A 55934-nucleotide genomic window follows, 5' to 3' on the forward strand; every position below is an offset into this window, starting at 1 on the left:
ACCTAAACATTTATGGCGTTCATTGTGTTTGTATCTGTCCAACTTGGAGGAAAGCCCATAAGCCATTCCGAGAACTCCGGGTTTATATGTTTCCCAATCAATTCCGGGTGCTGTTTGCCTATAGCTGCAACCAATGTCCGGCCGTGTTTGCCCTTCGCCTCTGTTGGCGTTTCCTTCCTTATAAGCTTGTGATCTTGACTTGCCCTTGGCGACACATACAATAAATACCCTGTATCTGTAATGATGTGCTCCGACAGCAATAGCCGGTATGTTAAATGTCCTGACTTCGAAACCACAGTTTTCCAAGTCGGAGCAAACTGAATCATGTATCGTGGATAAGATTCCATTAACATTTTCGCCAATAACCCAAGTGGGGTTGAGCTCTCTGATAACTCTGAGCATTTCTGGCCACAAGTGCCTTTCGTCTTTTTCTGCGAGCCTTTTTCCGATAACGCTATGAGGTTGGCACGGGAAACCACCACTGATAAGGTCAACCGTTGTTCTGTTAGTTCTAGCAAAGAAACTTTCCATTGTAAGCTCACGTATATCCCTCCATCTTGATACGTTTGGCCAGTGTTTTTCTAATACTTTGGTTGGATAATCCGCCCATTCGCACTGGCCCACAGTTTCAAACCCTGCCCACTCAGCTGCTAAGTCGATGCCGCCTATTCCTGAAAATAATGATAAATGAGTAAGCATAATCTTTAATCCTTTACTTAAAAAATTCTTTATTACGTGAATATATAATAGCTGGCCTAGCCCACAGCCTTTGGAATTTTGCCCATTCAGGGTCCTCAAATCCGCTTTCGTCTTTGTACAACATAGCAAACGGCATAAATCCAGCTTTGAGTGTATTAATCAATCTATTTTCTGCCTTATCAAATGTGTCATTTGGATAGCCTACCAGCACATATGCAAAACACTTTCTTTTTTTTAGTGTAAATCCATAATCAGCTAATAGTTTTCCAGCATTTACGAGCGGCTCATAATCATCTGGCGTATCATAAGCAAAATAAAGCTCTTGCACTTTTACATCTTGTATTAACTCAACGTGCCAAGGTTTGAGCAGTTTTGCTTCAAGCCCTCCGGTGAATTTTGGCCGTTCAGGTTGTCGCTTTAACATGCTGAATACATACCTTATATGAGCCTCAGAGCATGAAAGCAGGTTATCATCTTGAACTATCCAACCATCCATTACAATTGGCATTTCCCTCAATGGTCCTTGCGTCTTTGGAACTCTGCAAAACCAGCAATTATTGTTGCAACCTACAGAGGTTATAACATAGCCCTTTTTAAGATACATTCCAGGTATAAAGAAATCTGTTTTATCCCCATATGCTGGGCCACCTATTTTGACGTTATAGCCCGCTTTACTCCATAATCCTGCTAAGTATTCGCCCTGTGATTTATCATAGGTAAATGTTACTGACACATGCACCTCATCGACTTCTAAGCCTGGCTTCGGATATCCGAAAAAAGCTAATTCATCATCAGGTGTTGCCTTTGTTATTCTTGGGAAAACTCTAGCTATTTTCAACATCCTCACTCCTTCTTATAGAATTTAGTCACGAACCCATCAGCCTTAAGTAGTAAATCAGGTGCCCATGGCATCGGCTCACACATTATTTTAATCATATCTTCCAGTGCCGCCTCAGAGTGCTCCGGTACTTCTGCAATACATTCATCATGTACATGCATTACAACTTTATAACCGGCTGCGTATAGCCTGATTAAACTTTCAGCAAGACAGTCCCTCGCTATTGCCTGAATACAGTTTTCAACGATTTTGCCCCCGTATGTCTGCAGCTGCGTCCATTTCTTAGTGTCTTGGTCCAGGCCGTAATAGAAAATTGCTTCTTTGCCCCAGGAGTTAAGTCCTAAGTGAGGTTTAACATAGAATAGCTTTCTACCACTAGGCAAAGTTATAGTTAAAAAGTCCTGACCGTTTCTACTGTCTAGCTCTCTTGCAAATATTAAACCTCTTACACCCACCGGCTGGCCTGTTTTAACCGCTTGCAGTGCTGCATTTTCTAAGGTATACCATAGGTCAACGATTCTTTTGTTTGCAGCTCTCCACCGTTTAACTATCTCCGGAAGCTCTTCTTCATTTAGTTCATTTTTGTTATCCATTGATTTTAAAGCACCTGCCCCGCCTTGATACCCAAGTGCAAGCTCCGCAATTTTACCTTTTTGCCTAAGATCATATTCAGGATTACCCTTTTTGATCTTTTCAAGCGGTACGCCAAACATTTGACTAGCACTGGCCTCATATATCTTGCCATGTGTTGCAAATACTTCAAGCCGCCATTGTTCTTGAGCTAACCAGGCTATTACTCTAGCCTCAATGGCCGAAAAGTCAGCAACGGCGAACGCGTTACCAGGTGCAGGAATGAAAGCAGTTCTTATTAGCTGGGACAGTGTGTCGGGTATATTGCCGTATATAACTTTGAGTGCATTAATATTTTTGTCTTTTACACAATCCCTTGCATGCGATAAAGTTTCTAAGTAATTACGGGGTAGGTTTTGCACCTGGACCAACCTTCCAGCCCAGCGGCCTGTTCTATTTGCACCGTAGAACTGTAACAACCCTCTAACCCTACTATCAGCACAAACAGCTTCACGCATTGCATTGTACTTTTTAACACTTGTCTTGGATAACTCTTGACGGATCTCCAACATTCTTTTTGCTGTGTCACTGTCTACCTTATCAATAAGCTTCTTAACCGTTCCTTTTTGAAGGTTTTCAATTTCTTCGCCTGTTTCATTAGTCAGCCATTCAGATAACTGCTTTACACTTTTAGGATTTTCAAGCCCGGATATACTTACTGCTTCATTTAGTAATTCAGCCGTTATTATTTCATTACATTCCAGTGATCCTGCAATTAGGTCTTGATCTACCATAACGCCGCCACTATTAATGATTTGATCTAAGCACCATAGATATTGTTCTTTAGGCGGCACGGGAAAACTCTGTAATTTTAAATCGACTGTCATTTCTGTAACAACATCTCGCACACAATAGCTTTTAAATAACTGCCATTTCTCCGGTTCATGGTGCGGCAGTGTCCTGGTTCTAAAGCCGTTTTTAGCTGTAGGCTTGCATGGTACACAGAATATTTTTATTAGTGCTGAGCCTATGCCCATTTTTTTCTTATCCTGCGAAAGTCCTAACGCCTCTCCAACTGCTGCAAGTCCTGCAGGATAACCACAATATAAACCATGAAACATAGTACATTGCCACTGATGCAGCGGAGAGTAATAAAACTTGTTAAGGCAGTACCACTCAAAAGGTGCATTGTATGCGTGCTTGATAAAGTTTTCATCTTGTAAAGCCCATACGATATCGTTTGGTATTATTTCGCCTTGTGCTAAGTCAACTATTTGTGTTTGCCCATAATCAACCGAATACGCGAATAGCAGTATTTGAAAGTCAGGGGACTGAACATATTTGAACAGTCCCGCTTTTTTAATATCTACACTACTGTAGGTCTCAATATCCACCGATAAGTGTCTCATAATCCGTATATTCCGCCATTAATCGGCAACCCTGTTATTGGATCAATAGCCTGTTGTTGTACTGGTGCACCTGCTGGTGGGTAATAAGCACCGTTTGATGGAGGTATGTACCCACCAGGCTGCGGAGGAGTATACACTGGCTGCTGTACTGGCTGTGTAAACTGTTGCGGTGCCGCAAATCCTGTGTCACCAAATGCCGATTCTACTGATACCCTATTTCCTAATGGCTCACCGTCCGCTACTTTCTGCACTGCATTTAATCCGCAGCCTATGCCTTTGTTACCTGAGTTGAAGAAACCAAAGAAATTAATGCTTACACGGGCATACATGCCGCTATATACTTCTGTCTGATTGATAATTGGATTGAGCTGCAGATCGCACACAGGCGGTTGTTGCTTTGATGATGCATTAATTACCCAATGCCCTTTGCACTCCTGGCCAAATGGCTCGCCATTCCTGCGTAGTCCGTCACCGTCCTGCACTGGTGTTGATATCTGTGGAGGTCTTGCCCCGTTCCACTTACCAGCTACAGCCGCGGTGATAGCTGCATTAATAGCCGCGTCGATTCTCTGCTTTGTTGCTATGTCTGTTTTAGGTATTAGAATAGTTACACTATACTTTGGCTCTTGGTTGGGCTGAGCTGAATATGGCTGATAAAGATGCACATAGCTTAATCTTGCTTGACCTGTTGTTATTGTTGTTGGATTATTACTCATAGTTTTCATTCCTCCGTTTTGATTTGATTATTAATTCCCAAATGCCTCTTGTAATGTGATCGTTTGATATGCTGATCTCTTATCCTCAATTGTAGCTAATGTCGGACTGCCCTTTGGTTTTTCAACGTGATTACCTAATAACTCGTTGAATCTCTTTTCGCCTAATAACTTCTCCACTGCTGTTAATGTGATCGGTTTTCTCTCATATAACATTGCCTCGTCAATGCCGTTTGCCTTTACTACCGCAAAAGCTTCATCCTGGTTAATAAATCGCCTGTTGCTTCTTCCCTCAACTGCTTTCCATCCTTCAACCTGATTACCTTTTAGTAATTCGCTAAGTGCGTATTCCTCCAAGTCTTTCGCCCAGGCTGCCAGGTCTTTTGCTTTCTGTAGTATCCGGCCAATCTCGTCATTGGTTATAAGTGCTGGATTTATCTGCTTGTAGGTGTCGAGTGCCATATTGAAATCGGCTCGAGCCCTACATAAGGCTTTAGCTCTACAGAACCTACACCATTCACCCGGTACATGTTCACCTTCACCGAAAAACGCCTTTTGAGCTGTGGGAGCTATTGCAGCACCCCATTTTAATAGCTCATCAATTGTTATTACATCATTCGATATGTTGTCTAGCCTTGGCTGAATAATTGTCGTGCTAATTTTTTCTATCTGATATAGGAACGAATACTCTGTAAATGCACCAAGTGCGTACAACTTCATTTGTGGGTTATCTTTGGCCGATACTGGCACGCCCTTACCATATTTAAGATCAATTACATGAAGCGTATTTCCGCCTATTATGATACAGTCACCAGTGCCAAATCCCTCCGGGGCATATTGGCTGTAGTCTAATCTTTTCTCAATTGCTATGTAGGGCGGCGACGTAAAACTGTGTATTATACCAGCTATGTGTTCGACATACATGTCTGTGTATCTGTCCATTTCATCCTGGTACAATGGATTTTCCTGAAGCTTCTTTAAAGCACTTTTGTATTTCTTCGGCCCCATTGGATCGGTGAATTGCTTCTTTAGTTTTAGCTCCCCAATCTCATGGGCCAGTCTGCCTTCATTTGCGTAAACACTTTCCTGCTCTGGCATTTTTTCTTCCAGCCTTGCGGACGGCGTGCAGTGTAGCCACTTGTGTGATCCGCTGGCCGACAATAACGCGTGTTGTTCTGGCATTACAGCTTCGCCCCCATTTCACGCAGCTTGAAAGCAAATTCAGAGTATTTGTCTTTTGGCAATGCCGTCAATGCTGGTATTCCATATGAACCAACTAAGGCTCTTACCTCGTTTACTCTGCCCGCGTCTACAAGCTGAGTGGCTGCAAGTGATAATTGCTCAAGGGTGTATGTAGGTGCTGTGGTCGGTGCAACTGGGGGCTGCGGAGTGTTAACAGGTGCTTGTTGTACTGGTGCTTGTGGCGGTGTCTGAGGATATTGCACCGGCTGCATAGGCTGTTGATACTCATTACATGCTGGCTGTGCTGTTGGTACAAAGCCATTAACGGGTGTAGGTGCTACAGGGTTATTGCAATTACCTACAGAAGTTAACACTGGATCAGGTGTGTAGGTGTTGCAATCTCCGCATTGCTGTACTGGTGTTGGTGCTTGGACGGGAGCTGGCTGTTGCACTGGCTGCTGTACTGGCTCGGGTGTAGTTGCTGCAGGTGTTGCAGGTGCTACCTGACTTGCTTTACTTCTGGAAGTCTTAGTGCTTGTTGATTCTTTACCGATTGTAAGTGCTGCAGCTAAGTTGTTGATTGCTTCCACCATTTCAGGTGCTGATACATTAATTTTGATTTCCATAGTTCTCATATCTCCTTTTATATTTAATAATTTTTAATTGGTTTCATCAGGTTTATAAGTCTCTTTTCCTGTTCCTTCGCATGCACCGCATGGAGGGCTTCCGTCGTGGTCATAATATCCAGAGCCATTGCATGCAGTACACGGCCTTTGTTTCCATCCGTGAATATATTTCAAATAATACTTTACCAACTCCTCCTATCCTCCAGCCCGTCATGCCATCCTGTCTTATCAAGATGGTCGAGCCATTCTACATATATGGTTAGCTTTTCATCTGTCATACTGCCAAGGTTAGTTCTCTCAAGGCCGAAGCGGCTTTCTGACGATCTTATATGTTGTCTTAATGTCTGGCCATCGTTCCCGGGTTCGTCTAAGTCATGCTTTGAGTACAACGCCATTTACAACGCCTCACTTTCTTGCTATAATGAAATTGCGAATAATTTTCTATCTGCCGCTATGAATGCGGCTATTTTTATTTGTAGTCTGCACCATAGTTGTAGTTACACTTTGCAGCTTTTTTCTTGTGTTCCTCCTTTCTGCTTGCTATAATTCGCTGTACCTGGATCGTGAATATTATTCCGGCTATGAAACCTATTGGAATACCTGCTAACATCCCGTTTTCGCCTCACTTTCCCACTCGACTCCTATATATGTAAGTACCTCGCCCCATCCCATGTCGTACATCCAAAACCGCCATTCCTTCTCGTTGTCCTCTCTTAACCTGTCAAACCTATGCGGACGCTTTTCCATGTGTATTCCAAATCCGCACATGCTGCAGCCAGTTCTTTGAGCTCTTGTGGTATAAAGAATTCCATTTTCATTTTGCTCTATGGTTCCATATATCTTCGGTACTGGTGCATTAAGATCAAGAGCTAATTGAAGCAGATCTTGACGGGTAAATATTGCGAATGGGCAACTTCTTATTGTGCTTTTTCCTATGTAATTACAACCATTTTTCATTAGGCCTTTTTCTCTCTGCCCGCCTTCTGAGGCCATAAGTCCAAGATAAGGAACCATGTTATTTTGCTTTTGCCAATCCTGAGCAGGTTTTTCCTTCATCCATTTGCAGCATTCAGATGATACTTTAAAAGGTGCGGTTTTACACTGCATATCAGGCCTATGATGGTTATACGGTCCGCCAAACAATTTAAGCCATTTTTCAGGAAGTTTTATTTTATCTGACTTTTTAAATCCTCCCTGCTCTCCCATCTGCCCAGTCATTATTGCATGTATGAATGTCTGCTTTGGGCTGTCAGGTGTTTGAAGCAATTCAATTTTTCTGGCTTTTTCTTTTGATATGACAGGAAATCCATGTTCTTTAAGCACTTGGGTTTTACTTTTATAGGGCTTTAGGAACACCATGTCAGGGATTTGCCTATGTATTTCCTGGATGCTTACATCCTCTAAGACGCTTACTGTAACCGGTGTAAAGTCTATTTTCAGTTTCTTTAGGAAGTAATAAAGCGTGATACTATCAAGCCCTCCTATGCTACAGCAAAGGTTTTTCCCGTTTGCTTCTGCCCAATCCCTGAACTCATAAGCTCTTTTTTCAGCATGGATAATCTTTTGGTCATAGGGAAGGGATTGCTTTTGTAGAAACTCAGTTATTGTCAATTCTTACTCGCCTCACTTTCTTTGAATTGTTTTAGTATGAAACGTATGCTTGTATATAATAGTTAATTGCTTATCATCTACCTTGATGTAATGCCAATTCGCTGCGTTGAGTCCTAAGCTGGAAACTAATACTTTCATCCACCTGCGTAGCCTATACTCTCGCATAAATACCACCTCAATTAATTTGTTTACATAACTGTTTTCTGACATTTACGGAATTGTTTTTAGGGTTCATGGGATGCACACATTTACCTTTAACAAAGTACTCGCATGGCGGTCGATCAGGTTGCCTGTTTTTGTCCTTGTTGTTTTCTATCCTTGGCATGTGCTGACCATTGCAGTAGGTACGCTTTCTGGGGCAATGGGCATTTATAAAAGTTTTTAGACCGCTAATGTTGATTGTCTTTTCCATGATTGGATCACCTTCTTTCTAGCCTCTGTCACAAAGTTCAATCGGTTTATTGCAGCAACGACACACATAATTGCTAGAATCAGAAAAAGCTTTTTGTGATTGGCATATATCGTGGCCAGGCTTTTTCATAATCTCAATAACCTCCTGAATATAAGGCTCATCTGTGTTGATTACTATGTAGGTATTAATCGGAGCCTTGTTATCATTTCTACGTCCGAATTCTATTTGCGAAGCTGCTTTCTTAACTCCTAACTTTGCAAAATCGCTGCAATACTTTTCGATATCTTCGTTTTTGAAAACGGTAAATCTGATTTCCATGATTGGATCACCTCCCAGCTATTAAAATAACTATTACTGTCCAGGGTACTGCCACACCAAATACAGCTACTATGACTTTAAACCAGTTAATTGATTTCATACCGAAACGCCTCCTAAGTATTTGTTTCTCTATGTCCTCGATTTTCATATCCATCCAAACATCCTCGACCAGTTCGGGAAATTCGTAATAATCTACGCCTTTAGCCATTAGTTTCCTGATCTCGTTTACAATCTGTGTTGCTTCTCTTTCCTCGTCCAGTGTGCCTAATAGCTCTACATCGTCGTCGCCATCTATGGCGTATACATTCCAACCTATAAACTTTCTTTCGTGATACTGTTTAGATGCGTAGACACGTTTAACGCCCCAAATTAACTCTTTATCTTGATTTCTGATATTCATAATGCTTAAGCCTCCATCATGCGAATTCGTTGAAACAATCTGATAGTTTGGATATACTCTCCATCCTTTTTCTTAAGCATCTTTTACAGAGTGTATGACGGCCGTACTTCTTTGTGGAAAATTTTCTTTTGTGGCATTCTTCGCAATGTTTAAGTTTTAACATGGTTCATGCCCTCCGAATTCGAATTGGTTATTGGTCAACACCTAACCATTTTAAAAATTTAGGCCTGGTTATGATGTGTTTTGAATTTATACGTTCTGACGGAAACTTCTTATTATTAAATAATCTGTAAACTTGATCCTGCGGCATTTTTAGAAATTCAATTACATCCTTTGGGGTTAATATCATCGGTAAGTTGTTGTAATCTTCCATATAATTTTGATTCCTTTCATGCATAATATCGAACAGGCGTTCTAGTATTATGTTATACCCTATGTAACTTTTTAGTCAAATTTATGTTTCCTATTAGTTACGGTTTTAAGTGCTTTATAGTCGAATTACGTAACATTTTGTAAATTTTATTGATTTATCTGATTGCTGGATTTGAATTACTTATTTGCCTGATAGTTCAGAGTTAACACTTACAAGTGTCGCAATTGTTCTTGCTATTTCGCAAACCTCAGACACTGTTATATCCTTTTGATTCTGCAGGGCTTCGAGAGTGGCTATTTGGTAGTTGATTTTTACTTCATTACTTGGTCTTGGAACTATTGAAGTCGGGGTGCTGAGCATGTATTCTACAACTTCATTCAGGTTCATGCCTTTTGATGCGGCCAACTCTTTTACTCTTTGATACAGTTCTGGCTTAACCGTTATTGGTTTGTAGTAGCCTATAACTTCATTGTTGGATCTAGGCTTCATTGGAGAAAGTGGAGCTATAGGGGCTCTAAAGTAGTTATTGACTAAAAGCTTTTGTATTTTCCAGGCCAGCTCATCCTCGAAGGTTTTTGCGAGCATTAAATACCCTGATTCTGTTAACAAAATCAAACCATTAGGAGCTAAAAAGCCCTGTTTTCCTGCTTCGTCCTTATTGAGGACGAAGTAATCCTCATTCACAACAAAGTGTTTTTTGTTTCTGTGAAATGCTTTTCTAGACTGACTATCTTTCTTTTGATGCACAATATCAATTTCCTTAAAAGTTACCACTCTTTGGCCTTGATATTCTTTGATTGCTATTTCAGAACTATTGATTTTCATTAATTGAGTCATTTTTCGCAGTCCTCCTCATAATGGATTGTTAGGTTATTGAGAATTAAAAACAGGTCTTGTTTTGTTAATTTCTTTTCCTTGAGCAGATTATTAAGCTTATCTGTTATTTGGGAACTGGTGGAAGTGCATCTAATTGTTTTAGTTTTAAAACTTTTCAATTTTGCGATCTTATCAGTCTGTTTTTTTATTTTTGTATTAAGTGCTAATAAAGCCATACATTGATCAAAGGTACTGAGGCTTCGAAAATTCCTATATGAAATACCTATTGAAGCATCTTTATTAATGAGTTCTTCCATTGCGTCAACATAATCCATTTTATTTCAATTCCTCCTTATTAATTGATTGTCACATTTAGTCCAAGTACCTGAATGATTTTTTCTTTATGTTTAGCTCCTGGTCTATTTCCTTTTAATATGTCATACAGGTACGCTTGAGAAATGCCCAACTGCTTTGATAAATCTTTGATTGTAAGCTCTTTGTCTATAAGTGCTTTTCTCATTTCCTTTTCAAAATCTCCCATATTGTTTTATCCCCCTTCCTTTATCTTGTAATTATGTTGAATAAATTCAGCAAAATATGTTGACAAAATTTAGACTATAGGCTAATATATACATATTGACAACTCGCTGGGAACGAGACATAAATATTAGGTGTAATCAATTTTTGTCTAACTATTTAGTCTATAGTCTAAGTATATAGTCTGTAGTCTAAATAGTCAACTACTTTTTTAAAAATTTTTTAATTATTTAGACTGGAGGCTATATCAATGAATTTATTAATACGCATAAAAATGCTGTGCTCTAAGAAATCAGTAGCTTTATCAAGGCTTGAACAGGATACAGGACTAGCAAACGGAAGCATCAGAAAATGGGAAAAAACACTTCCATCATCTGACAGACTCGAAAAGATTGCAGATTACTTTAATGTATCTACTGACTATCTTTTAGGAAGAACATTAAAAAGTATGATTGATGACAAGCTTATTGAAAAAGAAATGTCATTAGAATCTTTAGCCCTAAAAACTGGAGTGCCTTTATATTGGTTACAAAATATCGACTCTTTTATACCAGGTACTTTTGGCGATTATGAAATCGGCTATGAATGGATGGCAAGAGTAGAAAAAGAATTGGGTATTCCCGATGAAGCATTTCAAAAAGAACTTCTAAAGCAGGAGATACCTGTCTATGACGGTCCAACGAGCACCGCACTAGAAGACTTCTTTCCTGCTCCTCAGAATGTGGTTGATCCTGACGAGCTTTCCATGCTCGATCTATTTAGAAAATTGCCATTAGATCTCAAGCACGATCTAATGAATTATGCAAAATATCTTTTAACTAAATAATTTGGTACAAATCCTATTTTGGAAAAGGGTACTGACATTATAAGTATCCTTTCTATGAATAGAACGGAATTTTCCGTTGTACTCATTTGTGATATTAAATTACTTACAGAGGATGGTGAACATGGAAAAAGATAAAAAACCTAAAAAGGACAAGCAAAAAAGGCGTGGAAGAAATGAAGGAATGGTTAGATATCTGGAAGATAAGAAAATATATGAGGCCAGATATGCTATAGGTGTTGATGAGGGTGGCAAAACCAAATATAAAAGCATATACGGCAAAAAGAAAACTGGACCTGGCGGAGTGCTTGAAAGAATGAGAGAAGCTTTACAGGCTTTAGGTAAAGGCGAGTATGTTGAACCTTCTGATAAATCCTTGATTGTTTGGTGCAAGGAATGGTATGAGACATATAAAAAGCCTACTGTTAAGACCAACACCAAAGAAAAGTACCTAACATCATTAAAGAGAATAGAAAATGCGGATATTGCCGATATGCGATTAAAAGATGTTTCTCAAGACATTCTCCAAAAATACTACAATAAACTGATTGAAAAATATTCCGAAGAAACCATTAAGGCAACTCACAGTTTAATTAATGGTGCATTAGATAAAGCAGAAGACATGAGAATGATTGTAAAAAATCCAGCTAAAAAACTAATTATTCCTAAAAAAGATAATAGCGATGAAGGAGAGGTAAAAGCATTAACCGAGGATGAGTATACTCTTCTCATGAATGAACTTATGAGAAGAAGCAATTATTTTATGTATTTAAATTTTATGGCCAACACAGGGCTTAGGCCAGGGGAAGCAATTGCCCTAAATAGGTCAGATATTAACATTAAGGATAAAACTGTTAATGTTAATAAAACCTTTATACGTAAAACTAAATCAGCCCAAAACAGCCCAAAAACAAAGTCCAGTAAAAGAATTGTGCCTATACCAGATCATACTTTAACATTATTAACTGACTATATGAATAAGCAGAAAAATAAAGAAGATTCAAGCCCATTATTTCAAACTAAAAACGGTACTAGGTTAAGTGAAAGAAATTGTTCTCGGCCGTTAAAAGATATAGGCGAGGATTTAAAATTAGGATGGGTGCATCTTCATACTATGAGGCACACTTTTGCTTCAAGGCTATTCAAAAATAAAGTTGATATTAAAATAATTAGTGAATTATTAGGCCATGCCAAAGTCGCTACAACATATGATATATATGTTCACTTCATAGATAATATAGTTTCAGAGTCAGTTCAAGTTTTAAACACTGATTCCATACCTGAAAAGCTTCCTGAAAAGCTTCCTGAAAAGACCAAGAGAGCAAGCAAAAAGAAAACTAAAAAGAAAAAGTGATTTTTATATTTTTGCACATTTTTGTATGTGTTGGTATTACTGCTTTTCAAGGATTGTTTTGTACCACTTAAGTACCACTTAAGAAATGAAAAATCATAAAAAACGATGCAAAAATTCGCAAATTTTAATTTCTAATGTGATTGCACAGAAAAACCGCAAACGCTTTATTTTCTAACGTTTGCGGTTTCTTTTTCTAAGCCCTTAACCAGAATCGAACTGGTGACCTCATCCTTACCATGGATGCGCTCTGCCGACTGAGCTATAAGGGCACGATAAGCGGGTGAAGGGAATCGAACCCTCGCTGTCAGCTTGGGAAGCTGATGTTCTACCATTGAACTACACCCGCAGTTTATTCCTTTATTGGTCAAAAATAACATCCCGTAATTAGGAATGCTATCTTTATGTATCAAATATTTTTGAGACGATTGAAATTATAACATAAAATCAATGTATCGTCTAGTGCCATATTGTACGAAATATGGCGATTATACCTTACCTTCTTCAAGATATTTCTCCAATTTGCGTTTTACTCGCTGAAGTGCATTATCTATTGACTTTACATGCCTGTCCAGTTCCTCAGCAATTTCCTGATATGATCTGCCCTGCAAATAAAGTGACAGAACTTCCCATTCCAAGCCGCTCAGAATTTCACCCATTTTTTCTTCAATACCATTAAACTCTTCCCTGTTTATAATCATTTCTTCAGGGTCGGAAACGCTTTCCTCACTTATCAAATCCATAAGGGTGCGATCAGACTCTTCGTCAAAGACGGGCCTGTTAAGTGAAACATAAGAGTTAAGTGGAATATGCTTCTGCCTTGTAGCTGTTTTGATTGCAGTAATTATTTGTCTTGTAATGCAAAGCTCGGCAAAAGCCCGGAATGAAGACAACTTGTCCTCTCTGAAATCTCGGATGGCTTTAAAAAGTCCGATCATTCCTTCCTGGATAATGTCTTCCCTGTCGGCACCAATTAAAAAATATGTTCTGGCTTTGGCACGAACGAAGCTCCTGTACTTGTTGATAAGATATTCAAGGGCTATGCTGTCACCAGATCGTGCATCTAATATTACTTCCTCATCATGCATTGTACTAAAAGAATTGGCCATTCCGGTTTGTACATTTGTTTTCAAGTTGAAGCCCCCCTGTCTGACTTTATTGTTACAATATTTCCCAAAAGCTTTAGCAGGATTATAAACATACATTCAGTATCAAATAATTACAGCTCAACCATCGGAAAATAATTTTTCCTAAAATCTATAAACTTAACCGACCGGATGCTTTCCGGCGGGGGTATACCTTATCAGAGAAAACATTGTTAAATAAACTCAACAATTAAAATTAACTTCTATAATTTAATATTTTCATTTGATTCAGTGGGAATAAAGTTACATTGCAGTCATTCTAGTCATTTGCAACCTAAAATTGTCAAGGCAACATATAGTAAATTATAAGGAGCAACTTGCCTATTGTCAAGCTTAAAACAAGTTATGCCTCATTTTAATACAAATCTTTCGATATAATTTATCGGCAGTATCAAATTGTTTAGTAAACACTATTGTCATACTATCAAAAAATTCTTTTTTCATGACTGTTTTTACTAAATAGCCTTCAAAAACAACAATAATATTTATTTGTAGGCCTTATTATTTCACTATACCTCTACACACCTCTTTGCTTCAATATTTCGTACATCATGACAGCAGCAGCAACAGAGGCATTTAATGACGAAATATTTCCCATCATTGGAATTCTAACCACAAAATCACATTTTTCCCTTACTAGTCTGCCCATGCCTTCGCCCTCACTGCCAATTACCAGTGCAACAGGGCCTTTCAAGTCGCTCTTGTAAAACTCTTTTTCACCTGTCTGATCTGTTCCGATTACCCAAATATTGTTCTTCTTAAGATAATCAATGGTCTGGGCAATATTTGTTACCCTCGCAACAGGTACATATTCAATAGCTCCTGCAGAAGCCTTTGCTACAACAGATGTGAGTCCTACCGCTCTTCTCTTGGGTATAATAACTCCATGCACGCCTACTGCATCGGCTGTCCTTAAAATAGATCCCAGATTATGTGCGTCGTTTATTTCATCAAGAATCAGAATAAACGGAGGCTTTCCGCTATTCTCCGATTCCTTTAATATATCGTCAACTTCAACATATTCCTTAACAGAAACATAAGCAATTACACCTTGATGAGATTTGGTAAGGGAAATACTGTCAAGGTTCCTTCTATCAACCTCCTGGATAGTTATTCCCATTTCCTTCGCCATTGCAGCAATTTGCTTTATAGAACCTTCTCTCTCACCTTTTGCAATAAGTATCTTATTTATAGTCCTTCCCGCTTTTAACGCTTCCAAAACAGGGTTTCTGCCCTCTAATATGTCTGAGTTTTTATCTTCACCTTCAAACCCCAAACTTCTGTCAGGTTTATCAAGCACTTCTCTCTTTTTGTCTAGGTGAAATTCACCTGAACTTCTTGGCTGTTTGCCGTCTCTTCTATCTCTTCTATTCTTGTTTCCTCTGAAATCACTCATAATTTATCTTCTTTCAATTCATTATGTTTAAATTTTACGTAATTATATTTTCTTTTAGTTAATATATTTATACAGATACAGACATTTTTAAAATTTCTGTCAGCCTGCCGTAATCCTTTTTCAAGTACAAATAGCCCAACAGCGTTTCAAAGCCTGTTGCGTACTTGTATTCTACAACGTCAGCATTTTTAGGAATGGTGCCGGATTTTGCGTTTCTGCCCCTTCTCACAACCTCCTGCTCATCTTCAGTTAAGTTATCCATGATACTATGAATGATATCGGATTGGGCTTTTGCCTTAACAAAAGCAACAGATTGCTTGTGAAGCTTGTACACAGGTGCATTCCCCTTTGACACTAATAGGGTACGGATAAAAACCTCATAGACAGAATCACCTATGTAGGCTAGTACAAGAGGAGAGTACTGATTAACGTCCGAATGACTTACATTATTGTCCTTTAATACATTTTCGATAAATTCAATAAGCATCAATATCTTTTTACCTTACTTTTTATATTGTTAATAATATTGTTAAATTAAAATCTTACAATAATCAATTATTTGCATTATACCATATTAATAATACACATACCACTGCAAAATATTCATTTTTTATTGGCTGAAAGAATAAAAATCGAGGTTTGATGATATATAGGAGGCATGAGAAAGCTGTTACTAGACCTAAGAATTATTCACCCTGACTATTCACTTGGCACACTGCAAAACTTATTGATGGTTTCCTGGAGACGTTTGTCATTAACAGGTTTTACTATATAATCGCTTGCTCCCGCCTTAATTGCTTCAAGCACTTTATTCTTATCGCTTATGACAGAGCAAATTATTATCTTGCCGCTTATCTCATTTTTTATAAGCCTGGTAGCCGTGATTCCATCCATTTTGGGCATAACAACATCCATAAAAACCAAATCAGGTTGTTCTCTTATACATTTGAGAACCGCATCCTCACCGTTTTCCGCCTCTATAACCTCATAGCCATATTTGGCTAATTGATTGGACAATAATCTTCTCATGAATAATACATCATCAGCAATAAGTACTTTCATATTTTTCTCCATATTTGAAGTTTACTATAATATTCTGGAAAACAAAGAACCACACCAATTTTACAGACTAGAAAATTAAAAATTTATAATATTAAAATGTTAAAATTTAATTGAAGCATAAATGCAATTGATTTCTATTTATAATAATTTTAGCATACTTCAAATGATATGTAAATAAACCCGAGATAATAAAAAAGATTATAAAACCCCAAAAAAGATCAATAAATTCTTAGCTTTTAAAAAGCTTCCTAATAATTTATAGTGCAATTTGTGAAAAGTGAATAAAAAAATTTACTAATTAATAACTTTTTATTAACAATTTGTACATTGACTAGATATAAATATAATTTTATAATAATAGTGTACACTTATACTTTTACCTCCTATTTTTGATATAAATATAGAGGAATCTGCGGCAAGAGCAAAAGCCGCAGTTTTTTGTTTTTATAAGCAAATTTTTCATCTTCTGCAAACATGAACGTAAATAGAAGGCGATTATAAAAGTAATCGCCTTCTTCTATTAAATACATTTATAGAGTTATTAAATTCGTTTCCACTTAACTCCCTGGGGCGTATCCTCAAGTACTATCCCCATATCTTTAAGCTTATCCCTAATCTCATCCGCCAACTTCCAGTTTTTATCCTTTCTGGCCTGCTGCCTGTTATTTATCAATTCCTCAATTTCACTATCCAGATTATTATTGTTTTCCTTTTGCAAAAGTCCCAGTACGCTTCCAAGCTCCTTTAAAAGCTCTTTTGAATAAACAAGACTGCCGTAGGAAACCTCATTGCCGGAATTCACAAAGGAGTTTATCTCTCTTACCATATCAAACAGAGCTGCAAGTGCATCTGCTGTATTTAAATCGTCATCCATCGCATCAATAAACTTACCCTTATACGATAAAAGCTCATTTTTGTAGTTTTCATTGATATCCCCAGCTTCTGATGCAGCTTTGTTTCCCAACAGGTAGTTCAAGTTTTCAAGGCAGGTGTAGAGCCTTTCAAGACCGGACTTTGCCTGTTCTAGAAGATCATCACTAAAGTTTATGGGGCTTCTGTAATGTGCGGAAAGCATAAAAAACCTTATAACCTCATAGTCATATTTCTTAACTATATCCCTCACAGTAAAAAAGTTATTTTTTGATTTGGCCATCTTCTCATTATTGACATTAATAAACCCGTTATGCAGCCAATATAACGCAAAAGGCTTTCCTGTAGCAGCTTCGCTCTGTGCAATTTCATTTTCATGGTGAGGGAACGTCAGGTCCAGGCCTCCACTGTGAATATCAATTGTTTCCCCCAAGTATCTCATGGACATGGCAGAGCATTCGATATGCCATCCGGGGCGTCCCATACCCCATGGGCTCTCCCATGCCGGCTCGTTAGGCTTTTGAGCTTTCCAGAGTGCAAAATCCATCGGGTCACGCTTTCTCTCATCAACGCTTATTCTTGCTCCTGCCTCAAGATCGTCAAGGCTGTGCTGGGACAACTTTCCGTACTCCCTAAAGCTTTTGGTGTTAAAATATACATCCCCGTCTATATTGTATGCAAAACCCTTATCCTCCAGCTTCTTAATAAGGTCAATAATCGCATCGATATTTTCTGTAGCCTTTGGATGCACCGTAGCTTCGGCTATTCCAAGTCCCTTTGCATCAATGAAATACTCATCAATGAACCTATCAGCCAGTTCCTTAACTGTAATTCCTTCCTGATTGGCCTTGTTTATCATTTTGTCATCTATATCGGTAAAATTTTGTACAAATGTTACATCGTAGCCCTTATATGCAAGGTACCTTCTTAAAGTGTCAAAAACAATAAAAGGTCTGGCATTTCCGAGATGAAAATAATTGTAAACGGTTGGTCCGCATGAATACATTTTTACCTTATTTGGCTCTAAAGGCTTAAACTCTTCCTTTTTTCTAGTCATAGTGTTAAACAACTTCATAAATTAATTCTCCCTTCGTCCTCTAAAATGATCTGTATTTAAAATGTAAGATCTATTCCAAGTCACACTGTTCAAATCTCTCATATGTCATTTTCTTAAGCTCTTTTCTAAAGTGCACATTGTCTTCTCCTTCGTGGAGCTTCTCAATGTATTCTATTCTTGCCCTCATTCTGCAAAGCTCCTGAGCTATCGGGTCACCAATATGGATCTGGTCTAATTCGAAAGATGGAACAATCTTCTCATCGCCTTTCCTAACAGGCCTTGCCGGAACCCCTACAACAGTTGTATTGGGTTCAACCTCTCTCAGCACTACTGCGTTTGCACCAATCCTGGCATTATCTCCGACTTTAAATGGACCCAATATTTTAACACCTGCACTTATGAGGACATTGTTACCTATAGTTGGGTGACGTTTTCCCTTATCCTTACCGGTACCGCCAAGGGTAACCCCATGGTATATTGTACAGTTGTCTCCGATCTCCGCTGTTTCGCCCACAACAACTCCCATGCCGTGATCAATAAAAAGCCCTCTTCCTATTTTTGCACCAGGATGTATTTCTACTCCAGTCAGGAATCTTGAAATCTGTGAAATTAAACGTGCAATAAAAAATAAATTTCTTTTGTAAAACCAGTGAGCTATTCTGTAATTAAATATGGCATGAAAACCCGGGTAAAGGATAATTACCTCCAGAATGCTTTTGGCTGCCGGATCTCTACGTGCAATACTTCTTGCATCATTAATCAATTCCTTAATCATAATCAAAACCTCACTTAATAATATTACGATACAGAATAGATCATAATTTCCTAAATATCAAATAGAAAACCCGCCTCTATGCTCATATAGAGGCGGGTTTAACCGCGGTTCCACTCTAATTCAGGAATAAACCTATCTTAAATAGCATAACGGTGCTTCTCCGTGAAAGCCTATTTTAATTCAGCTCCAAATTCATGGGTGCACTTCACAATAAAATAGTCTGAAACTGTTTTCAGCCTAACCGGTTACAATCCGCGGTTATCAGTTTCTCTCTGAAGCCATTTTAAGGCTACTCTCCCAATCATCATCTTTAATATATTTAATACAATCTATTTTATCAAATTAATATGGGTTATGCAATTAGCCCCATCACTTTGATGATTTTATTCTTTTAATTATACCATCTTTTCCGAGTATGGCAATTATGTCGTAGAGTTCAGGTCCGTGCATTTTCCCGGTAAGAGCTATACGTATGGGCATGAAAAGGTTTTTGCCCTTGATGCCGGTTTCCTTTTGAATGACTTTAAAAATCCCTTTTCCGAATTCCTCGTCAATAATTTCAGCTTCCTGCACCTTGTTCACAAAAACATCAAGAAGCCCGGGGACCTGCTCACCCTTCATTATCTCCATGGTCTCTTCATTCTCGGGTGTCACGTCATCATCAAAGAATATTTTAAGCTTGGCAGGAACTTCAGCCATATAGGATATGCCATCCTTTATGCTGGCTATCATTTTGCAGATCCTGTCATTCTCCTCCTTTGAAATATCATCACTTATATAGCCGGCCTTTTTAAGCTGGGGTATGGCAAGCTCTGTAACATACTCAACCGATGCTGCTTTTATATATTGAGAATTCATCCAGTTTAGTTTGTTTATATCAAAAACCGCAGGGTTTTTTGATACCCTGTTGAGGGAAAACTGAGAAATCAACTGGTCCATATTAAATATTTCTTCTTCGCTTTCAGGGGACCATCCTAGTAAAGCAAGAAAATTGACTATTGCCTCAGGCAAATATCCCTGATCCCTGTACTGCTCTACCCATGTGGAGCCGTGCCTTTTGCTCATTTTTGTGTGATCATGGCCCAATATCAACGATACATGTGCAAATTCAGGCTTTTCAAAACCAAGTGCATCATATATGAGTATTTGCCTAGGTGTGTTGGATAAGTGCTCCTCCGCCCTTATGACATGGGTTATTTCCATCAGGTGATCATCGATAACAACGGCAAAGTTGTATACAGGAATTCCATCCGATTTCACAATAATAAAATCTCCAACACCATTGCTGTCAAATTCTACATTGCCTCTAACCTTGTCATTAACTGTTATTGTTTCATTGAGGGGAACCTTAAATCTTATTGTATACCTTTTGCCCTCTGCAATATTTTGCTGTATCTGTTCGCTTGTAAGGTGACTGCACTTTCCAAGATACCTTGGAAGCTCGCCCTTCTCTTCCAGCATTTTTCTATCAGCATCTAATTCCTCTTGGGAACAGAAGCATCTGTATGCCTTACCGCTCTCTAAAAGCTGATCTACAAATTTGTTATATACATCCTTACGCTCAGTTGATCTATAGGGTCCATTATCACCGCCAACATCTATTCCTTCATCCCAATTGATGCCAAGCCATCTTAAATCGTTTATTATAACCTGCTCAGACTCGTATGAAGAACGTGCTAAATCAGTGTCTTCAATCCTGACAAGAAATTTGCCGTTGTTGTTCTTTGCATAAAGGTAATTGAACAAAGCGGTTCTGGCTCCTCCTATATGTAGATGCCCGGTAGGGCTTGGTGCAAATCGTACTTTTATTTGTTTCATTTGCTTTCTCCTCTCAGCATATGTTCTGCAACAATCATTTTGCTATTGAAAATTGTTCCATAACACCTTTCTTCCTTTAAATTAACTTAAGGAATGACTAAAATATAACCTCATATAATTTTATCTATAATATTATATATAAAATTATAATTTTATACAATTATATTGTATACCTTTTCATACTGAATAATTTTTCAAGTAACTGTTAACACTATTTATGAATCTAAATATGAAAGGATGTTGTATAATGGCTAATCAATACGCAAAGACAGGCGATGTAGGAATTATGCATCTAGTATTAAGGCTGGTATCTAGTATTGTAATTCTTGGAATTACAGCCTTCCTTACTCCCGGATTTGCGATAAATGGAATGTGGCCGCTTGTGTTTGGAGCTGTTATTTTAGCGGTTCTGGATTATTTGGCTCTACGTTTTTTAAACTTAAATGCATCTCCGTTCGGTAGAGGAATATCAGGTTTTATACTGGCTGCAGTAATAATATATGTAACTCAATACTTTGTACCCGGATATAGCGTATCGTATTTTGGAGCTATAGTAGGTGCTTTGGTTTACGGTATTGTTGATGCTGTTATCCCTGGAAAAGGGATGTAATTTTAAAAATTGTAAAAACCCTTATGCCCCTCAGATAAGCTAAAGTATATTTGCACTGCAAATTCCTTCTTACAAGTCTCTGGGGCATTTAATCCCCTGGCTCTACTAACTCCACGATTTCCTAGACATTGAAAAAATTGGTCTATTCCTTAATAAATAATTTGCCGATTAAATTAATATGTGTTTAATATAGCAATCAAGTTGGATTTGGGTGTCGATTTATTTACATTATAGGAATGTATTGACATTTTGTGCAATAAAATATATAATACTAACTAGTATGAATAACAATATTATATATTTCCAGCCAATAGTGTTATCTTTTTTTCAAAAGGAAATTCCAGTGAACGGTCAAATAATATGACATCACAGTTTATAGTTTTAGCTTAAAGGCTAGACATAGATAAAGATACTTAAATTAAGTATCTTTATTGTAAGTGCAAGCTGCTTCTTTGTCATCTCAGCTTTGCTTTAATTTTAAACTTTATACCAAGCAAAATCTTCATGATCGCCAAACATCAAAATTTACCAGACAAGGATGTGTATGTATTGAAAAGAGGAAACTCCCTGGAAAATAAGATACGGAAAAAGCAGGAAAAGGTTAACAGGTACATTAGTCTAAACGGCATAGGTAACTCGGAGGAGCTTCTGGAATTAAGCAGAGAGCTTGATGTTTTAATTCTGAGCTGGTTGAAAAAGCAGAGCATTTCAGATAAAATATAATATAAACAATACACAACTAGGAAAAAGTTAACAGGAAAGAGGCACCACACAAATGAAAAGCTTAAAGTTAGCAGGTTTAATTATCATTGTTTTTTTATGCAACACATTATTCCTATCTGCAGGTTCAATAAATGTTTTCTATTCAATTGACAGTTCCACAGAGTTTGATAATGTTAAAGAAGTCTTTTCAACCAGCGACAACAATATGTACTTTCAGTGGGCAAGGCTTGCCAGAAACAATGAAGATAAAATCCAGTTCACCACAAAATATTCCTTTGGAATAAGCAAATTTGATAATAGGTCTGAGTACGGAATCCCATACAAAACCGGAAATGAAGTTAAGGAAGAATATACTATAGTTTCGGGAGACAGCCTGTCAGCCATTGCGTCCAAATACGAAGTTCCCTATAAGCTACTTGGTGAGTTTAACAGTATAAGTGATTACAGCTCCATCAAAGTAGGACAAAAAATAAAAATTCCTTTACTTTCTTTGGATTTAAGCAAAAAGGATGAATACAAAACAATCAATCCAAAAGGAAATGCCTATCTTTCGGTATTTTTTGATGCTGCAGAATACAGCGATAAAAAGAACAGTGCCATAGAGTTTTTAAACATGAGCGAAAGCTCGTGGCTTCAATACATAGTTGATCCTATATGTGAATCCCTGAGTACATTTGGCTTTGACGGAGTGGTTCTGGATTTTGAAGGTTTCAGAGGCACAATAGAAAATAATACTTACAGCACCGATAAGAAAACCGGTCTGAAAGAAAAATACATAAAGTTTCTCACTCTTTTGAACAATAAACTGGGCCAGAAAAAATTAATTGTAGTTATTCACCCTACTAATGTTTCAGGTTATTTTGACGGGTATGACATTCCTAAAATAAACAAGCTGGCAGATTATCTAATATTAATGGCATATGACTTTCAAAGCTTTGAAAGATATACAGCATTAGGAAATACTCCCTCCGAGCTGGTGGGAAAAGTCAAAAATATAAGCTCCTCACCCTTGAGCCAGCCATATACAGAGCCTTATGACAAGGTAGAAGGTGCAGTAAATGATGCCTTTTCCAAAGGTGCAGCTCCGGAAAAAATTCTTCTTGGGATTAATATTGTTCCTGTGAAATGGATCAGGTATTCAAAAAATATAAACAACAAGCTTTATTACTATTATACATATAACAGGGTATCACTTGAGGAAGTTGAAAAAATGAGCTCTGATGAAGAAGTCTTAAAGGGTCCCATAGTAGCAAAAAAGCACATCCCTGCAAGCAAGCTTACTGAGGAAGAAAAGTCAAAATTAAAGATAAACGGATCAGAAATAGATTCAGTTGAGTACCACTATGAATCACCTGAATCTATAAAGCTGAAGTATGAACTGCTTACAAAAAATAAAAAGCTTCCAGGTCTTACGGTATGGAGACTTGGAACCGGCAGCATACGAGTCTGGGAAAGCCTGTTTTCCATGTATGGGCCTTCAAACTCAGGAGATGTAACAAGCATTAACTTAAAGATAGGAAGTCCCATTATGAAGGTAAACGGCTCCGATTCAGAAATAGATCCAGGTCGTGGAACAGTGCCCATAATAAGCAGCTCCCGTACCCTGGTGCCAATAAGAACAATTATCGAGGTTTTAGGCGGCAAAGTGGATTGGGATGATCAAAAGAAGGCCACAAAGCTTTCATATAAAGATATTGTCATTTCACTCACCGTGTCAAGTAAAACCATGAATGTAAACGGAGTACCAAAAGAATCTGATGTAGCACCACAGATAATAAACGGAAGAACATATATGCCCCTAAGGTTTCTTCTTGAAAATCTGGGCTTAAAGGTTGATTGGAATGCACAAAGCCAGACCGTAACCATTATGCCTTAATATATTAGTTATAGACTATCATCACTCTTGGCTTGGTATCTTTTTTCAAGGATATCAAGCCTTTTTATTTCAATGAAGTTCCCCCATATCAAACAATGTTGCAAACCACTTTGATCATGTCCTGCTATAGACATTAAAAACAGATATTTACAAACCAAATTATATATGATATTATACTAGTGTACTATTTGATATAGTACACTCAATACACTTTATTGCGGGGTACAGATGTTAAATATTGATCCTAGAAGCAGCAAACCTATTTATGAGCAAATAATAGATGAGATCAAAGCAAATATTGTTAAGGGCACCCTGAAGCCTGGCGAAAAACTGCCTTCTGTAAGAGAGCTTTCAAAAATAATAACTGTTAACCCAAATACAGTCAGCAAAGCTTATTCCGAACTGGAGCGTCAGAAGGTTATAGATACCGTATCAGGCAGAGGCACCTTTGTATCTTCCAACTATATACCTAAGGATGATGATGACAGGCTTTGTAAAATTAAAAGCTCTATAAAAGATGCAATTATTGAAGCCTATTATATAGGGCTTGGCAAAGACGACATTATGCGTATTGTTGATGAAGCATATAAAGCTATGGAAGGAGAGTAATTAATTTGATTGAAATTTGCAATGTAAGTAAAAAGATCCACAGCCGCGAAATATTAAAGGATGTAAGCTTTACAGTAAAGAAGGGAAGTATTACTGTTCTCATAGGCCCTAACGGTGCAGGAAAAACGTCTTTACTAAAAACCGTTACAGGTATCTGGTTACCCGACAAAGGCTATGTCACGGTAAACGGACAGCAGGTCTATGAAAATCCAGATATTAAAGCCAAAATGGGTTTTGTGCCCGATTCAAGCCACTACTACGAAACATTCAAGGTAAGAGAAATATTAGAAATGTACAAATTCTCATACAGTGAATTTGATTTAAAGCGGTATGAGGGGCTAAACAGGACTTTTCAAATTAGTTTGGACAAAAGAATACGCGAGCTGTCAAAGGGCAATAAAACAAGGCTTTCCATAATGCTAAATTTATGCACAATGCCCTATGTACTGGTACTTGACGAGCCTACCTCAGGCCTGGATCCTGTTGCTAAGAAGCAGTTTTGGCAGGTCCTCATAGATGATGTGGCAGAAAGGCAAACATCGGTTATAATTTCATCACACAACCTTGTGGATATGGAAAAGGTATGCGATTCAATTGTTCTTATGGATAAGGGCAGCATTACTTATAAAGGTGATCTGGATGATTTGAAAAGAACGGTAAAAAAGCTGCAGGTAGTTTTTAGCACCGAGTGTCCTGAAGCTGTATTAAAAAGCAAAGATGTCTGTTCTGTCAATAAAATAGGCAGTATATACTACTTGACAGTCAAAAACTATTCAGATGCTTTTGAGAAAATGATCAAATCCTGCGGCATTTCTATGATAGAAGAAATAGATATAACCCTTGAAGAAATATTTGTCAGCATATATGGAGGTGAAGGTTTTCATGAAGGTGAACAAAGCATTGCTCTATAAGGACTGGAAGTATGGCAAATGGTTTTTTCCCATATTGTCATTGGAACTTTTTATTTTATTTTCAGTCAATCTGATCTCTTATATAAATACTTTTGACCCAATGATCATGTTTGAACTAACCGATTGGTCGGACTATGTTATAGGACCATTTGTTATAACAATTACATTAGTTTTCATGTCAAATATTCTTTTTAGCCATGAAAGAAAGGTTTCTACATATACCTTTGCTACATCCCTTCCTTTTAAAAGAGAGGAGATAATCACCTCAAAATGGATGGTTGGAGCATATAATATAATTCTTTCCTACTTCGTAGTCTACATAATTATGAACACTCAGTTAATTCTGAACTACTGTTGGGACAGATATTTTACTCATATAACCATATGGTCTACAGCCGGCACATCGTGTTCCATTCTCATATTCAGCTTTATTATGCTAATTCAATCCATGACCGGATCAACAATTTCAGGAAGCCTGCTGGTTATGATTTTCGGTGCCTTTCCATTTACGCTGGTATTTTTAATATTTCAAGTTTTTAACAATTATAATTCAATGCGTTTTGTGTCTCATTTTTTAGGGCATAACGACATTAAAGTCATTGACAATGTGATATTGAGTACATATAAAACTTACTCTTCCGTAAGAGATTGGTCTGGTGGTTTATTGGATCTTCCTTTTATAGTTTTTGCGGTTGCTTTAATATTGCTAATGATTTCATATGTGTTTTTCAGGCTGTCAAGAAAACTATTTGTAAAAAACTGCTTTGAAAGGGTTGGAAAGCTCACCATAGTCCCCAAACTCGAAAGGTTTGTAAGACCCATGCTGTTTTATTACCTTGGATTTATGCTAACATTGATATCAGCAGTATTTTTAAACAACACCACAAAATACTTTTTCAGGATTGATATTGTCATTCTACTATGCCTCATATTGCCTATTTTATTAAGCTTATCATACAAGAGGATATCAAAAATAAATTTTAGATTACTTTTAAAGCGGGGGTACCAAGTATGAAGAAGCTGTTCATTTCAATAATAGTTTTGTGCTTTATAACGATATTGTCATCTACCCTACACTCGCACTTTTTCACCGATATTGTGGATTCAGCAAGGGCAGGCAATATCAAAAGGCTGACAAGGCAGCTTGATGATAAATCCTATACTGCAACAAACCTTAAAAACGCTCTCTTTGCTGCAATAGCAAACCATCGCACACAGGCAGTATCCACTCTTATAAAGTATGTAGATCTAAACAATGGAAATTATTCATCAAATGGTGATACTCCTCTTATAGCAGCCCTCAAATATCTCGATGTGGTAAAGGTTCTTGTTGATGGCGGAGCAGACGTGAGCCTCCCAAGCGAAACAAACCGTCTTCCATTGGAATACGCCGTTATAAATAGAAATTATGATGCCGCAGAATATCTGTTAACCAAAGGTTGTAACCCCAATATAAATAATTGGTTTACTGATTTGTGGGGCAGTAGCCCTGATATTATGGCAAGGGGAAAAAAACTAATACCCCTTTTGGTAGAAAATGGTGCAGACCTGAGAAAGGAGCTTGGACGTAAGGTTCTGGGCTCTGTGGTACAAATGGAGGACTATAAACTGGTTGATTATCTTCTAAAGAATGGATGTAGTAATCATATTCCTAAGATTTTTCCGGCATATTACTTGCCAAGCAGTAAAATGTATATATATCTGCTTGAAAAAGGCATCCCTATAGACGGGGAGAATGCTTTCGCATCTGCATTAAATCTTGCCGCCGGTGGGAAAATAGAGGCTTTGGAATACTACTTTGATAATTGCCCTAAGCTTGACGAATCACAGCTGCGGGACACTACAGTCAGTGCATATGGAAATAACAATTTCGAAATTATAAAATTGCTGGTATCCAAGGGCTATAAAATCAAAAAGGATATATTTATAAACATGATGGAGAACGCCATCACATCTATGAACTTTGATATGCTGGAAAAAGTCCTTAATTACAGCAATGAATCAAAAGGCACAAAGAATGAAATATTTTTTGATGAGAATACCATCTCCAAATTAAAGGCCAATCTTTTAAGGCAAAAAGAAGAACAATCCGCATGGTTTGATTTTACAGAGAAAAGGAATTATGATATGGCTTATGAGCTGCTTGATAAGTATTAAATGAAATTCCCCCTTATTGACAGCCAAACACAAAAGCCTTATAATAAAAGTGAGTGATCACTCACTTTTATTATAAGGAGGAGCTCTTATGGATCCTGTAGTGACGTTAGACAGCATAAGCAAAAGTTATAGCAAAAGAATGGTACTTGATAATGTAAGCCTAAGCATTGAAAACGGACAGATCTACGGACTCATCGGTCCTTCAGGTGCAGGCAAAACCACCCTTGTAAAAATCATGGTGGGCATGGAAAAGACTGATGTAGGAACTGCTCATGTGCTGGATAGAAAGATGCCCAATCTTGAAGTTATGCAGAATATCGGTTATATGGCCCAATCAGATGCACTTTACTCAGAACTTACCGGTGAGGAAAACCTCAAGTTTTTCGCTTCCCTCTTCAAAATAAACAAGTCCGATCAGAAAAAGCGTATAGCTTATGTAGCAGAACTTGCAAATCTCACAGATCACTTAAAGAAAAAGGTTTCAGCTTATTCAGGCGGAATGAAACGCCGTCTGTCTCTTGGTATAGCCTTGATTCAAAACCCCAGTGTGCTTATACTTGATGAACCTACAGTGGGCATTGATCCTGAATTGAGGCTTGGAATATGGAATGAGCTGTATAGATTAAAGAACAGTGAAGGAAAAACTATTATTATAACAACCCATGTTATGGATGAAGCTTTAAAATGTGATGTACTGGCAATGATAAGAGATGGAAAGGTGCTTACCAAGGGCACCCCAAAAGCTCTGATGGAGTCCTATAATGTTATCAATTTGGAAGATGTATTCATAAAGGCAGGAGGTAAACTTTCATGAGAACACGGGCCTTAATAAAAAGAATAATTCTTCAAATGCTTCGTGACAAGAGAACACTGGCACTGCTTTTTATAGCTCCGCTTCTGATACTTACGCTTATGAACTTCTTATTTACCGAAAACGATACCCCCCATAAGTTAGGGGTAGTAAGCATAGATAAAAAAATCGTCTCAGCATTGGAAGGCAGCAGTATAACAATAAAAGAATTTAAATCGGCATCATATGAGACAGTTGAAAAAGAAGGTCTTGACGGGCTGCTTCAGAATAATGACGGAAAGTTTACGCTTATTCTTTTAAATAATGATCCTGCAAGCTCTAAAGCTCTTCTAATGAAGGTTAATCAGGCAACCTCCTTGGGTATTCAGCCAAAGACCGGTTCCATAAGCTTACAAGTTACTCCGCCTTCCATTGAAACACAATATATATACGGGAGCAGTGAAACAACTTTCTTTGATATACTTATATCCATACTGATAGGCTTTTTCGTCTTCTTCTTTGTTTTTCTCATATCAGGCATAGGCTTACTCAGGGAAAGAACAACCGGCACATTGGAGCGGTTGATGTCAACCCCTATAAAAAGGCCTGAAGTACTAACAGGATACTTAGCAGGGTACGGCATATTTGCTGTTATACAAACTGTCGTTGTTGTGGTGTTCGCCATCAATGTTCTTGAGGTAACTTTGGCAGGATCAATCTGGAATGTTATGCTCATAAGCCTGATGCTGGCTTTGACGGCTCTGTCCCTCGGCATTCTTCTTTCAACCTTTGCGTCATCAGAGTTTCAAATGATTCAGTTCATACCTATTGTTATAATTCCTCAGGTATTCTTCTCAGGCATTATTCCTGTTGATGGTATGGCAAATTGGCTTCAGGCTTTGGCCAAATTTATGCCTCTTTACTATGGTGCCGATGCATTAAAGGGTATTATGTATAAGGGATGGGGCATAGGCGATATCTATAAGGATTTGTTAATACTTGCATTGTTTATATTTGCATTTGTAATACTTAACATAATAGTTTTAAGAAAATACAGGAAGCATTGATTTTTATGCCGTTTGATACACAAAGAGAATTATTATATATATAATCTATTAAGGTATGATTAAAACTGCCAAAGGAAATGATTTTAATGTCTTCTGATAATATACTGGATAAAATATTTGAAAAATCAAAACTCTCAAGCAAGGAAACTACAAAACAACAAAAGATTGTAGAGGTTGCTATCAAAATGTTTGCCGAAAAGGGCTATTCCAACACTTCCACCAGTGAGATAGCAAAAGCCGCAGGAGTAGCTGAAGGAACCATATTCCGGCATTATGGAACCAAGGAAAATCTTCTGATGTGTGTAATTATGCCTTTTTTGAAGGATTTAATCCCTGTAATAGCCAAAGAATTTGTTGATGATATAAGTAAAAGTGCTGACAGCTTTGAGGTTTTCATAAGAGCAGTTGTAAAAAACAGATTTGAATTTATAGATAAAAATCAGGATATATTTCGAATTGTTATAAAGGAGTTTCTGTACAATGATGTTCTTAACAAGGAATTCCTTCCAGTCGTTGGCAAATACTTATTTGATTTTATAAACTCTACAATCAATAAGTTTAAAGCAAGCGGTGAAATAATTGATTTACCCAATCCTGTTATAATCCGCATGATTCTGACATCAATGTTCGGTTATTTCACTATGAGGTTTGTATTTCTCAAGGAGTATAACATAAAGGGCGTGGATGAGGAAATTGAATTTTTAGTTCGCTCTATAAGCAGGGGGTTAAAATCCCCCTAATACTAACATCACCTAATATCACCTGATTCTAATACCCGCTGCTCTCCTAATATCCCCTTCCCTTAAGATCTGCCACTATTTCAATATATTTTTCCCTTACATCAAAGCCCTTATATGAGTCTTTGCGAAGGTCAATTATGTCACCATGAGATATACCCCTGCTATACCTGTTTTTAAGGATTCCCCTGAATTCTCCCCATTGGGCTGACTCAACCTCCACCAGTCCGTCATTATCTCCTCCTAATATTCTCAGGATTAAATAAGGGATGGTGAGTACATAATCGCTGAACAAATTATTCATAGCAACTGCATAGCTTTGATAAAAGACTTTCTCGGAGTCCTTAATTTCTTCATTGAACTTCTTGCAGTAGTGGGTGGAGATCTGCCTGGTAGACGTAAAGAAGTCTGGGTTTTTATCCCCTATAAGCCTGAAATACTTGTCTATTATTTTTCCTGCACCCTGGTGGAACCACTTTGGCAGCCAGTAAATAAAATCAATTATCTTTGAGCCTTGGTTTGGAACTGCAATAAGGGTAAGGGAAGCTACATAGTCTTCCATTTCCAGCTTGCTGATCATGTAACGGGCATCAATTCCTCCCTTTGAGTGTGCAATAATATTTACCTTTTCACACCCTGTTTCACTCATTACCTCCAATATTTTGTTCTTAATATCCTGAGCATTATACTCAACAGTGCCAAAAGCCTCCTGGTTTCCATAATACACCTTTGCTCCGTTTTTCATGAGTTCCTTAGGAATCCTTCCCCAGTAATTTACGTATTTATAATCCTTAAATCCAATGCCATGAATCATAACAAGTGGATATTTTGTGCTGCATACTTGAGACTCAATCCTCATGTTATGCTTTACCACCCTGTAACACTCATGCTCAAACTCCGATTTAGCTGCACTGCAGGCATAAAGCATTACAGGAATATTTACAACGGGGATGAGCATAGTTGATATGGCAATAGTTTTCTCTATTATGTTGATTCTTTTTGAAGCAGCTAAAATGCGAAACATTCCGTTTATGTACAATAAAATAACACTTAGCACTGTGATTACAGTATCCGCTATAAATATATGTTTTGGAATTTCAAATGAATTAAGGGCATTAAACATAACCAAATAAAAAACAATTTGAGTACAGCCTGTATATAAACTATATAAAACAAGCCGTCTACCTCCTAATAAAATCCGGACCCTTAACTCTTCTATTTGTTTTTTGGTATATGGAAAAGCATTTACTTTTAAAAAAATATATGTGGATAAAGTTAAAATACTCATAACCAAGGTATTCTCAATAAAACCGTAATCTAATTTTCTTAAAAGCATGGTATTAACCAGGTAAACAATTATGGATACATGGGGCAAAGCAATAAGAAAAATAACCATAAGGCCCTTATTGGTTATTTTTATTCTATTGCAAAGATCCATAAATATTAAAGCCGCCAACAGGAATGGTAAAATATAAAAAATAATTAAAGGCATATTGATTATCCCGCCAAATATAAGATTATTACCACTTCTTTCAATTTCTATAAGCAGTGTTAATTATATTATAAAATAACTATGCTTTAATTCGCAATATTTATGGAATTTTTATCCCCCACTTATCCACAGGTAAAACAAGCCTGTTTAAGTTATTCACAGATTTATTCACATTATCCACAGTTTTTTCGTATATTAAACAAATGTTTTGTGGGTTAAAACGCGTCAGATCCACCATATATTGGCAAACCCCTAACCCCTACAGGACATGCATTATAGGCTTGTCACAAAAAAGTCAAGTACCATTTGAAGGTTGGATTATATTACCATGGTGAAAATGTGGATAACTTTTATTAACATCCCCAAATTTACATAACCCAAATTTATTTTCAGGTTCGAAGTATTACAAGAAGGATTTATTCAGTAAATGTAGAATATAAATATATATCTAAATTTGACAATAAGATTATTACAGCAAAAGGAGGAATCGCAAAATTCATTTAATTTTCCGTTTAAATTCATTCCAATTTGGTAAATCTATATTAATATCAAATAAAACATTTATTGTAGAAATGCCATATATTGCAATATGAAAGGGGCTGCATATTTATGAAATTTATAATAAGCGGTAAAAATATTGAAGTTACTGGTGCCTTAAAGGAAATGGTTACTAAAAAAATCGGAAGACTTGAAAAGTTTTTCCACCCCAATACAGAAGTTCATGCTACAATGAGTGTTGAAAAAATGAGGCATATTCTTGAAGTTACCATATCCTCAAACGGTCTTATTTTGAGGGCTGAAGAATCAACCGGCGATATGTATACTTCAATCGATAAAGTTGTTGATGTAATAGAAAGGCAAATAGTTAAAAATAAAACAAGACTTGAAAAGAAGCTTAAAGCTGAAGCCATTAAAGCTGAAAATGTTCCTTCTTTCTCTGAGGTTGAGGAAGAAAATGACTTCAGGGTAGTCCGCTCCAAAAAATTCGCTATAAAGCCTATGGCACTTGAAGAAGCTATCCTGCAAATGAACCTTTTGGGTCATGAGTTCTTTATGTTTTCAAATGCGGATACCAAAGAAGTTAATGTTGTTTATAGGAGAAAAGATGGAAACTACGGCTTGATTGAGCCTGATTTTTAGACAAGCATTTAATTTCAATCAATTATAATAAAATTTATAATAAATCACTCAAAAGTAAGAGCCGCATTTCGATGCGGCTTTTTAATTTCACAGGAAATTAACCACGTGATTTATTCCTTTAAGTAGGGATAAATCTATGCTATACTAAATTGGTTACACTTTTATATGAAAAGTGATATTATAAATTGATTTATTGTGAAGGTGATAAAAAATGATATCCGGTGAAAATAGCATAAAGGAATTCATATCCTTAAGAGATAAACTTATCCAGTCCCAATACAATTTTTTGAACGAAAGGCAGAGGGAAGCCGTTTATACTATAAACGGTCCTGTTCTCATTTTAGCTGGTGCCGGTTCTGGAAAGACCACTGTTCTTGTCAATAGAATCGCACATATGATTAGATTTGGGGATTCGTACAAAAGCACGCACATACCTGCATACGCTGAAAATGCTGATATGGACATGCTTAGAAGCATAGCGGAGAGTCTGCCTACAAACAAAAAGGCAGAGCTTTCAGAGGATGCCGTTAGGGTGTTAAGAGGCCGTACTGTACATCCTGCAAGCATTTTGGCTATTACATTTACCAATAAAGCTGCAAAGGAAATGAAGGAGAGGATCGGAAGGCTCATGGGCTCCATGTGTGAAGGCATGTGGATAGGAACCTTTCACTCAACCTGTGTCAAAATACTAAGGCGATACATTGACAGGTTGGGTTTCGACAACAGCTTTGTTATCTATGATACATCTGACCAGGTGACTGTAATAAAGGATTGCTTGAAGGAACTAAACCTCAATGAAAAAAACTTCCCCCCTAAAGGCATGCTTGATGCCATAGGAAGGGCAAAGGATGAGCTGATTGACACCAGAACCTACAGCAAAATGTATCAGGCAGACTATAGAATGAACAAGATAGCCTCGATATACGAGCTATATCAGAAAAAGCTGCAGCAAAACAATGCTCTTGACTTTGATGACATTATAATTTTGACAATAAAGCTTTTGATAGAACATGAGGATGTTCTTGATTACTACCAGAAAAAATTCAGATATATTCTCGTGGATGAATACCAGGACACCAATACTGCACAATACACCCTTATAAGCCTTTTGGCACAGACCAATAGAAACCTCTGCGTTGTTGGTGACGATGACCAATCAATTTACGGTTGGAGAGGGGCAAACATAAGAAATATACTTGACTTTGAAAAGGAGTTTAAGGACTGTAAAACCATTAAACTGGAGCAAAATTACAGGTCAACCCAGCTTATACTTGATGCAGCAAATAATGTTATAAAGAATAATACTGGAAGAAAGAACAAAAGCCTGTGGACAGAAACCCTTGAAGGGCCCAAGATTCAGTATTATCAGGGTTCAAACGAGTATATGGAGGCCGGTTTTGTAGCATCTGAAATTAAAAGGCTTAGTGCAATGGAAAATGTCAGCTATAAAGACTTTGCCATCCTCTACAGGGTCAATGCTCAATCACGTATCATAGAAGAAATGCTTATGCGGGAGTCTATCCCTTACAGGATTTTTGGAGGCTTGAGGTTCTATGACAGGAAAGAAATAAAGGACATAATCGCATACCTGAGGGTTATTCAAAACCCCTCAGACAACATTAGCCTTAAGAGGATCATCAATGTTCCAAAAAGAGGTATTGGCAACACCACAGTTGATACTGCAGAAGGCGTAGCAAACCAGAGGGGCTGCAGTATTTTCAGTGTAATCGATTCTGCAGCCGGTGTACCTGAGCTCCAGAGGGCTACCTCCAAGCTTGAGGTTTTTGTCAGCCTCATTAATAAATTCAGGATTATGAAGGGCGAACTGCCTGTTTCAAAGCTTATTGAAGAAGTAATAAAGCAGTCGGGTATTATGGAGGAGCTAAAGGCTGAGAATACGGTTGAAGCCCAGACAAGGCTTGAAAACATACAGGAGCTTATCTCAGGTGCCATAGAGTTTGAGGAACGAGAAGAGGACAAGAGCCTTGGAGCCTATCTAGCAGGTATTTCCCTTGTTGCAGATATTGATAAGCTTGAAGAGGAGCAAAATAATGTTGTACTTATGACTCTTCACAGTGCAAAAGGCCTTGAATTCCCAGCAGTTTTCCTTGTAGGAATGGAAGAAGGAATATTCCCAGGCTACCGTGCCGTAACTGATGAAAGTGAGCTTGAAGAAGAACGAAGACTTTGCTATGTTGGAATAACCAGATCCAAAAAATGGCTTTACATGACAAGCACTTTAAGCCGTACCTTATTTGGAAATACCACATACAATAAAGCCTCTAGGTTTTTAAACGAAATACCTGCGGAGCTTATTGAAGGCTATGGAAGGCCATCGGCCAGATCGGCTTCAAGTTTCTCCAGCAGCGTCACCACCTCAGGGAACTCAGGTTTCCCAAGGCAGGCTAACGGCATGCAAAAGGATTCAGGCTTTCCAAGGCAAATAAACAGTGTCCAAAAGGATACTATTTCCAGCCTGAACAGGACCTACAATCCTGCATCAGTAAGTTCCCCAAAACCAGCAGGTATCAAGTCTGCCTTTAATGTCGGAGACAAGGTGGAGCACAAAAAGTTTGGTATAGGTATTATTACATCGGTAGAAAAGGAGAATGATGATTTCAAACTGGAAATACACTTTAAGGGCTCTGGAATGAAAAGACTAATGGCAGCTTTTGCCAACCTCACAAAGATAGGGTAGAAATTGTGGTGCAGTATACACCATAATTTTCTGGATATTAAAAAGTGGCTTCGCTTCAATAAAAGCAAAGTCACTTTTTTAAGTTAAACGCTTTATTTCAATATCATTTTCCACTGCCTGAAAGCTTCTTAAGCTCCGCAATCCAGCTGTCTGCAGTATTTTTATACATTGGGCTCGTTTGTCCTACAATGGTAAACTCATTTATAGCCTGATCGTACTTTTTCATATCGGTATAAATAAGTCCCAGCAAATAATGACCGTCAGCAGAGCTTATATTTAGTACCTTATTGGCGTAATCTATAGCAGTACCGAAATTTTTCTGATAGCTCTCAATTATCCCCATCTCCCAATATACACTGACCTTGGTTCCCTGAGCAATATTCATGTCTAATAGCTCATTACCAATACTTTTTGCTTCAGTCCACTTCTGCTCATCTATAAACTTTTCCATCTGACCTAATTTTTCATCTACCACTGCTTTATCCACAGCAGATTTTTCATGCAAGCTTAGCACTCCTACAACTATTGCAACAGCAACAATTATTACAAATACAACGCCTGCTAAAACCTTAAGCAGTAATCTGGCCCTTTTTGCATCTGCTTTTTCCGAATGGGACCTCATACCATTTGTACCTTTTGTCATAATATACCTCTTCCCCGCTTTTAGTCATGATCAAAAAAATAACTTCCACTATAGTTTTTATACATGCCTTAAGATAAAATATCTAGTATTTCTTTTGGAGTGCTTACTAAGAAATCAGGATTATGGGACCTTAACGCATCATGTATGTCAAACCCCCAGGTTACAGCAATTATTTTTACAAAAGACTTTTTACAAGCATGGATATCTCTCACTTCGTCACCCACATACAAGGTTTCATCCTTATCAAGTCTGCGTTTACTGATATATCTTGATATGGAAACATCTTTGCCAAAAAGGCCCTTTGCAGAATAAATATCGTCAAAAACGCTTATCCCTTTGTTTTTGAAGTATTCTTTGATTGTGCTCTCCGCATTGGAAGAAATTATGCTTAGGTTAATATTTTTTTCCTTTAATTTGTAGAGAACTTCCTCAATCCCGTCAATCAATCCTATGGCATTTAAGTGGCTTTTATACCGTTTAAGTACACCAGCCATAAGGAGTTGAATTTTGTAAATGGGTATCTTTAAATATTTTGCTCTATCCCTATAAGGCAGACCGCTTATGTAATCCAACTCTTGCTCATTTATAATTCTGAATTTGTTTTTTTCTGCAATTTCATTATATAAATTCATAACAAGTTCTTTTGTATTTACAATAGTGCCGTCAAAATCAAAGATAATATTTTTTACCATAAAACTGCCACCCTATTAATTGATTTATCACTTTTAATATGAAATAGTAATTTTCAACATAGCAATATTATACAATAAGTATCCATATCAAAGCAAATGATATCTGCTATATTTGGATCATGACTATAAAAAAAGACAAGGCCCCTCTTTTGGAGTTCACCTTGTCCAATAATATATATTTACAAAAATTGATTGTTATACTGATGGCTTGAATTCGTAGCTAACATCCTTGCCGTTAACTGTAATCAGTAGGTATTTTACTTTGGAGGCCGCATTTGATGAGTTTAATCCTGCCAAATCATATCCTGTTGTTGAAAAATATTTTACGCCATCTTCCATTATAGTTGAGTTCGAGCCGTTTTTATATATGACCCAAACATTCTTTCCCTTTGTTTTATGGTATTCCGAAAGCATATCCATAAATAGATTGCCCTCTAATTTGTCGGAAAAATTCCTCGGTGAATCAGACATGAATATAAATAAATTGTCGCCTGAATAGGAGCTAAGTTTATCCATAAACCATTTCCACTGCCCGGGATCACTCTTTCTAAGCCCGTTTTTTGATGTATCCAGTTGTATGAGCCTGCTGCCTTTATAGTCCACAGACTTGTAATTCTTGCTTGTTGATATTGTCTGAACCTTTATATTGGATGTCAGCTTATGAGTACCATTTCCTAAAATAACCGCCATATCTGACATATCCTTGCTTATTGATTGGGTAAACCTCTGAGTCACCAGCTTTTGAAGTATGTTTTTAGGTTCTGCTGATTGTCCAAATACACTTATTCTGAAGGAATTGGCAGTCTTTTTAAATGCCACGGTCTTTTGTTGAGGATCTTTATACTCAGTATCTGCAGGTATGTTTACCTGATCAAGCGAAGGGTAGAAAGATGATACTAGGGTAAGATCATCAAAATACACGCTGCCTGAGTCGGGCACAGGGTTTACCTGAGCAAGATATATTTTTGTAAGACGAGCCGGCATCTTGACACTTTGAAGGGATGCTTCAAGGTACTTCCAGCCATCCCAGTTCAAATCCTTAGTAAATTCTATTATCTGTTTACTGCCCACTGAGTCATACAGTTCAGCCCTCAGCCAGTTTGGTGCAGAGTGGGTGTTATATACCCAAATACCTAGCTTTTCACCCTGTTCCAATTTCATGCCCTGATCGGGCAATACCATATAAGCAGCTCTTGTACCCTCTGTGACTGAGAAATCATATGTCAGCTTACCTGAATATAAACCGGTTTTAGCGTACTCATTAGAAGCTTCATAGGAGCCTGAAAGCCCTGCCGGGCTTGACATGAACGTTCCGTTAAACTGTTCAAAGCCGTCAATCACTTTACTATGGCTTACAGCAACCGCTACGCCGCAGTATGCATGGGCGTTTCCAACAGAAGCATCTATATAGCCTGCTCCTTGAGCCTGAGCAGTAAATGTGCCTCCGTTAAAGCTTCCAATGTCGCCATTAACAGACCATTTAACATCAGCCGGATTAATTGCTGATGTAAACCCATCCTTGTCTATGCCTGTAACGGTAAATGTTTTGGTTCCGTTTAGAGGCAACTTTATAGTGTCGGTATTTAAATCAATCTCTACAGGATTTCCCAGTACGTCAATCTCAAGGACAGAACTGATCTCACCTACCGTAGCTTTTATGACAGCCTTGCCTGATGACTTGGGGTAAAATGTGTTGCCCACGAAATCCCCCTTTACCCCCGAAACACTATAGGTAACTTGGTTAGGATCCACCGAAATAGGATTTAGATACCTGTCAAAGCCTTTCACACTAAAACTTCTGGATGTATTTACAAATACATTTTTGTCTGAAGTATCAGTAGTATCAATTACTAATCCTTCAAGCTCAGCCGGCGGAGCAACGGAAAACACTCCCAACCCGGCAGCTATATTCCTTTGTGCACCGTCGGAAGGACTGTTAATCAACGACACCTTTGTATCTCCCTGATGACGTGCTACCATGGTTGTAGATCCGCCGCCATCAAAATTTATTGCGTTATATGCTCCAAGTTCAAGCATAAGTTTGGCTAATTCAGTCTGATCCATACCAACCCCAAGGTTTTGTCTTCCATCTAAAGCAACCATAATGAGCTGTTTTCCGTCTTTTGTAGAGCCCACAGCCGTTCTTGGACTTTTACCTGCCATATTTATCGAAAACTTGGAGGGTATCTTTCCATCCTTTAACAAAATTGCACTTCCTGTCATGGAAACCGCTATTGAGCTCCAGTCAGGTGTTGTGTTAATTGACAGCTTCACTTCATCCCCTACTTGGAAATTATTTGTTATTTTAGGTCCATTAGCTGCTGTAGTGACTATAACATATCCGTTTTCAGGAATTTCTACAGCCGGCTGTGCAAAACGCATTTCGGCTATCCTGCCCTCATCAACTACAACCTCAAACATTTCGGGATATTTTTCCGATGCTCCTATGGATGTTTTTCCCCATCGCCTGTCCAGCACGATTATATCCTTATGGCCTGTTCTGCTTGGCTTGTTGAACTGTGCTACATCTATGAGCTTTCCATTAGGTGCCGCCAGCTTGATATTAGTTTTCCAGTAATCAAAGAATACCTTATTGGCATTGTTTATGGAAATAGAGCCCATGTTGTCACCGGTGCTGTTATACCCTGACTGAGCACTTACCACCTTGCCGGATTCAATTATAGTACCATCGGGATAACCGCCTCCCGCTTCTCCCGTCCAGTTAAAAAAGCTTGAATTTATTGCGGCAACTGCCCCTCTTGTCTCAGCAAGAGTTTTCAGCGGTGCAAGCTTCATAATTGAATCTGTGTTTGTCAAAGAATCTATCTTGATATTTGGATTGCCCAAATCAATTCTCAATACATTAATGGTCTGCCAACCATCGGCAGTAAACTTCGTAATCTTCTCTAAAGTGGCTCCCGATGTTATTTTTTCTTTTACTGTTTTTTGGTAAATAACAGTCGGCTCTGCAGAAACGTAATTCACAGGTACGAGAAGTAAAACAGCTATTGCTGTGTAAATTGCTACAATTTCTCTTATGTAATTCATCTTGATTCCACTCCTTTTCATTCTTTCCAACCATCAATGCCGGATCTCTTAATAGCACCGAAAATATTGGATTTGATATCCCTTTTCTCCTTTGTCATTTCTTTCAGCATTGTTTTAATGTCCTGCCTCTTGGTATAGCCATCAATATGGCAGGGGCTTTTTACTATGGTAAGTCCATACTCCTTTACAAATGCCCTCACTTCCTTTTCCTCTGTGTAGATTAGTGGTCTTATCATGTAAAGATCCTTTCGGTCAAGGTATGTTACAGGCGAAAATGTGTGTAAACGTCCTTCATAAAAAGTACTTAACAATAAAGTTTCAATTGCATCATCTCTATGATGTGCAAGTGCAATTTTGTTGCATCCAAGTGCTTTTGTAATGTTGTGAAGGGCCCCTCTTCTCATGTTCGCACAAAGAGAACAGGGATTTTTCTCCTTCCTCTCTTCAAATATTATTTTGCCTATAACAGTCTCTTCCACAGTATAGTTTACCCCAATATTTCTGCATAATTCCCTCACAGGGGTCAGGTCAAAGTCACCGATTCCCATGGTAATAGTGATTGCTTCCAAGTGAAACTTTTCAGGATAAAACTCCTGAAGCTGCCTTAAGGCAACAAGCAGTGTCAAGCTGTCCTTGCCGCCCGATACACCTACCGCTATTCTATCACCTTCCCTTATCATGTTATAATCCTGTATTGCCCTTCTTACCTGCCCAAAAACCCTTTTAATATAAAACACCTCTTTAAATAGATAATTCATTTTTAAATAGTTAATTCATTGCAATAAGGCATATTCAGAAGCCTTAACCGCATTTGCTAATATAAGCTCTTTATGAAACATATATACTAATCATATAGGGGTTAGAATCCCCCTCTATATTATAAGTCATCAGGTAGTACGGTTCAATTACGGTTATATTACGGTTATATTACATTTTAATCTGCATGTAAAAATTAATATAAAATAAGTGTATCAATTTTCTGCACTAACAATAGGATTTTCATTACGAAAAAGCTAGAAATATCTCGCGTCACACAGCATTATCAAGAATAACAATCATAAATTGACATAATGACTATATTCAGCTGTTGAAATAAGGCCAGTGATGTAGTAAAATTCTTTTTGTCGCCTGACGACGGGGTGTAGCGCAGTTGGTAGCGCGCTTGGTTTGGGACCAAGATGCCGGGGGTTCAAGTCCTCTCACCCCGATTAGTTATATTCAAGTTGACGTATGAAAAGAGATAGGAGCTATGCCCTATCTCTTTTTTGTGTGACTGACTAATGAGAGACATTTCCTTATACCACTTTGTTTTAAGGGAGATGTACAAAACTCAACAGATGATAATTTGACGAATCCGTGAGAATTCGTTTTCTAAAATAAAATAATTAAACATAAAAAATGGAGGCGAACTGCTTTGAAGCTAAAAAGAAGAATATTAATACTGACAATTATTTTTACATTATTATTAAGTAGCACAGCACATGGGGCCATTACATTTAAGAACATTGGAAATCCATATGGGACTGTTAATGCTCTGGCATATGTTAACAATCATTTGATTTGCTTCTGCGAAAATGGAATGATCCTGACCTCAGGTGATGAAGGAATGTCATTAAAGACTCATCAATTTGGGCAATATGATGATTATCGAAATTTTGCAATTTATAAGAATACTGTCATAGGATATAATCAGAGATATGGCAAAAACATTGCAGTATCTTCTGATAGTCTGAATTGGTCTGCATTCAACATGTCGGAAAATATAGCTCTTATTACATCAGGTGCAGATGGATTCATTCTGATTACAAAGTCTGGAAAACTCTACACCTCAAAAACTGGTATGGAAAATACCTGGAAGTTACAATATACAGTTATCTTACCTGATGATACACGAAATATCTATTATTTGGATAAAACAGATGCTTATGTAGTGGTAGCCTATCATAATCTATATACAACGAAGGATTTTAAAAATTACGTTCCCATAACCCTTTCTGATAAAGATGTAACACTTACGAGTGCTACCATCACTGATCAGTTCATTTACATAATAAACGAGAATACTTCATCAGTTCAAGTTTTTGATTATAACTTAAATCTTAAGGATACCTATCCACAATTATTTGTGAACGATATGAAGATTTACCCTGTAAGCCTTTATAATAATGCTGGAAAGGTAGGGTATATAACCTCAAACAAAGGAGTTTATAGAGGCGATAAGGTAGAAAACTCATACTTAGTTGATCAAAACGGAGCAATCGTTGTTGATACAGGAACGATCCTTGGTGCTTATCTTGGCAATAGCGTTGTAATCAATAATAAAGTTTTTATAGGAGACCCTGAAAGTGGCTTGGTGCGTGTTGATTTGGCAACGAAGAAAACGGACTTGTTATTTAGTTCTACAAAATATCCAACGACTTTACAGTACATTAACGATAAAATTATATTAAATAATGGAGAGCAATTATATACATTGAATTCAAATCTTCAAAAAGAGGTTATTATTGATTTTAATTCATCTATATTAGGGTCTCACTATATCGGCCTATATAAAAATGGTGAAACTTATACAATAGAATATGAAGATGGACGAAGATTTACATCAAGTGATCTCAAATCATGGACAGCCATTCAACATGCACATGCTTTTGGATTTAAAAAGGTCATTAATTTCAATAACCATCTCATGTATACTCGTGCGGGTAACATTTTTGTTGACTATAATGGCAGTGGCGATGATTTTCGTATGGCATTAAACACAAAGGATATATACTTTGAAAAACTATTATTAGATAGTAAGTCCGCATTAGTTTTTTTGGAAACTAATTTTGCTGAGGGTGACATAACATATACTGATAGCATTATATTCAATAACAATGCTTATTTCGCAGCAAGAAATGGTAAAGTAACAGTTGTTGATAAAAATCTGAATTGTAAGAGATATGATTTTGAAAGTACAAATTTATATGATGTACAAATGAAGGTTATTAATAATAAACTTTTCATAGTTGCGGATGGAGTGATTTATACCTCTTCGGATGGAGAAAAGTGGACAAAACTAAAATCCAATGGATTAGGTCGGGCAAAAGATATTACATATGGAAAAGGAACCTACGTCATTGTTGGTCATTCAGGATCTATTATGGAATCAACAGATCTAGTTAACTGGAAAAAAATCGATTCAGGTTATAAGTGCCAATTTGAGCAGGTTATGTTTGATGAGGAGAAATTTATTATTGTCTCATCAGAAGGTATCATTCTTGTTTCAACAAGTATCACTGCAGAACAAACATCACAACAAAGAACACAACAGTCTGCTATTCATGTTACGGTTAATGGTTCTCCTGTCCTTTTCCCTGATGTAACACCATTCTTGGATAAAAATAATCGTACACAAGTCCCAGTTCGCTTTGTTGCGGAAGCACTTGGTGGTAGTGTTAAGTGGATTAGCAACACCCAAACAGTTGTTATTGAGAAAAATGGTGATACTATATTATTCAAGATCAATGAAAATGCCTATAGTATTAATGGAAAAAAAGTATCAGTCGATTCATCGTCAACACTAAAAGGTAGCCGTACTTTTGTACCCCTGCGTTTTGTTAGCGAAGCACTTGGTGCCACTGTTAAATGGAACGCAGCCACAAATACTGTTGAGATATCAAAATAGAAAATATTGTATATTCAAAGTATCCCAGGCACACTTCTGCCTGGGATATCTAATCTTCAGAAAACTAAGAATTATTGAGGTGTACTTTCAATGCATATCTCTCCAGGAAGAGAGCTCATTCCGCTTATTATAATATAGAAATCCTTTGAAATACTTTCCCCCAAGTCAATTACAAGTTCATTATCATTTTGAGTCAGCATCTTTTTAACAGGACTACCAATGCCATTTACTATAGTATAAATTCCAAACCATCGCTCCACAGGTAAATCCTCACCATCAAATCTTACAAGAGCAGCTGCCGGATTAGCCTTATTATTTGCTTTAATCTTCAAGACCAGCTTTTGCCCGGCTTGGGACTGGAATTTACCATTCTCATCAAAATCAAACCTATAAACCACTCCATAATTATAGCAGTTTTTCATAACATCATCCTGGGCGTTTAAGATATTGATATTCACATTATTATTTACTTCCAATGCATTATACTTGTCTTTATTTGCCAGCATTATGTCGGATATGCCAATCAGTTCATTTTTATTAATATTGGGTGCATCGTAGCCTGTAACGAGAAACCTGAATGGTGTTTCCGGGCTTATGGTCGTAGGCGATGTTATCTTATATGCAAGCTGTGCAGAATCTCCTGATCCCCTCAAATCTGCTATACTTCTAAATTCGTTTTGATACTCCTCATGCCTTTCCCTGAATAATTGTGTAATTTCCCTTTTTGCATTTGAAACATTACTCACCACAAAATCGTCAACACAGTTCATACTGCCCAAGTCCATAATGTATTCGTCACAATATACCTTCTCCCCACTATACATACCTCCATTTTTACTTAATGATAATTTCAATATCCCGTTAAATAGATCATTCTCGCCATCACTGTAGTGCTCCGGTAAATCATACAGACAAACCCATCTTGCTTGTCCTCCCGGCACGCTTACAAAGTTTGAAACTCCTGACAAATCTCCCTCCATCTGAACTTTACCGCTTGTCCCACTGTCCCAATAGTCCCCCCACACATCAAGAACAGCTGTGCGACTGGTTTTAGCATCTATAAAAGCTCTTGCCATAAGATTCACATCTACAGCCTCTTCCTCAGTATTATAAATTAAAATACCATATCTAACCCTTTTTGAATTTCTGTATTTATTCCCATGTTCCCAATAAATATTTGCATTACCGTTAACCAATGATAAGATAATAACTCTTACTTTTGATCGTAAATTCAAAATAGAAAGAGTTGTTAAGAGATTGGTTTTACATCGAACAATCCATGGTGTAAAATATATTTGAATCAGGAAAATCAGAGGTATCATTCTATGCCAGATATGTTAAAAATACTTATAATTGAAGACGAAGAACCGATTGGGGAGCTTATCCGCCAAAATGTCATTTTAGGCGGCTTTGATGTTATTACGGCAGCTGATGGAAAGGCAGGTCTTGATATTATTCAAAACCACAAAGTTGACCTTGTTGTTCTTGACCTTATGCTTCCACAAATAGATGGCTACCAGCTCCTGCCCCATATAATCGACAATGGTATTCCAGTTATTGTACTAACCGCCAGGGACAGCATCATGGATAAGGTGAAGGGACTCAACCTTGGTGCTGATGATTTTATGACAAAACCTTTTGAGGGTGTTGAGCTGCTGGCAAGGATAAGAAGTATTTTAAGGCGTGCCAAAAAATATTCGCTTGAAAGTACCAAGGCGGAGTTTGACGATATTACAATCCTTTTTGAACAGAGGAAGGTTTTAAAGGGCAGTGAGGAGATAAGCCTTACCCCAAAGGAATTTGACCTCTTAAGAATCGTTTATGAAAATCGGGGTATTGCATTGTCTAGAGAAAAGCTCTTAAATATCGTTTGGGATTACGATTTTGAAGGAAATACAAGGACCGTAGATATGCATATTCAGAAATTGCGTGAAAAACTGCAAACCCACAGAATTTCGACTGTATACAAGTTTGGTTACAGGATGGAGCTTTGATATGAATTTTAAAAAGAAAATACTCCTGCTGTGCTTTATCGTCTATCTGCTTGCCATAATACCTGTTTTTATAATCACCGTTAACCTGAGCTATCAGAAGAATCTCCAGATGGCAGTAGACAGTGCATTGACAGAAGAACAAAACATTTATAAAACCTCGGTAATCTATATGCTGTCCAAAAGCTCTGCCGCAAGAAGCTCTTTTAGCAAGGTACAAGATAATTCTACTTCGCAAAACATCTTTGATATTAAAGATTATGTTGCTCCTCTCGTAGATATGTACCAAAATGACATGACATTTCTGGAATTTTTCTCATCCGATGAAAAACCTGTAACTGCAGAGAAATTTAATAAAGCTGCTTTGCCTTTAAGGGTTGAAGTAAAAGAGGCACAGATTAACGGCAAGGTGTATATACTGCGAACCATTAATGAAAAACATTATGTATTTATAGCCCGACTTATTGATATTGAAGGCCAAAAACTGGTTCAATCATTCATTAAGGATATTACCCACGTAGATGACCAAAGGCAGACGCTGATTGGTTTTTTTGCTTTGGCAGCAGCTACTGGAATGCTGATTGTTGCAGCGGTAGCATTTCTGCTGACCAAGGTACTTCTACGGAGGGTTGATATACTATCTGAGGCTGCAAACAAAATTTCCTCCGGCTGCTTTGATCATAGGGTCAAAATTTCAGGCAGGGATGAAATTTCCTTCCTTGCGGGCAGGTTTAACACCATGGCGGTTGAAGTGGAAAAAAGAATTATTGAGCTTAAGGATGAAAATAATAAAAAGCAGAGGTTTATAGACAGTCTGACCCATGAAGTTCGTACTCCTCTTACTGCCATAATCGGCTATTCAGAACTTCTGATAACAACAAAACAAAGTGAGGAAAGCTACTACAAAAGCCTTGGATTTATTAACTCTGAAGGAAAGAGGCTTCTTAAACTGACAAACAATTTGATGGACTTTATACTGCTTAAACAAAGCGGTTTAAAACTGACCTCCTGCAATGTAGCAGAATTGATAAAAGAAGTCTTAAGTATAGTTTCAGTAAAAACCAAAGAAAAGGACATTCAATTAAAAAATATCACTGATATGAAATATGACAATGAACTGTTAAATTTGGACAGAGATCTCATGAAGCTGGCAATATTAAATATTATTGATAATGCGATAAACGCGTGCACTGCAGGCTGCAACGTTGAAATTTGCTTTTATAAAACAGAAAGCCGCTCAGTCATTTTAATAAGAGACAACGGCAAGGGAATAAGTCAGGATGATCTTGAGAAAATAACCGAACCCTTTTACAGAGTGGATAAATCCCGCTCAAGAAAGTATGGCGGTATGGGTCTAGGTCTTAGCTTATGTGATGAAATAATAAACTCCCATAATGGAGAGCTCATTATTGAAAGCAAGCTGAACCAAGGGACAACAGTGCTTATGGAATTTCATTCCTCTTAGGACTTGCTTATGCCACATAACAAAATTTACAACTTCTTTACAACTTATATATCTCTCCAATATTTCCTTTTATTATTATGTAAGTATCGATTTAATCATTTTGCAGAAAGAAGGTGGCTTTATGAAGCTTAAGTTAAATAAAGTAGTTCCAATAGGTATTTCAATAGCAATGCTAACTATGACGGCTTGTAGTGAAAGGCCTTTAAAGGACAACAAAGTCTATTACGCCAAAGAAACACAGGCAAAAAACACTCCCTCCAATATTGCCATTAAGACCCAGGGAACCGACAGGTTTTTTGATTACATGAGACTGATTTCACCCGGTGATGAAAATAGGATAATCGCTTCTGTTTCCCCTGATAAAAAGAGAATTATATTTATAGACAGACTGGCCTATACCGAGAATTACAGGATAAAGGGCGAGAACTACAGCAATGCTGAAATTATGGAATATAACACCGAGACAAAGACATCAACACTCATCGGTTCAACCATGATCAAAACAGCCAAATGGAATAAAAGCAGCGATAGGATGGCTTTCATTGACAGCAATAATATGCTCAATGTTTATGATACCAATAAGAAGCAAACCTTTTCAGTTCCTAATACAACTGGAATAAATTCTTTCGTATGGTCAGAGGATGGAACGAAAATATACTTCGGTACAGACTATGAACCAGATTGTGGTACATTCTATGTTGACTCAAAAACTACAAAATCCTCATTGAATTCAGGTGAAAAATACTTTTTAAAAGGGTATCTTGATGAGAATTACAGGTATGCCATTAAAACCAATGTTCCTGAGCAATACAAGGATGATAAGGATATGGGCAGAAAGTACTCGACAAAAAGCCTTGCTGTTATAGATAATAACAATATAGTTGCAAGAGAGTTTGATTATATTAATATAAAAGATTCCTACAAGCGTTCTCTGCTCCTCTCGGAAAATGATGACAGAGCTCTGTATTATTATCAGGACATCGAGCAAAAGGAACCTAAGATTATAACCACTGAATACATTTTAGACACAAGATTTGTTGCTGGGGGTAATTTTATATTCATTACACAGGACCCCGCGTCGGACGGCAACTACTTCTACCTCAATTATGCCGACAATTCAGGAAACATAATCTCTAAAGAAAAAATGTTAAGCTCAAGAATTTATGTTGCACCTGACGGTAAAAGCGGGATTGGAAATTTAAATTTCTATAAAGTGTCATTCGGTGGTAGTCTTAAAGTACTTACAAACGATACACCTATCCCTTACTTCAGCCAGGAGGATCAAAAGGTTGTGGAGGCAATACGCGGTGCCGTTACAATGTATGCCACAATGACTTATGATAAGGAAATGGATTTTTCCAGATACTTCACCAACAGCCAGAACCCTGAACAAAGTGCCCTTTATGAAGTCACAAACAAACATGAGATAATGAAAAAGGCTAATAAAGATTTAGGTGATAATAAAGCAAAAAATGATAAAGCCAACAGCTATATTATTGATATAATCCTTAAGGATTATAAGCCAGGAGCTGCATCTAGCCATCCATATATAAACTATTACAAAACAGGCGAGACTGAAAGAGCAAATGCTAATATAGTGTTTACAACAAAGGAATACTTGGTATCAGAAGCCTACGCAGGAGTTAACCTCGATTTAATAAAGCAAAACAATAAATGGCTGGTAACGGGGATAAGCACTTTTCCCAGCACTCAAACAGCCAAAGACGTTAGGAAAAGAGCTGAACAATTGGTTAAAAAGGTTCAGGACAACGGTATGTATGGAGGCATATTAAAAAATAAGGCTGTAATTGTAGGGCAGGTGCAGTTCTGGAGCCTTAGTGAGCCCCACTTTGCCCCAAGCATTGAGGCTGCAAACCATGCATTGGTTTACCTCAAAGCCAATGATAACGGCACTGAGAAAGTATACAAGATGACTCTTCAAAAGCAGGGCAAAAGTTGGGATGTAGTAGGCGTCAGGGAAAACAGCAGCTATGGATTGTTTTAACAACCACTTTATATTTTACAAAGTTAAATCCTGAACCTGTAGCCTGCTCCCCAAACGGTTTCAACATATTGAGGATTGGAGGGATCCGCTTCAATCTTCTCCCTTATTCTCGCTATATGCACTGTAACAGTTGCTGTATCCCCAAGCGAATCAAGCCCCCATATTTTTTCAAAGAGCTCTTCTTTGCTGAAAACCTTGTTTGGGTTCATAGCCATAAATAAAAGAAGATCAAATTCCTTTTGGGCAAGACTGACCTCTTTCTCGTTGACACAAACAATACGGGAGTCTTTTTGTATCTCAAGGCCTCTTACCTGTAAAACATTGCTTGGTCCATTATTCCTATACTTGTTTTTTAGCCGCTCATATTTTCCAAGATGTGCATTAACCCTTGCCACCAGCTCTCCTGGGCTAAAGGGCTTGGTTATATAATCATCGGCCCCCAAGCCTAAACCCCTGATTTTATCTATTTCTTCCTTCTTGGCAGAAACCAACAATATCGGTATATCTTTCGCGTCCCGTATTTTCCGAAGTATCTCAAATCCATCAATACCAGGCAGCATTATATCTAAAATTATTAAATCGCATTCATTATCCTCCAGATACTTAAGACCACTTGTTCCATCAGAGCACACATCAACAGAAAAGCCGCTGATCTCAAGATAGTCCTTTTGGAGCTCTGCTATACTTTGATCATCCTCAACAATTAAAATATTTTTCATATAGTACTAATCCTTTCAATTCCTTAAGCTGTAAAAGCTTAAGTTAGCTGTACTTTTAGATACCAATTTATATAAAACTATATAGTTCGGTATCTATATGATATCATAATTTTTTAAGTGAAAAAAGAATACTGGTGCCCTCATTTTCCTTACTAATACTCCATATTTTGCCTTGATGCCCCTCAATTATCTGTTTTGCTATGGCTAAACCCAGCCCGCTACCCGCCTTTGTACTTCTGGCGGTATCTGCCCTGTAGAATTTATCGAATATATATGGCATATCATTTTTTGGTATACCTACACCATTATCCTTTATCTGCACTATTATGTTATTATCTTTTTCTCTTAATGTTACCTCAATAGTTCCCTTTTCTTTATTCATGTACTTTTTTGAATTGTCCAGTACATTTAAGACAACTCTTCTTATTTGTGTCCTGTCTATATACAAAAATCTATAGTCAGGAAGCATATTAACAAGCTCTATTTTTATATTGGCCTTTTCAAGCTCAGGCTCTATTTCTTCTATACAATGCCTGAAAAAGTTGTATACATCGGTTCTCTCAAAATTAAACGGCATCTGGTTCAAATCAAGCTTGGAATGGAAAAGAAGGTCATCTATCATTGAGTCCACCTGTACTGCCTTGGAGTAAATGGTCTTTAAGTACTTCTCTACCTTTTCAGGACTATTTGCAACACCATCTAAAATACCTTCTACATACCCTTTTATTGAAGTTATTGGTGTCTTAAGATCATGGGATATACTTGATATAAGCATTTTTCTGTTATCTTCAAATTTTGCCTGGGTATAAACCGATTCTTTAAGTTTTAATCTCATTTGCTCAAAGGACTGGCACAAATCCCTTATTTCGTTGTCACCCTCCACAACAACTTCATGGGCCAGATTACCGCAGCTAATCTCACTGGCAGCTGATTCAAGACGCAAAATAGGCTTTAAAATGCTGTTGGAGAATGAGTAAGTCAGAATTAAGTTGGTAGCAATGTATGCAAGAAAAAATACTACAATAACAAATATTATGAAGTCTTTAGATGCAATGACATCCTTATCAATTTGGGCAAGTAATATAACATAGCCTGTAGTAGCATCAGGATATGTCTGATTTATTACCTTGACTATGTAAGGGGTCCCATCCAATTCAATAGTGCTTCTAAAATAATTGTGTTTGGAAAAGTCCAGACACTTTTCGATATCAGTCTGGCTGAAATCCTTGGAAGAATACACTGTTTTGTTATTCTTTATAATTACTGCATAAGTTTTTATACTAGCTAACCTGATTGTAAGCTCTTTCTGAAAATCCTTGTCCAATAAAAACTCGGGGTTTTTCTGAAATGTACTGCTGTTGGCCTTAAAAAGCTCATACTCAACGGTGGTTAAATCCTGTATGCTTTCAGAGCTTATACTTGTGTTAAATATGGTAAATGACACAAAAACATATATACTGGCGGCTATAATGGTAATCAGCAAAGGAACAATCATTATAGCTATATTGGTAAATACAAGGTGTTTGTGAAGTCGACTCATAGAATCTCCCTTTTAAAGTTCTTTTTTGTCAAACAGATAAAACCCGCCGGAAAAAGCCATAAGAGAGCATGCAAGCATTATAAGAAATTCCCTCGTTACTATTTGTACGGAAATATCACCCGTCCAACGGCTGTACCAATCTAACATAGATGTTATAAACATTATTTTATAAGAACCAAATAAAAATTCAAGCACTTTAAACCCAAGAAAAACAATTGTCGAAGCAAAAAAGGCCGCTGTCCCGTTTTTAAAGAGATTTGCAAGAAAAACTACCATTAACGCCACAGTTAAAACCGGAAAAATGGATATTAAATATGCGGACACGATCTTTAACATATGCATAAAGGAAATGTTTCCAGGGTTAAAAAGCATCCCGATCAATGTGGACAGTGACATAACCACGAGTAAATTCATAAAAACAAAAAAAGCTATTGCTACTATTTTTGATAAGAACAGCTTCAGCCTGGATATAGGTCTCAGTATTGCGATCTTCATTGTGTTTTGCGAAAACTCTCCCGCAAATATATCAATTGATACAAGTGCAGTAAACAAAGGAAGTATTGCATTAACAAATATGAATAAAACCAACAGAGGAAACTCAGCCTTGTCAGCAGCTCTCGAGCCTATTCCAAACCTTATTCCTACTACTACCAGCTGGCCTAATATTATAGCTATGATGGATATAATAATGGCCACAATGGCTTTTCTTTTTTTAAAAAGTCTTTCTATTTCATTTACTGATGCGGCTCTAAGCTCTTCCATGGCTGTCAACCTCACTTATAAAATAGTTTTCCAGAGTCGAGTAATCCTTTAAAATATTTGAGGTGTAATCTTCATTTATAAGCTTTCCATTAAAAATTACACCAACCCTGTTACATGTGAGTTCCACATCATGTATCAAATGGCTTGAGATAAAAAAAGTAGTCTTTTCTTCATCGGAAAGTTTCCTTATAAGATTTCTGATTGCTACCATACCCTCAACATCAAGCCCATTTAACGGTTCGTCCAAAATAACCAGTTTTGGATTTGGTAGTATGGCAGAAGCAATGCCAAGTCTCTGCTTCATACCAAGAGAAAAGTTCCTGGTCTTCTCATTTCTGTATTTCAGCATCCCTACAATATCCAATACTTCATCAATTCTTATATCATCAATATTATCATAGTACCTGGCAATTTGTTTCAGGTTTTCATAAGCCGTAAGATAGGGGTAAGATTCAGCTGTTTCAATTATGCACCCTACATTCTTCATGGCTTTTTCATATTGAGAGGTAATACTGTGTCCGAATATCCTGACATCTCCGGAGTCCGGCTTCATCAATCCCGTCATGACTTTCATTGCAGTTGTCTTACCCGCACCGTTTGAGCCTAGAAAACCAAAAACATCGCCCTTGCAAATATTTAAATTGATATCCCTAATACCCCGTCCATTTTTGTATACTTTGTTGAGCTCTTGTATCTCAAGCACTACTTCCATAGCAATTCCTTTCATTAGCCTCGAACTTTAAAATATAGATTGAAAGATTAATACAACTTTATTCAAATACCCTGCTAAAATTATTATCAAACGAAAGGTCTTTGTATCGACTGCCATTATTGCTGAAAAATATCTTTCCATTTACGGTATCGAAATTTATATATCCTGTCTTTTCACTGCCGGTTGAGTCAATATATGTGTATTTTGCACTGGCAGATGAATCTATTAGAGTTGCATCAAAATCAAATGTTTCTTTACTTATAAAATAATCTTCATAACCACTGACATATTCTTCTGTATAGCTGCCTTTAAAGTTGGTATCATCCAGTCTTGCCAGTTCTACTATTCTTTCGCCTATCTTTTCGTACTTTCCGTCATTCTGAATAACAATATCATTTTTGTACATCCCTTCAAACTTTTCTGTAATATTGCTGACTTGATTTTCCTTATTATTGGTTTTTTCAACTTTTTTGCCTGCAAGATCAGGTTTTACAACTCTTGTGGAATTTATATTATTAACTTTTATGGTTATTTCTGCAGAAAGATCATGATTAATTCCGTCAAAATCCTTTCCTGTTATTGTACATGCAGCCGCAACATCTTCTATAAGCCCATTTTTATTGGTAGTTGCTGTTCCTCTTAATTTCTTTATGTATACATCATCCTTCAGATTGGGATACTTTACATCACTTTTCTCATAGGTTCTAGAAGATATTTCCTTGCGGAATTCAAAGGATGTCACAGCGTTGATGATTGCAGGAATTTGACCCTCATCAACAAATCCGCTGAACTTTTTTGAGCCGTCTTCTCTTTTCTCATAGATTATACAATCTTTAAGATTGCCTATAAATAAATCAAATAACTTTTCAAGTTCATTAGTAAGGGAATCTTCAAAAGGATCTATCTCAACCTTTGCATAGTCTCCGGAATTTTCATAAATATAATAGGTGTCATTGCTAGAATCATATGATACAGATATTTCCTTATCATTGTAGTAGTAGTACGACTGCTTCTGGGTGTTGCCATACAGATAAGTGTTATGCTCCTCATTAGCAGTTCTGCTTTGCTTCTTGACTTCTTCACTGGACATTATAAGTTTGCCGTTATCTTTTATACTTGTACTTGTCGTAATTGTATAGCTGCTTAAGTGCTTATCCATACTCTTGAATGTATATTTGATGCTGTCCTTCAACTGATCGTAGCCAGATTTGTTGGTTATGTCTGCAAAAGCCGTCGAAACAAAAATTATCAGCCCTAAACAGAAGCAAAAAGCCATCAAAAACCTCTTATTCCTACCCATTTGTACCGCTCCTTATGTTTTTCTACAGGATAACCCCTAATCTTATTGTATAATATAATATATTGAAATCCTATAAAGTAATTATAAACAATTTATTAATAATATTAAAGCAAATAAAATTATTCCAACTCAAGCAAAACTCCCCTTACAGGACTCCCATCCGCTCCCTCAATTTTTAATGGCAAGCATGAGAAAAAATACCTGCCTGGTTTAACATCTTTAAGGCAGAGCCCTTCTATAACCCCTATACCATTTGAAAGAAGAATGTTATGGGAATGGAACCCCTCCGAATAATACCCGTCTATTGAAAGATAGTCAATGCCTAATGTTTTAACTCCCTTTTTAAAAAGAAATTCTGAAGCTGACTTGTCCAGATATATATAATCCTTATCAAATTCTTTCTCTTCACTGATTTGACTGTTGCCGGTTTTAAAGAAAACAACGTCCCCTTTCTGTATATCCAGTCCTTTTATATCTTCCTCAGTTATGCATTCCCTGACATCCAGCTCAAAGACGTTTACATATCCTATATATAGGGACAAATCGAGACTGGCTATGTCGTGCAGTGGATCAAAAAAGTGAAGCGGTGCATCAATATGCGTCCCTGTATGGAGCCCCATATCTACACCTGTTACATTGCAAACATCTCCATCTTTGATTGATGACTTACTATAGAAATTTACGCCGCTGTCACCAGGCCAGACTGTCATTCCCGGCTTTATACGCCTGCTTATATCAATAATACGTTTAATTTTCATAAAAAACTCCTTGATTCCCTTGACATATGCATACTCAATGAAAAGTTACCGAAAAATGTAGAAGCCGGAAGAGAGCACAGTTTTTTACCCCTGTACACACAGAAATTATTTCCTCTAAAAACCTGTATAAATGTTTTGCAATATTTAAAAATGAGACATGATTATTGCAAAACATATAGCTTCAATCGGAAATAATTAATTATAGGAGCTATGATTTAATACTATTTAGATAGAAATATATCACTCAAGCCTTATTTCAAATTTATCAAAATTAACTTTCTCCACAAATTGTTCATTTGTAAAAAACGTTCTCTTAAAATAAGCAAACTCCCTAGTATTCTTCTCAAGCCATATAGGAACCGGTATACCGATTTCCCTACACAAATCTATTAAACACTTCTCAAGCCTCTCTCTGAATTGCAGTGAAGTATCTTCCTCCACAACAAAGGAGTCCTTGAGAATTATAGTATCCCTAACTATTCTACCATATAACTTCAAATTTTACATCCTCTCAAATTTGGCATGGCTAATGCACCTAAGAGAATATTGGTCATAGTAATAATGCAAAATATCACTCGTCGGTAGTCTCTTTTGAAAAGTAAACATACACTCCACACATTATATTGCACTTACCATCAATGCCTTCACAATATTCAAATGGTATTTTCCCCACCTGTTCATCTCTTTCGATAACACATTTTTGGAGATTGCAATAACCCATACAGCCTCGTAAGCGTTTAAAAAAAGTAGATTTTTTGTAATATGAGCAGTACACTTATAAGCCTCCCCTGCTTATTTTGCGTAATTAACTCTAAATACGTCCCCTACCAAAGCTAATTATTGAAATAAAATCAACCGTATGCTAAACTGCATATAGCTGAATAAGCAATTTTAAATTATAATTAAATATTTTTAGTAATTATTTAATTTTCAGTTAAATACTTTTAACATATACAATTAAATAATACTATAAATATAAAATTATGGGAAGATATATTTTAAAAATAATAAGTTTTTCCTA

General features: G+C 37.2%; 56 protein-coding genes, 3 tRNA genes and 1 other annotated feature (1 of these 60 only partly in view). Of the genes, 19 read left to right on the forward strand and 40 right to left on the reverse strand.

Annotated elements, in window-relative coordinates; all coding sequences use genetic code 11:
* The 16 genes from VIO64_RS10810 to VIO64_RS10885 form a co-directional block, all read right to left on the reverse strand.
* Positions 1-699 carry the 5' portion of a DNA cytosine methyltransferase gene (locus VIO64_RS10810; protein WP_331918005.1) on the reverse strand. It extends 90 nt beyond the left edge of the window, so only the first 699 of its 789 coding nucleotides appear in the window; it begins with the start codon at positions 697-699; its stop codon lies beyond the left edge, outside the window.
* 13 nt (positions 700-712) lie between these two features.
* Entirely contained in the window at positions 713-1540 is an 828-nt protein-coding gene (locus tag VIO64_RS10815; protein WP_331918007.1) for a hypothetical protein, read from the reverse strand.
* A gap of 2 nt (positions 1541-1542) precedes the next feature.
* On the reverse strand, positions 1543-3516 hold the full coding sequence (locus VIO64_RS10820; protein ID WP_331918009.1) for a DNA polymerase: 1974 nt from the start codon (positions 3514-3516) through the stop codon (positions 1543-1545).
* On the reverse strand, positions 3513-4232 hold the full coding sequence (locus VIO64_RS10825; RefSeq protein WP_331918011.1) for a DUF2815 family protein: 720 nt from the start codon (positions 4230-4232) through the stop codon (positions 3513-3515). The genes VIO64_RS10820 and VIO64_RS10825 overlap by 4 nt, the downstream gene beginning before the upstream one ends.
* Before the next feature lie 30 nt (positions 4233-4262).
* Complete coding sequence (locus VIO64_RS10830) at positions 4263-5411, reverse strand: DUF2800 domain-containing protein (protein ID WP_331918013.1); 1149 nt, start codon at positions 5409-5411, stop codon at positions 4263-4265.
* The gene (locus VIO64_RS10835; RefSeq protein WP_331918015.1) at positions 5411-6037 is read right to left on the reverse strand and encodes a hypothetical protein; all 627 of its coding nucleotides are present in this window, start codon (positions 6035-6037) and stop codon (positions 5411-5413) included. The genes VIO64_RS10830 and VIO64_RS10835 overlap by 1 nt, the downstream gene beginning before the upstream one ends.
* Before the next feature lie 33 nt (positions 6038-6070).
* Entirely contained in the window at positions 6071-6226 is a 156-nt protein-coding gene (locus VIO64_RS10840) for a hypothetical protein (RefSeq protein WP_331918017.1), read from the reverse strand.
* The gene (locus VIO64_RS10845) at positions 6220-6432 is read right to left on the reverse strand and encodes a hypothetical protein (RefSeq protein ID WP_331918019.1); all 213 of its coding nucleotides are present in this window, start codon (positions 6430-6432) and stop codon (positions 6220-6222) included. The genes VIO64_RS10840 and VIO64_RS10845 overlap by 7 nt, the downstream gene beginning before the upstream one ends.
* A gap of 74 nt (positions 6433-6506) precedes the next feature.
* A complete protein-coding gene (locus VIO64_RS10850; protein ID WP_331918021.1) occupies positions 6507-6647 on the reverse strand; it encodes a hypothetical protein in 141 nt (46 codons plus the stop codon).
* Positions 6641-7648 (reverse strand): hypothetical protein, encoded by a 1008-nt coding sequence (locus VIO64_RS10855; protein ID WP_331918023.1) that lies wholly within the window; start codon positions 7646-7648, stop codon positions 6641-6643. Before VIO64_RS10855 ends, VIO64_RS10850 begins: the two co-directional genes overlap by 7 nt.
* 175 nt (positions 7649-7823) lie before the next feature.
* Positions 7824-8060: a hypothetical protein gene (locus VIO64_RS10860; protein WP_331918025.1), complete on the reverse strand. Its 237-nt coding sequence runs from the start codon at positions 8058-8060 to the stop codon at positions 7824-7826.
* An 18-nt stretch (positions 8061-8078) separates the two neighbouring features.
* Entirely contained in the window at positions 8079-8378 is a 300-nt protein-coding gene (locus tag VIO64_RS10865) for a hypothetical protein (protein ID WP_331918027.1), read from the reverse strand.
* 7 nt (positions 8379-8385) lie between these two features.
* On the reverse strand, positions 8386-8778 hold the full coding sequence (locus tag VIO64_RS10870; RefSeq protein WP_331918029.1) for a hypothetical protein: 393 nt from the start codon (positions 8776-8778) through the stop codon (positions 8386-8388).
* Between the two features lie 553 nt (positions 8779-9331).
* On the reverse strand, positions 9332-9988 hold the full coding sequence (locus tag VIO64_RS10875; RefSeq protein ID WP_331918031.1) for an ORF6N domain-containing protein: 657 nt from the start codon (positions 9986-9988) through the stop codon (positions 9332-9334).
* The gene (locus VIO64_RS10880; RefSeq protein WP_331918033.1) at positions 9985-10302 is read right to left on the reverse strand and encodes a hypothetical protein; all 318 of its coding nucleotides are present in this window, start codon (positions 10300-10302) and stop codon (positions 9985-9987) included. Before VIO64_RS10880 ends, VIO64_RS10875 begins: the two co-directional genes overlap by 4 nt.
* Before the next feature lie 20 nt (positions 10303-10322).
* Positions 10323-10508, reverse strand: a complete 186-nt coding sequence (locus VIO64_RS10885) for a helix-turn-helix transcriptional regulator (RefSeq protein WP_331918035.1) — start codon at positions 10506-10508, stop codon at positions 10323-10325.
* Between the two features lie 246 nt (positions 10509-10754).
* On the opposite strand from VIO64_RS10885, the gene VIO64_RS10890 reads away from it, so the two are divergent.
* Complete coding sequence (locus tag VIO64_RS10890; RefSeq protein WP_331918037.1) at positions 10755-11330, forward strand: helix-turn-helix transcriptional regulator; 576 nt, start codon at positions 10755-10757, stop codon at positions 11328-11330.
* A 121-nt stretch (positions 11331-11451) separates the two neighbouring features.
* Complete coding sequence (locus tag VIO64_RS10895) at positions 11452-12681, forward strand: tyrosine-type recombinase/integrase (protein WP_331918039.1); 1230 nt, start codon at positions 11452-11454, stop codon at positions 12679-12681.
* A gap of 196 nt (positions 12682-12877) precedes the next feature.
* On the opposite strand, the gene VIO64_RS10900 is transcribed toward VIO64_RS10895, so the two are convergent.
* From VIO64_RS10900 to gltX, 10 genes are all read right to left on the reverse strand, one after another.
* A tRNA-Thr gene (locus VIO64_RS10900) sits at positions 12878-12950 on the reverse strand.
* A 6-nt stretch (positions 12951-12956) separates the two neighbouring features.
* A tRNA-Gly gene (locus VIO64_RS10905) sits at positions 12957-13027 on the reverse strand.
* Between the two features lie 139 nt (positions 13028-13166).
* Complete coding sequence (gene sigH, locus VIO64_RS10910; RefSeq protein ID WP_331918041.1) at positions 13167-13811, reverse strand: RNA polymerase sporulation sigma factor SigH; 645 nt, start codon at positions 13809-13811, stop codon at positions 13167-13169.
* A gap of 345 nt (positions 13812-14156) precedes the next feature.
* The gene (locus tag VIO64_RS23090; RefSeq protein ID WP_414705267.1) at positions 14157-14312 is read right to left on the reverse strand and encodes an NYN domain-containing protein; all 156 of its coding nucleotides are present in this window, start codon (positions 14310-14312) and stop codon (positions 14157-14159) included.
* Positions 14313-14340: 28 nt separating this feature from the next.
* Positions 14341-15219: a 23S rRNA (guanosine(2251)-2'-O)-methyltransferase RlmB gene (gene rlmB / locus VIO64_RS10915; protein ID WP_331918043.1), complete on the reverse strand. Its 879-nt coding sequence runs from the start codon at positions 15217-15219 to the stop codon at positions 14341-14343.
* A 67-nt stretch (positions 15220-15286) separates the two neighbouring features.
* Positions 15287-15706, reverse strand: coding sequence for a Mini-ribonuclease 3 (locus VIO64_RS10920; RefSeq protein WP_331918045.1), 420 nt, complete (start codon positions 15704-15706; stop codon positions 15287-15289).
* A 212-nt stretch (positions 15707-15918) separates the two neighbouring features.
* Positions 15919-16281 (reverse strand): response regulator, encoded by a 363-nt coding sequence (locus tag VIO64_RS10925; RefSeq protein WP_331918047.1) that lies wholly within the window; start codon positions 16279-16281, stop codon positions 15919-15921.
* Positions 16282-16822: 541 nt separating this feature from the next.
* The gene (gene cysS / locus VIO64_RS10930; protein WP_331918049.1) at positions 16823-18226 is read right to left on the reverse strand and encodes a cysteine--tRNA ligase; all 1404 of its coding nucleotides are present in this window, start codon (positions 18224-18226) and stop codon (positions 16823-16825) included.
* Positions 18227-18278: 52 nt separating this feature from the next.
* Positions 18279-18983, reverse strand: a complete 705-nt coding sequence (epsC, locus tag VIO64_RS10935) for a serine O-acetyltransferase EpsC (protein ID WP_331918051.1) — start codon at positions 18981-18983, stop codon at positions 18279-18281.
* A gap of 85 nt (positions 18984-19068) precedes the next feature.
* Positions 19069-19297 (reverse strand) — a binding site (T-box leader).
* Positions 19298-19352: 55 nt separating this feature from the next.
* A complete protein-coding gene (gene gltX, locus VIO64_RS10940; protein WP_331918053.1) occupies positions 19353-20801 on the reverse strand; it encodes a glutamate--tRNA ligase in 1449 nt (482 codons plus the stop codon).
* A 247-nt stretch (positions 20802-21048) separates the two neighbouring features.
* On the opposite strand from gltX, the gene VIO64_RS10945 reads away from it, so the two are divergent.
* From VIO64_RS10945 to VIO64_RS10990, 10 genes are all read left to right on the forward strand, one after another.
* Positions 21049-21411, forward strand: a complete 363-nt coding sequence (locus VIO64_RS10945) for a phage holin family protein (RefSeq protein ID WP_331918055.1) — start codon at positions 21049-21051, stop codon at positions 21409-21411.
* A 549-nt stretch (positions 21412-21960) separates the two neighbouring features.
* Positions 21961-22134, forward strand: coding sequence for a Spo0E family sporulation regulatory protein-aspartic acid phosphatase (locus VIO64_RS10950; protein ID WP_331918057.1), 174 nt, complete (start codon positions 21961-21963; stop codon positions 22132-22134).
* A gap of 52 nt (positions 22135-22186) precedes the next feature.
* On the forward strand, positions 22187-24010 hold the full coding sequence (locus tag VIO64_RS10955) for a stalk domain-containing protein (protein WP_331918059.1): 1824 nt from the start codon (positions 22187-22189) through the stop codon (positions 24008-24010).
* A 228-nt stretch (positions 24011-24238) separates the two neighbouring features.
* On the forward strand, positions 24239-24619 hold the full coding sequence (locus VIO64_RS10960) for a GntR family transcriptional regulator (RefSeq protein ID WP_331918061.1): 381 nt from the start codon (positions 24239-24241) through the stop codon (positions 24617-24619).
* Between the two features lie 5 nt (positions 24620-24624).
* The gene (locus VIO64_RS10965) at positions 24625-25530 is read left to right on the forward strand and encodes an ABC transporter ATP-binding protein (protein WP_331918063.1); all 906 of its coding nucleotides are present in this window, start codon (positions 24625-24627) and stop codon (positions 25528-25530) included.
* A complete protein-coding gene (locus VIO64_RS10970) occupies positions 25502-26545 on the forward strand; it encodes an ABC-2 transporter permease (RefSeq protein ID WP_331918065.1) in 1044 nt (347 codons plus the stop codon). Before VIO64_RS10965 ends, VIO64_RS10970 begins: the two co-directional genes overlap by 29 nt.
* Positions 26542-27687 carry an ankyrin repeat domain-containing protein gene (locus VIO64_RS10975; RefSeq protein ID WP_331918067.1) on the forward strand — a complete coding sequence of 382 codons (1146 nt, stop codon included), beginning with the start codon at positions 26542-26544 and terminating at the stop codon, positions 27685-27687. The genes VIO64_RS10970 and VIO64_RS10975 overlap by 4 nt, the downstream gene beginning before the upstream one ends.
* Positions 27688-27775: 88 nt before the next feature.
* Entirely contained in the window at positions 27776-28501 is a 726-nt protein-coding gene (locus tag VIO64_RS10980; RefSeq protein ID WP_331918069.1) for an ABC transporter ATP-binding protein, read from the forward strand.
* Positions 28498-29544: an ABC transporter permease gene (locus VIO64_RS10985; RefSeq protein WP_331918071.1), complete on the forward strand. Its 1047-nt coding sequence runs from the start codon at positions 28498-28500 to the stop codon at positions 29542-29544. The genes VIO64_RS10980 and VIO64_RS10985 overlap by 4 nt, the downstream gene beginning before the upstream one ends.
* 86 nt (positions 29545-29630) lie before the next feature.
* Complete coding sequence (locus tag VIO64_RS10990; RefSeq protein WP_331918073.1) at positions 29631-30284, forward strand: TetR/AcrR family transcriptional regulator; 654 nt, start codon at positions 29631-29633, stop codon at positions 30282-30284.
* A 46-nt stretch (positions 30285-30330) separates the two neighbouring features.
* Here the strand turns inward: VIO64_RS10990 and VIO64_RS10995 are convergent, their stop codons facing one another.
* Positions 30331-31773 (reverse strand): triacylglycerol lipase, encoded by a 1443-nt coding sequence (locus tag VIO64_RS10995; RefSeq protein WP_331918075.1) that lies wholly within the window; start codon positions 31771-31773, stop codon positions 30331-30333.
* A 609-nt stretch (positions 31774-32382) separates the two neighbouring features.
* Between VIO64_RS10995 and hpf the strand changes: the two genes are divergently transcribed.
* Together hpf and VIO64_RS11005 are read left to right on the forward strand one after the other, a co-directional pair.
* Positions 32383-32913, forward strand: coding sequence for a ribosome hibernation-promoting factor, HPF/YfiA family (gene hpf, locus VIO64_RS11000; RefSeq protein ID WP_331918077.1), 531 nt, complete (start codon positions 32383-32385; stop codon positions 32911-32913).
* A 211-nt stretch (positions 32914-33124) separates the two neighbouring features.
* Positions 33125-35611 (forward strand): ATP-dependent helicase, encoded by a 2487-nt coding sequence (locus VIO64_RS11005; protein WP_331918079.1) that lies wholly within the window; start codon positions 33125-33127, stop codon positions 35609-35611.
* 103 nt (positions 35612-35714) lie between these two features.
* Here VIO64_RS11005 and VIO64_RS11010 read toward each other — a convergent pair whose 3' ends face one another.
* The 4 genes from VIO64_RS11010 to VIO64_RS11025 form a co-directional block, all read right to left on the reverse strand.
* Complete coding sequence (locus tag VIO64_RS11010) at positions 35715-36254, reverse strand: hypothetical protein (protein WP_331918081.1); 540 nt, start codon at positions 36252-36254, stop codon at positions 35715-35717.
* A gap of 68 nt (positions 36255-36322) precedes the next feature.
* Entirely contained in the window at positions 36323-36946 is a 624-nt protein-coding gene (locus tag VIO64_RS11015; RefSeq protein ID WP_331918083.1) for an HAD-IA family hydrolase, read from the reverse strand.
* A gap of 195 nt (positions 36947-37141) precedes the next feature.
* Positions 37142-39994 carry a phosphodiester glycosidase family protein gene (locus VIO64_RS11020; protein ID WP_331918085.1) on the reverse strand — a complete coding sequence of 951 codons (2853 nt, stop codon included), beginning with the start codon at positions 39992-39994 and terminating at the stop codon, positions 37142-37144.
* 17 nt (positions 39995-40011) lie between these two features.
* Positions 40012-40674: a tRNA 2-thiocytidine biosynthesis TtcA family protein gene (locus VIO64_RS11025; protein WP_331918113.1), complete on the reverse strand. Its 663-nt coding sequence runs from the start codon at positions 40672-40674 to the stop codon at positions 40012-40014.
* A 455-nt stretch (positions 40675-41129) separates the two neighbouring features.
* On the opposite strand from VIO64_RS11025, the gene VIO64_RS11030 reads away from it, so the two are divergent.
* Positions 41130-41202 (forward strand) — tRNA-Pro (locus VIO64_RS11030).
* A 206-nt stretch (positions 41203-41408) separates the two neighbouring features.
* Positions 41409-43661 (forward strand): copper amine oxidase N-terminal domain-containing protein, encoded by a 2253-nt coding sequence (locus VIO64_RS11035; protein WP_331918087.1) that lies wholly within the window; start codon positions 41409-41411, stop codon positions 43659-43661.
* Between the two features lie 71 nt (positions 43662-43732).
* On the opposite strand, the gene VIO64_RS11040 is transcribed toward VIO64_RS11035, so the two are convergent.
* Complete coding sequence (locus VIO64_RS11040) at positions 43733-44857, reverse strand: hypothetical protein (protein ID WP_331918089.1); 1125 nt, start codon at positions 44855-44857, stop codon at positions 43733-43735.
* 129 nt (positions 44858-44986) lie between these two features.
* On the opposite strand from VIO64_RS11040, the gene VIO64_RS11045 reads away from it, so the two are divergent.
* The 3 genes from VIO64_RS11045 (at position 44987) to VIO64_RS11055 (ending at position 49122) form a co-directional block, all read left to right on the forward strand.
* The gene (locus VIO64_RS11045) at positions 44987-45655 is read left to right on the forward strand and encodes a response regulator transcription factor (protein ID WP_331918091.1); all 669 of its coding nucleotides are present in this window, start codon (positions 44987-44989) and stop codon (positions 45653-45655) included.
* A gap of 1 nt (position 45656) precedes the next feature.
* Positions 45657-47117, forward strand: coding sequence for a HAMP domain-containing sensor histidine kinase (locus VIO64_RS11050; protein WP_331918093.1), 1461 nt, complete (start codon positions 45657-45659; stop codon positions 47115-47117).
* A 121-nt stretch (positions 47118-47238) separates the two neighbouring features.
* Positions 47239-49122, forward strand: coding sequence for a hypothetical protein (locus VIO64_RS11055; RefSeq protein WP_331918095.1), 1884 nt, complete (start codon positions 47239-47241; stop codon positions 49120-49122).
* A 23-nt stretch (positions 49123-49145) separates the two neighbouring features.
* Here VIO64_RS11055 and VIO64_RS11060 read toward each other — a convergent pair whose 3' ends face one another.
* The 8 genes from VIO64_RS11060 to VIO64_RS11095 all read right to left on the reverse strand — a co-directional run bounded on the left by VIO64_RS11060 (position 49146) and on the right by VIO64_RS11095 (position 55688).
* Positions 49146-49841 (reverse strand): response regulator transcription factor, encoded by a 696-nt coding sequence (locus tag VIO64_RS11060; RefSeq protein WP_331918097.1) that lies wholly within the window; start codon positions 49839-49841, stop codon positions 49146-49148.
* A gap of 103 nt (positions 49842-49944) precedes the next feature.
* A complete protein-coding gene (locus VIO64_RS11065; RefSeq protein ID WP_331918099.1) occupies positions 49945-51381 on the reverse strand; it encodes a HAMP domain-containing sensor histidine kinase in 1437 nt (478 codons plus the stop codon).
* A gap of 12 nt (positions 51382-51393) precedes the next feature.
* Positions 51394-52143 carry an ABC transporter permease gene (locus VIO64_RS11070; protein ID WP_331918101.1) on the reverse strand — a complete coding sequence of 250 codons (750 nt, stop codon included), beginning with the start codon at positions 52141-52143 and terminating at the stop codon, positions 51394-51396.
* The gene (locus VIO64_RS11075; RefSeq protein WP_331918103.1) at positions 52130-52855 is read right to left on the reverse strand and encodes an ABC transporter ATP-binding protein; all 726 of its coding nucleotides are present in this window, start codon (positions 52853-52855) and stop codon (positions 52130-52132) included. The genes VIO64_RS11070 and VIO64_RS11075 overlap by 14 nt, the downstream gene beginning before the upstream one ends.
* Before the next feature lie 58 nt (positions 52856-52913).
* Positions 52914-54155, reverse strand: a complete 1242-nt coding sequence (locus VIO64_RS11080) for a hypothetical protein (protein WP_331918105.1) — start codon at positions 54153-54155, stop codon at positions 52914-52916.
* A 119-nt stretch (positions 54156-54274) separates the two neighbouring features.
* A complete protein-coding gene (locus tag VIO64_RS11085; RefSeq protein WP_331918107.1) occupies positions 54275-54913 on the reverse strand; it encodes a cyclase family protein in 639 nt (212 codons plus the stop codon).
* 240 nt (positions 54914-55153) lie between these two features.
* Entirely contained in the window at positions 55154-55411 is a 258-nt protein-coding gene (locus VIO64_RS11090) for a hypothetical protein (RefSeq protein ID WP_331918109.1), read from the reverse strand.
* 73 nt (positions 55412-55484) lie between these two features.
* Complete coding sequence (locus VIO64_RS11095) at positions 55485-55688, reverse strand: hypothetical protein (protein WP_331918111.1); 204 nt, start codon at positions 55686-55688, stop codon at positions 55485-55487.
* Between the last annotated feature and the right edge of the window lie 246 nt (positions 55689-55934).

The organism is Pseudobacteroides sp. (assembly GCF_036567765.1).
Lineage (GTDB): Bacteria > Bacillota > Clostridia > Acetivibrionales > DSM-2933 > Pseudobacteroides.

Coding starts and splice junctions, on each gene's coding strand:
- VIO64_RS11070 (WP_331918101.1), bottom strand. CDS start 52,143: ATGGAAGAGCTTAGAGCCGCATCAGTAAATGAAATAGAAAGACTTTTT.
- VIO64_RS11010 (WP_331918081.1), bottom strand. CDS start 36,254: ATGACAAAAGGTACAAATGGTATGAGGTCCCATTCGGAAAAAGCAGAT.
- VIO64_RS11060 (WP_331918097.1), bottom strand. CDS start 49,841: ATGAAAAATATTTTAATTGTTGAGGATGATCAAAGTATAGCAGAGCTC.
- VIO64_RS10980 (WP_331918069.1), top strand. CDS start 27,776: ATGGATCCTGTAGTGACGTTAGACAGCATAAGCAAAAGTTATAGCAAA.
- VIO64_RS10870 (WP_331918029.1), bottom strand. CDS start 8,778: ATGAATATCAGAAATCAAGATAAAGAGTTAATTTGGGGCGTTAAACGT.
- VIO64_RS10820 (WP_331918009.1), bottom strand. CDS start 3,516: ATGAGACACTTATCGGTGGATATTGAGACCTACAGTAGTGTAGATATT.
- VIO64_RS10890 (WP_331918037.1), top strand. CDS start 10,755: ATGAATTTATTAATACGCATAAAAATGCTGTGCTCTAAGAAATCAGTA.
- rlmB (WP_331918043.1), bottom strand. CDS start 15,219: ATGAGTGATTTCAGAGGAAACAAGAATAGAAGAGATAGAAGAGACGGC.
- VIO64_RS10850 (WP_331918021.1), bottom strand. CDS start 6,647: ATGTTAGCAGGTATTCCAATAGGTTTCATAGCCGGAATAATATTCACG.
- VIO64_RS11075 (WP_331918103.1), bottom strand. CDS start 52,855: ATGGAAGTAGTGCTTGAGATACAAGAGCTCAACAAAGTATACAAAAAT.
- VIO64_RS10865 (WP_331918027.1), bottom strand. CDS start 8,378: ATGGAAATCAGATTTACCGTTTTCAAAAACGAAGATATCGAAAAGTAT.
- VIO64_RS10880 (WP_331918033.1), bottom strand. CDS start 10,302: ATGGATTATGTTGACGCAATGGAAGAACTCATTAATAAAGATGCTTCA.
- VIO64_RS11065 (WP_331918099.1), bottom strand. CDS start 51,381: ATGAGTCGACTTCACAAACACCTTGTATTTACCAATATAGCTATAATG.
- VIO64_RS11015 (WP_331918083.1), bottom strand. CDS start 36,946: ATGGTAAAAAATATTATCTTTGATTTTGACGGCACTATTGTAAATACA.
- VIO64_RS11005 (WP_331918079.1), top strand. CDS start 33,125: ATGATATCCGGTGAAAATAGCATAAAGGAATTCATATCCTTAAGAGAT.
- VIO64_RS10815 (WP_331918007.1), bottom strand. CDS start 1,540: ATGTTGAAAATAGCTAGAGTTTTCCCAAGAATAACAAAGGCAACACCT.
- epsC (WP_331918051.1), bottom strand. CDS start 18,983: ATGATTAAGGAATTGATTAATGATGCAAGAAGTATTGCACGTAGAGAT.
- VIO64_RS11055 (WP_331918095.1), top strand. CDS start 47,239: ATGAAGCTTAAGTTAAATAAAGTAGTTCCAATAGGTATTTCAATAGCA.
- VIO64_RS10945 (WP_331918055.1), top strand. CDS start 21,049: ATGGCTAATCAATACGCAAAGACAGGCGATGTAGGAATTATGCATCTA.
- VIO64_RS10925 (WP_331918047.1), bottom strand. CDS start 16,281: ATGAAAGTACTTATTGCTGATGATGTATTATTCATGAGAAGATTATTG.
- VIO64_RS10860 (WP_331918025.1), bottom strand. CDS start 8,060: ATGGAAAAGACAATCAACATTAGCGGTCTAAAAACTTTTATAAATGCC.
- VIO64_RS11050 (WP_331918093.1), top strand. CDS start 45,657: ATGAATTTTAAAAAGAAAATACTCCTGCTGTGCTTTATCGTCTATCTG.
- cysS (WP_331918049.1), bottom strand. CDS start 18,226: ATGAAGTTGTTTAACACTATGACTAGAAAAAAGGAAGAGTTTAAGCCT.
- VIO64_RS11025 (WP_331918113.1), bottom strand. CDS start 40,674: ATGATAAGGGAAGGTGATAGAATAGCGGTAGGTGTATCGGGCGGCAAG.
- VIO64_RS10875 (WP_331918031.1), bottom strand. CDS start 9,988: ATGACTCAATTAATGAAAATCAATAGTTCTGAAATAGCAATCAAAGAA.
- VIO64_RS10985 (WP_331918071.1), top strand. CDS start 28,498: ATGAGAACACGGGCCTTAATAAAAAGAATAATTCTTCAAATGCTTCGT.
- VIO64_RS11020 (WP_331918085.1), bottom strand. CDS start 39,994: ATGAATTACATAAGAGAAATTGTAGCAATTTACACAGCAATAGCTGTT.
- VIO64_RS11045 (WP_331918091.1), top strand. CDS start 44,987: ATGCCAGATATGTTAAAAATACTTATAATTGAAGACGAAGAACCGATT.
- VIO64_RS10895 (WP_331918039.1), top strand. CDS start 11,452: ATGGAAAAAGATAAAAAACCTAAAAAGGACAAGCAAAAAAGGCGTGGA.
- VIO64_RS10825 (WP_331918011.1), bottom strand. CDS start 4,232: ATGAGTAATAATCCAACAACAATAACAACAGGTCAAGCAAGATTAAGC.
- VIO64_RS10975 (WP_331918067.1), top strand. CDS start 26,542: ATGAAGAAGCTGTTCATTTCAATAATAGTTTTGTGCTTTATAACGATA.
- VIO64_RS10845 (WP_331918019.1), bottom strand. CDS start 6,432: ATGGCGTTGTACTCAAAGCATGACTTAGACGAACCCGGGAACGATGGC.
- VIO64_RS11080 (WP_331918105.1), bottom strand. CDS start 54,155: ATGGGTAGGAATAAGAGGTTTTTGATGGCTTTTTGCTTCTGTTTAGGG.
- VIO64_RS10955 (WP_331918059.1), top strand. CDS start 22,187: ATGAAAAGCTTAAAGTTAGCAGGTTTAATTATCATTGTTTTTTTATGC.
- VIO64_RS10835 (WP_331918015.1), bottom strand. CDS start 6,037: ATGGAAATCAAAATTAATGTATCAGCACCTGAAATGGTGGAAGCAATC.
- VIO64_RS10995 (WP_331918075.1), bottom strand. CDS start 31,773: ATGCCTTTAATTATTTTTTATATTTTACCATTCCTGTTGGCGGCTTTA.
- VIO64_RS10970 (WP_331918065.1), top strand. CDS start 25,502: ATGAAGGTGAACAAAGCATTGCTCTATAAGGACTGGAAGTATGGCAAA.
- gltX (WP_331918053.1), bottom strand. CDS start 20,801: ATGAAACAAATAAAAGTACGATTTGCACCAAGCCCTACCGGGCATCTA.
- VIO64_RS10830 (WP_331918013.1), bottom strand. CDS start 5,411: ATGCCAGAACAACACGCGTTATTGTCGGCCAGCGGATCACACAAGTGG.
- VIO64_RS10960 (WP_331918061.1), top strand. CDS start 24,239: ATGTTAAATATTGATCCTAGAAGCAGCAAACCTATTTATGAGCAAATA.
- VIO64_RS10920 (WP_331918045.1), bottom strand. CDS start 15,706: ATGCTTATTGAATTTATCGAAAATGTATTAAAGGACAATAATGTAAGT.
- VIO64_RS10990 (WP_331918073.1), top strand. CDS start 29,631: ATGTCTTCTGATAATATACTGGATAAAATATTTGAAAAATCAAAACTC.
- hpf (WP_331918077.1), top strand. CDS start 32,383: ATGAAATTTATAATAAGCGGTAAAAATATTGAAGTTACTGGTGCCTTA.
- VIO64_RS11085 (WP_331918107.1), bottom strand. CDS start 54,913: ATGAAAATTAAACGTATTATTGATATAAGCAGGCGTATAAAGCCGGGA.
- VIO64_RS10885 (WP_331918035.1), bottom strand. CDS start 10,508: ATGGGAGATTTTGAAAAGGAAATGAGAAAAGCACTTATAGACAAAGAG.